Consider the following 40,965-nt stretch of genomic DNA (forward strand, 5'->3'; position numbering starts at 1 on the left):
AAGCAATGGACGCAGCTTAAACTCGGGGGAATTCTGTCTTGACATCGGGGTCCAGTTTATTTCCGTCGCGCCGAACGCCTTCTGATAAAACTCCAGCGCACGAGTGGCATCTTTAACAATGAGATACGGCATCGCGCCTTCATAGCCCTTCGGGATCGCGTTCACCTTGCCTGCCATGGATGACCTCCTACCTTAATAAGTGGATAAACTTCAACTATGTTGGTCAATTGACAGAGGACTTCGCGATGTGGAGAACCACAAAAACAAACACTGTTTGAACCTATTATGCTGGCAACATCTTATTCACTTATTCACCCGAGGAACCCCGTCCACTCCATCGTCGACGGTCCTTTTACCTCGGGCAAATGATAAATATGACCAACCTCGCTGCGGTCTTGTTCAGAACCTCGCCATAAACGGCACGCTTCTTTTCAAAAAGTCAGATGAGAGGTCTATTGATCTTTGGCCCACCCCATCAACCGAGTGACCTGCCTCATGATACACGGGGGCATTGAGTGAATCAGTATCTGGATCAACATCCGCCTGAGACCCTTTATTCGTGAATGCGCCGAAGAGGCAAGGTTGTACATCTGAATGCGCCTGGCCATTGCGTGACTTCCGAGTAGTCGATCGGAATCGGCACCAGCCCCCGTCGGGTTAACTCGCCAGCCAGTCGTTCGCATCGCTCGTCCAGTATTACGTTACCATTTCCAATCGTCAGCGCGTTTATTCCAAGTCCCCGGACCTCGTCCTCTGTCGCATCGATGAGGTCGAAGTGCCGCTCGAACCAGCGAAGGGTTTCCCCTGCAAAACTATGGCGAGCAAATACGGCAATAGATTCTCCGACCACATTGAACTTCGTGTCGAGGTGAATCACGCCTTGGTGGGGAAAGTGGAGCGGCAGGACCTCCCGTGGACTGCCGAGCTGGACAAGCCGGCGGCGGAGTTCCTCTATTCCCGCCAGGTCCGTGGCCTCGCCAAGCCCGACGAGAACCTTTTCGCCCCACACCATAACATCGCCGCCCTCGATACGTCCGCGCTCCAGCCACATCACCCTCGACAGTCGGGGTAGCAGCGGACCCAGGGCTCGGACCTCCGACCGCCGGTAACGGCTCCCCATACGAGCCACGAAGAACACATCGTCGACGGAAAACCCAATGTCCCGAGTGTAGTGCTGGCTGCAGATACCTCCAATATTCTCTAGTAGGAGGACTTCCACCCCATACTCCCGCAACCGTTGTGCCAAGCACTCTTGCTGCACACGAACACGGCGCCAATCATAAGTGGACCAGAAATTATGACGGAGTTGTTTCCTGACGGATGATTCAAACAAGGACAGTATAGCCATCAAGTCGATCGTGTAAGGGTTCGCCCAGCACATCACAACCGTCGCGAGCCGATCCGTCTCTGAACGCACATCCACCCGGATTTTATCAGTGTCGGCAAATGGGAACTCGGCGCCGTCCGCAGGACGATTAAGACCCACATTGCTCTCCTTCGTCGAACGGCCTCACGTCTCGAACCATGAGCTCCACCACCGGCTCAACCCGCGTGAGTGAACTGCAGGCTCTCAAAGCCGATGTCGCAGGCCGGAACCAGTGCAACGACTGATTCGGCACGCTATTCATGAAAGTATTTTTTCAGTGAAACCCCGATGGGCATTCGCTCAATAACTCCGCCTATCGATAAATCCAATAAGTAGCGAGACCAATGAATCACACTCGCGCGATCGATTCGTTCTTGATCACCGATGGTCTAAGACAAACAGTTGACGATCGTAGGTCAATGTTTGGAGCCTATTCGCCCCACGGACTCATCATCCAAACGCCGTGACCTTGCCACTGTGTAAGTCGTAGACGGCGCCGACGACCTTCAGCGTTCCCTTCTTTACCGAACCGGCCAGGATCGGCTCCAGACGCTTGAGCCGCTCCACACCCCGCTCAACGTTGGCTTTGATGGCGTTATCGAGTATGTTGCCCTGCTTATTCTTCACCACTGCCACGGCCGGCCTAATCAGATCGACAAGACCGCCGATGGAACCCGGCAGGGTGTCTTTGGCATCAATGTGCTTGATGGCAGCCTTGACCGCGCCGCACTGGCTATGACCCAGCACCAGGATCAGCCGTACGTCGAGTTCCGCAACCGCATACTCGATGCTTCCCTTCACGGAATCGCCCGCGCCGGTGATGACGTTTCCGGCCACGCGGACCACGAATAGGTCTCCCACGCCTTGATCGAAAATTAGTTCAGGGGCAACGCGTGAGTCCGCACAGCAGACGATCGCGGTAAGTGGAGCCTGACCCTCCGCCAGTGGCACGAAATCCTCCGGTTTCCGGCGAGGGTGGGCAAGATCCCCCTTCATGAACCGTTTGTTCCCCTCGAGCAATTGAGCCAGCACCGTATCCGCATCCCGTCCTCCTGTCGGTAGATCGGCTGCCCGTCCCATCGTCGAAAGGGCGAGACCGGTCGCGCCAACCGCTAGTCCGGAAAGCCGCATGAACTCACGCCGAGACACCGGTTTCGGAACTTGCATGACATGCCTCCCTCAAAATCAGCAGTCAGGTTCAACATCCTTTTCGTTCGACAACACCAAGCATTCTGTCTTCTGAGGAAGAACCGATCTCTTTTCAATGGTGAAACTTACAAACGTTCGTAAGTAAGGATTTTGGTTTTCTCTTTTCCAAAAGACTCGTACGGGCAAGAACATGTCCCTAATCGGAACAAATCGAGTGTGATGAGAGGCAATGTTTTGAGATCCAGCGATGGTTAATGCAACCCCTCTTCCTGTCGCCACGAGAATTGGACAACATTCTCCATCGCCTTTAATGTAAATCTTCGGCCTCCGTGTCATCCCTTTGATCAGACGGGCGACTCTGTCATGCCATTCCGCGACCTCTTCTCGGTGATGAAGAATGATCGTGTCATCCTTCAGGTCGGAAAGCTGAATTTCCTTTCGTGTTGATAGCGGATGTTTTTTGGGAAGAAGAACACCCAAATTTTCTGAATCGACCTCATGGCTTTCGATCTCGGGGTCGTAGATCACTCCTTCCACAAAGCCCACATCAAGACACCCATTCTTTACGAGCTTGACGATTTCTTTACTCGTTTTCTCTCGAAGATCCAGCGTGATTTTTGGGAAACGAACTTGAAACTCGTCAATAACCGCAGGGAAGCGAGCCATAAATGCCGCCCTCGAAAATCCAATCTTAAGGATGCCGGTCGTCTTTTTCCCGACGGCACGGATATCCGATTCAATCCTTGAAATAGCCGACGCAATCTCCCGTGCTTCTCTCAGAAGCAGAACGCCCGCTCCAGTCAACCGGACGCGTCTCGTAGTTCTTTCAAACAACTTGGTGTCCAGTTCATGTTCCAACGAAGCAATAAGTCTCGTAAGTGGCGGCTGAGACATCCCGAGAATCTCAGCGCTTTTTCTAAAGTTGAGTTCCTCTGCAACAACGATGAATGCCTTCAACTTGCCAACGTCCATGCTGCACTATTACCTTTTCAGTATCAATAGATCAATAAATGAGGAACGATCGAAGTCAGCATCCATGCTACTATCGCAACGCGGTAAGAATTAGAAGGGATTACATGATGGAGATTCGGGAGGAGCGTGGAACGCCGAGTTTTACGAGGATGGGGAAATGTCACAAGAGAACAAAATGGCGAAGGAGTTTTTTGATAAACAGGCTTCGGAGACCTATGATCAACGTATCAAACCGATCGCCCCGATCATCGATAACCTGCATTTCTTGATACGCTTGATCCTGAAAGACCTTCCCTCCGACGCACATATTCTCTGCGTCGGAGTCGGAACCGGGACGGAAATATTGGAATTAGCGCAAGCGTTTCCTTATTGGCGGTTTACCGGGATCGATCCCTCCGCATCGATGCTCGATGTCTGCCGGAAGCGCCTGCAGCAGAGCGGGCTTCTGACTCGTTGCGAGTTGTATCATGGATATCTGTCGGACCTGCCGAAGATCGAACAGTTTGACGCAATTCTCTGTCTGCTCGTGGCTCATTTCCTAAAAGATAGCCAAGAGCGACAGGCCCTTTTCAACAGAATGGCGGCACGGTTAAAGGTGGCTGGCTATGTGATCCATGCAGAAATTAGCTACGATCTGTCGGCAGTGGAGTTTCCGGACATCGGTGAAAAATGGAAAACCCTCCACAGGGTAGCGGGCGCATCGGAAGAACGGGTGGCAAATATCCTAAAAACATTACAAGAAGACGTCGCGGTGTTGCCGCCCGCCTCGACCGAACATCTGTTCCTGAACAGCGGGTTGCCGATGCCGATCCCGTTCTTCCAGTCATTGCTCATCCGGGCTTGGTACGCCCAAAAAACGTAAACGTAGATGACGCTTTCGCTGAAACAGTTGAAGCGATCCGGGAATCAGCCTTCGATTTCATCTCATCCTATGTCATGGGAGGGTCACTCATGAAATATCTGTTGCTGGTCCATCATAATGAGGACACGTTTAACAAGATCACAGAAGTAAAGCGGAAGGAAATGCTCGAGGAATCAATCCAGCTCTGCCACCGGCTCGACGGCAAGAGGCAATACGTTCATGCCTCCCCGTTGCAGCCTGAGTCGACAGGAATCGTCGTTCGGGTGCGCAACGGAAAGGCAACGGTAACCGATGGACCGTTCGCCGAGACAAAAGAGCAACTCGCCGGCTACTTTCTCATCGAAGCCCAGGATCGTGATGACGCCGTTCGTATCGCCAAGCTGATACCCGGCGCTCGTATTGGAACAGTCGAAGTCAGGCCGCTAAGAGAGATCACCGGTCTGCCGGGCGAAGCGAAGCAACCATGACTTCATAATATCCGGTGCAGTCATGGCCTCTTGATTCTCTCACCAAGCCAATGGCAAGGCTACCGCCCCCCAGGAAGCCGGTGGAATGCCCCTATTGAGCCGCGACAATCCGATACGTCATACTACGCTGAAACTATGGATCCCACTTTTGCATCGCCGGATAGCGCACTGACCGAGCGGCACCGGGCACTATTGGAGGTTGCGGAAGCGATCTCTGTACACTGCGACCTGCACAAACTCTTTCGCGATTTAGTCCAGCGCCTCCCCCGGGTGGTACATGTGAACTTCGCGTCCCTCTCCTTGCACGACCCGACACGCAACCACATTCGCCTCCAGACCATTCAAGCGAACGTGCCGGCTGAGTTCGCGGGCGGCCATGAGGAGCCTCTCGATGAGACTCCCGCCGGCTTGGTTTTTCTCACACAGCAGCCGATCCTCGTGCCCAACCTTGCCGACGAACATCGTTGGCCCAAGGTCGTTCAACGTATGAAGGAGGACGGCATCAATTCGCTTTGCGTCGTCCCCCTGACCACCGCCGTGCGGCGACTGGGAGCCATGGGATTTTCGAGCCTGCGGAAGGAAGCGTATAGCGAATTGGACGTGGAATTTCTCCATCAGGTCGGGAAGCAGGTCGCAGTGGCGGTCGACAACGTCCTGCACCATCAGGAACTGATCCACGATCGGGATCGATTGCGCCTTCTGCTGGAGGTCACGGAATCCATCGCTTTACACTATGACGTGGACCGCCTGCTGCACGACCTCGCGCAACGGCTTCCCAGCATCGTCCCCTTCGACTACATCAACATCGTACTGCATGATCCGGCCAAGGAAGTCATGCGCCTCCGATTGTTGGTCACGTCGATACCCGTTACGATCAAGCAGGGACTCGAATTGCCGATGGAGGAATCCCCCGGAGGTCTCGTCTGGAAAACGCAGAAACCCTTGACCGTGCCTGACATTGAAAATGAGCGCCGCTTCCCCAAATTGATCACGTTGCTGCGGGAGAACGGCGTGCAGTCTTTCTGCGTCGTGCCGCTGACCACCGCGAACCAACGCCTCGGCGCCCTGGGATTCGGCAGTCTGGAGCGCCGAATCTATGAAGCGTCCGAGATCGAATTCATGCACCAAGCCGCGAAGCAAGTCGCCATCGCCGTCGAGAACGCGCTGAACTATGAACGTGCGCAGTCCACTCAATCGCAACTTACACGTGAGCGAGACCATCAACGGTTGCTGCTTGAAGTGAACAACGCCGTCATCACCCATCTTGATCTCAACGACTTGTTCATGGCCGTCAGTGAGTGCTTGAGAAAAGTGATTCAGCACGACGGGTCCAGTCTGCTGCTTTGCGACGAGGAGACCGGGAAGTGGCGTATTCATGTGTTGGATTTTCAGAACAACGAAAGTTTCGTTGAAGAAGGAACAATTGAAGAGAGTACGGAGTCTCCGTCCTGTCTCGCGATCAACACGGGTAAAGCCGCGCTGTTTAGAGAACAGGATCTGAAAGAGATGGCAAACTCTTCGCCTTGCGCGCAAGACCTCCTTGACCGTGGCGTGAAATCGTTCTGCTCTCTCCCGCTCCTTGCGCACAAACGCACGCTCGGTGCATTGAACGTGGGTCGACGAAGAGACGACGGCTTTATGTCGGAGGACGTGGAGTTGCTCAGCCAGGTCGCGAAGCAAGTCGCCATCGCCGTCGAGAACGCCTTGGCCTATAAGCAAATTGCGCAGCTGAAGGATAAGTTAACGGAAGAAAAACTGTACCTTGAAGAAGAAATTCAGACGGACTACAACTTTGAAGAAATTATCGGCGAGAGCCGGGCGCTCAAGCAAGTCCTCAAGCAGGTCGAGACGGTCGCCCCCACGGACTCCACGGTCTTGATCCTGGGTGAAACCGGCAGCGGGAAAGAGCTCGTCGCCCGAGCGCTCCACTATCTGAGCAACCGACGGGAACGCACGTTCGTAAAACTAAATTGCGCTGCGATCCCGACCGGCCTGCTCGAAAGCGAATTGTTCGGACACGAAAAGGGGGCCTTTACCGGTGCGATTGCGACCAAGGTCGGCCGGTTTGAATTGGCCGACCGAGGAACGCTTTTCCTCGACGAAGTGGGAGAAATTCCCCTAGAACTCCAAGTCAAGCTCCTCCGGGTGCTCCAGGAGCAGGAATTCGAACGGCTGGGTGGCACTCGCACCATTCGTACGAGTGTGCGGGTCGTCGCGGCCACGAATCGGGACCTCGCTAAAATGGTGGAAGAGCAGAAGTTTCGCAGCGATCTTTACTACCGGCTCAAGGTTTTCCCGGTCACCCTCCCGCCGCTTCGGGAGCGTCCGGATGATATTCCGTTGTTGATCCGGCACTTCGCTCAGAAATTCGCCCAACGGATGAAGAAACACATCGAAACGATTCCATCCGAGGCTATGAAGGCGCTGCAGAATTATTCATGGCCCGGGAACGTGCGCGAGCTGGAAAACTTCGTCGAACGCGCCGTCATCCTGACGCATGGATCGGACCTCTACGTGTCGCTGGCTGAATTGAAACCGACGCAGAACCACGTGGAGAATTCCGCGGCTGTCACCCTCGAACAGGCCGAGCGCGAACATATTCTCAGAACCCTGCGCGAGTCGAGCTGGATCATCGGTGGGGCCGCTGGTGCCGCGGCAAAGCTCGGCATGAAACGGACTACCCTCCAATCCAAAATGCAAAAGCTCGGGATTGCCCGTCCTCGGTAATGCCGACCTGTGACAGGAGCGTATGGAGACCTTGAAAACTCTCTCAAGACGCGGCGTCCGACAAAGCCTTCATCTCGTCCATCACGCGGGGGGCGGACCGGCGGCTCACGCCGGTTGGCGCATCGTTGATCATTCAGTTGCGGGACGCCGATGTTGATCGATATCGCTCCTCTGAAGAAGTATGCCGATTTTCGTCTCCTCTTCATCGGTCAGATGATCTCCTATCTCGGCACGATGGTCAGCTATATGGCCGTCTCGTATCAGGTGTATCAACTGACGCATTCGACCGCCCTCGTAGGTGCATTGGGTGTCGCGCAACTAGTGTCCTGTCTCTGAAGTTCATGGAATAAGTTGTGCACCGCTGGTGTTCTAGGGAGGACACCATGCGAACAGGACGACCAACCGCTCCGCTGATTTTGACGATGACCGAACGAGAGACCCTACAGCAATGGACACGTCGCCCGAAAACCGCTCAGGCCTTGGCGCAGCGAGCCCGGATGATTCTGGCCTGTGCCGCGGGGCAGACGAATACCGCCGTGGCTCGGGATGTGCGTGTGGCGCAGCAAACCGTCTGTAAATGGCGGCAGCGCTTTGTGACCCACCGCCTCGATGGGCTGCTGGATGAACCGCGCCCCGGCGCGCCACGCAGGGTGACCGACGTGGAAGTGGAACGGATTGTCACTCAGACCTTGAAGACGACACCGACCCACGCGACCCACTGGAGCACCCGCGCCATGGCGCAGCGGAGCGGAGTGAGCCGGAGTACCGTGCATCGTATTTGGCGAGCCTTTGGCCTTCAGCCGCATCGGAGTGAGACGTTCAAGCTGTCGGCCGATCCGCTGTTTGTCGAGAAGGTGCGCGATATTGTGGGGCTCTATCTCCATCCTCCGGACAAAGCGCTGGTCTTGTGCGTCGATGAGAAGGCACAGATTCAAGCCCTGGACCGTACACGTCCGTTGTTGCTGATGCGCCCGGGGCAGGTCGAGCGCCGCACGCATGACTATCGTCGTCATGGTACGACCTCGCTCTTCGCCGCCTTGGAAGTCAAAACGAGCCGGGTCATTGGGCAACTCCATCAACGACATCGTGCCGTTGAATTCCGTCAATTCCTCGACACGATCGACGCCAGCGTCCCGTCCCACTTGGACGTGCATATGATCCTGGACAATTACGGCACCCATAAAACCGCTCGGATTCGTCGGTGGCTGTTGAAGCACCCACGGTTTCATCTGCACTTCACCCCCACCAGCGCCTCCTGGATCAATCTGGTGGAACGCTGGTTCGCGCTGCTCACCGAGCGCCAACTACGCCGATGCGTTCACTCCAGTGTCCGAGCCCTCAAGGCCGCCATCCAGCAGTACATCACCGTGACCAACAGGCACCCCAAACCCTTCATATGGACCAAAACCGCCGATGAAATCCTGGCCAGCGTCGCCCGATTTTGTCAGCAAACTTCAGAGACAGGACACTAGGTCCGGTGTTCATATTCGGGTTACTCGGAGGGACCTATGCCGACCGCATCAATCGCCGCAAGCTGTTGCTGGCGTCGGAATTAATCATGGCGCTGCTGGTTCTTCTCTTACTCCTGAACAGCCTGTTACGTCAGCCGTCTGTGAGCGCCATCTTTGTCCTGGTCGCCCTACTCCAAGCTGTCACGGGGTTTCACACCCCTGCCATGGAAGCGTTGACTCAGAAGATGGTTCAACCGGCTGATTACGCGGCAGTCGGCGCATTGAGCGGCTTTCGGGCTTCGGCCGGCGCCATTGTCGGCCCACTGCTCGGCGGCATACTTGTCGCGGCTTTCGGCCTGACCGGCGCGTATGTGTTCGATCTCTTGTCTTTCCTGGGAGCGGTGATCTGTCTTCTGTTGATGACCAAGATGCCGGATCCCGAGTCCAGTCTTCGCTCGCCTCTGGCCGATGCCGCAGCAGGGATACAATTCGCCGTTTCGAAGCCGGAACTCGTCGGCACCTATCTGATCGACATCGCCGCAATGTTGTTCGCATTTCCAGTGGCGCTGTTTCCTGCCATGGCGGAACAATGGGGCGGCGCTCGAATCGCCGGACTATTGTTTTCGTCGATGGCGATCGGTAGCCTGATCGCCATGCTTTTCAGCGGCTGGAGCGGGCGTGTGCGCCGCCAAGGCCGCGTCGTGGTCATCGCCGCCGCCTGTTGGGGACTCTTCATCATTGGTGTCGGGCTGGCACCGGTGCCATGGCTGGCCGTGCTGTTTTTAATCCTGGCCGGAGGCGCCGATATGATCAGCGGATTGTTCCGGAGTGTCATCTGGAACCATGCAGTTCCGAATAGTATACGCGGGCGGCTGTCCGGCATCGCGATGATTTCCTATATGACCGGTCCGCTGCTGGGGAATACGCGCGCCGGCTGGGTCGCCCGCAGAGCAGCGTTTCCATCAGCATCGAACGAAAGTCGGAAACGGTGGAGAAATGTTACGGTGGGAGTCCAGGGCCTACGGCGGCGCCCAGGGTTGGAATAAAGAGTCCTCACGTTCGGCCCTGACGGGGTCTTAAGGAATCTCAACGGCTACTGGCCAAAAGAGCAATGATTTTGAGCGCAGTGTGCGCCGATATTTCGTCAGTTGACGAATGGACGACGGATTAACTTCGTCACCTCGCATATCTTCTTTTCTATAGTTAAAGTAAAAGTCATTGAAAGTTTATTTTATATCAGTCGGTTGCAAGATTTGTCTGTGTCTCGAATCTACTTGGAACAGTCATTGCTGTTCCTTCGAACTAAACATGTGATAGGAAAAATTCTACATGATTTTTGGTCAAGGCACTTTGGAGGGTCGTTCTCATGAATCGTCGTAACTGGATCGGAACAGTCCTGCTTCTCGCATTGGTACTATCCACAGGCATCGGGTTAGTCGCCTGGAAGTACGAATCCATTCAAGACTCCGCCGCGGCCTCTGCCAACCAACCGGAGCCGATGGAGTCCATCACCGTCGCCGTCGCACGCGAGATGGATCATCGCCAGACCACCACCTCTATCGGGACGGTTCTGGCCTTACGTTCGATCATGCTGAAGAACGAACTCGCAGGGACAGTCCGTGAAGTCCGGCTCACGCCGGGCCAGATCGTGGAAGCCGGTACCTTGTTGGTTGCGCTCGACGTCTCCGTCGAAGAAGCCGACCTCAGGGCGCAGGAAGCCCAGGCCGCTCTTACCAAAACGGTGCTCAGTCGCCGACAGAATCTCAGTCAGGAACTCGCTACGACTCAGGAGGAAGTCGACCGGGCTCGTGCCGACTTGGACATTGCCCATGCCCAAATTGCCCGTACCGGGGCGATCATTGCCAAGAAGACCATCCGCGCGCCATTCCGGGCGCGCGTGGGTATTGCCGATGTTCATCCCGGCCAATACCTGGACGAAGGGACCTTGCTCACAACGCTACAGGGCGTCGGCGAAGCGGTCCATGTCGATTTCACGGTGGCCCAGCAGGTCGCGGCCGGCTTACGAAGTGGCGAGACGGTCGAGGTGTTTGCGGCCGGCGAAGTCCCCGCCGTCAGAGCCAACATCGTCGCGCTCGATGCACGCGTGGATCCGACGACTCGGAATGCCGTGGTGCGGGCGCGGGTTGATGATACGCGCCATATACTGGCCCCCGGCGCGTCGGTTCGGGTTCGAGTTCCCGTTGGTCTCTCGCGTAAAGCTGTCGCCATCCCGGTCAGCGCGTTGCGCAAGGGACCAGGCGGCGATCAGGTATTCGTGATCGCGCCGGATCAGGATCACAAGAGTCGAGCGCATGTGCGGCAAGTGGAAAGCGGCACGATGGTCGGCGATCAGGTCGTGATTCACGCCGGCCTCGACGTCGGCGAGACCATCGCCGCGTCGGGGTCGTTCAAGTTGCGTGAAGGTGTGCTCGTCGCGATTGCGCCTGAACCTTCCTCGCAAAACCAGGCCCACGCACAAACGGTCAGCAAAGACTGAATCGATCACCAGTCGAAGAAGAAATAAGGATATACCCATGCGATCGTTCACCGATATCTTCGTGAAGCATCCGGTCCTTGCCGTGGTCGTCAACCTCGTGATCATCCTCGCCGGCTGGCGAGCGCTGACGTCCTTGCCCGTGCAGCAGTACCCCCAAATCGAGAGCTCGTCCGTGATCATCACGACGATCTATTACGGGGCGAGCGCCGAAACGGTTCGCGGATTTTTGAGCACGCCGATCGAGCGGGTCGTGTCCGCGATCAGCGGCGTCGATTACGTGGAGTCAACCAGCCGGGCCGGTGCCAGCACCGTGACCGTGCATTTGAAGTTGAACCACAGCAGCACGGCAGCCCTAGCTGAAGTCACGGCGCGGCTCCAGCAAGTGAGAGCGGAGTTGCCGACTGCAGCGGAACCGCCGGTAATCGAGCTGCAGCGCGCCGATCGGCCTTATGCTTCGTTCTATATCAGTTTCTCCTCCACGGAACGCAGCGTCTCGGCCGTCACGGACTGGCTGCTGCGCACGCTCCAGCCGCAACTGGCCACGCTGGCCGGTGTCCAGCGAGTCACCTTCGAAGGTGGGCGACAAATCGCCATGCGCATCTGGATCGATCCCGACCGCCTCGCATCCTTCAATCTGTCGCCCGGCGACGTGCAGAACGCGCTGCGGAACAACAACTACCTGGCCGCAGTCGGGCGGACCAAGGGAAACTTCGCTCAGATCAACCTGCTCGCGAATACCGATCTGCGCTCCGCCGCCGAGTTCGAAGAGCTGATCGTCGCCGACCGAGGCGGGGCCATCGTCCGGCTAAAAGATATTGCGAAGGTCGAGCGCGAGGCGGAAGAAGCCGACATGATCGCCAAGTACAACGAGACGGAAGGCGTGTACCTCGGGATCTGGCCGGTACCGGGTGTAAATGAAATCGAGGTCCAGCACCGGTTGGTCGACGAGATGGAGCGCATTCGGCCGACGCTGCCCCCCGACATCGACATGCAGCTGGTGTGGGACGGCACGATGTTCATGCGGAATGCGCTGACGGAAATCACGAAGACATTGTCTGAGACGATCTTGATCGTCGCCGTCGTCGTGTTCCTCTTTATGGGCTCGGTCCGAACCGCGCTGGTCCCCCTTGTCGCGATGCCGGTGTCGCTGATCGGCGCGGCTATCTTCATGGTTGCGTTCGGCTTCAGCCTCAATCTCCTGACGCTGCTCGCCATCGTCCTGTCGGTCGGGTTGGTCGTGGACGACGCGATCGTCGTCGTGGAGAACGTCGAACGGCACGTGCGCCTCGGCAAGTCGCGGATCGACGCGGCCCTGGTCGGCGCACGCGAGTTGCTCGGTCCGATCATTGCCATGACGATCACGCTGGCGACGGTCTACACCCCGATCGGATTCCAGGGCGGGTTGACCGGCTCGCTCTTCTTGGAGTTTGCCATCACGCTCGCCGTGGCGGTCGTGTTGTCGGGCGTCGTCGCCATCACGCTGTCGCCGGTCATGAGTTCGCGGTTCGTCCACCCGCAAGGGAAGGAAGGTCGGTTGACTGCCTTTGTTAATCGACGCTTCGAAGAGGTGCGCCGTATCTACACCTGGCTGCTCGATGTCGCGCTGACGATGCGTTGGGGCATCGTGGCGGCAGCGCTGCTGATAATGATATCAATCTGGCCGCTGTATCTCTTTTCGCGCCAAGAACTCGCGCCGGTGGAGGATCAAAGCCACATCAGCTTGTTCTTCGAAGCGGCTCCCGACTCGACGGTTGCCGCCAGCAACCGCGAACATCTGAATGTCGTCCAGGCCATCACGTCTCTTCCTGAAACGAAGTTCACCTGGTCGCTGACGACATCCTGGGGCGGGTTCGGCGGCTTAGTCGCGAAGGACTGGCACGAACGGACACGCTCGACCGAGCAAATGTACGGCGAGCTGTTCGGCCGGGTCTCTCAAGTGCCGGGCCTGCGAGTCTTCCCGCGTTTGGATCCGCCTTTGCCGACGCCCGGTCAATACGACGTCGAACTACTCTTGCAGAGCGACCAGCCGATCGAGCGATTGCTCGAGACGACGGGAGCAGTCCTGGCCGCTGGGTGGCAAAGCGGCATGTTCTTGTATGTAGACACCGACTTGAAGATCGACTTACCCGAGGCGCGTGTGGTGTTGGATCGAGAGCGGCTTGCCGATCTTGGGTTCGACCTGGCCGGAATCGGCCGTGAGCTCGGCACCATGCTCGGCGGCGCGTACGTGAACCGGTTCAACTACTTCGATCGAAGCTATAAGGTCATCCCGCAGCTCGGAGACAAGGACCGTTCGACCGTCGGTCCCCTGCTTGATTTGAAGATCAAGACGCCGGGCGGGCAGATGGTGCCGGTGTCGACGTTTACACACATCGAAACGAGCACCGCGCCACGCACCTTGAACCGTTTTCAACAGCGCAACGCCGTGCGCATCTTCGGCGGCGTCAAGCCCGGCATCACGAAAGATCAAGGGCTGCGCGTGCTGGAAGAGGCTGCGGCGAAGGCGACCAATCCTCCGGTCATGCTCGATTATGCGGGCGAGTCGAGACAGATCCGCCAAGAGAGCGCCGCGCTGACCGTCACATTGGGCTTCGCCGTCGTGCTCATCTATTTGGTGCTGGCCGCCCAGTTCCAGAGCTTCCGCGACCCGTTGATCGTCTTGTTGGGTTCAGTGCCGCTCGCAATCTCCGGCGCGCTGATCTTTAGTTTCTTAGATTTCACGACCATCAACATTTACTCGCAAGTCGGCCTGATCACGCTGGTGGGATTGATCGCAAAAAACGGCATCCTGATCGTGGAATTCGCCAACAAACTGCAGGCGAGCGGCCTCTCACGGATCGCGGCGGTGCGTGAAGCGGCCTTGACCAGGCTGCGGCCGGTGCTGATGACCTCCGCCGCCACCGTGTTCGGACACCTTCCCTTGGTGCTGGCCTCTGGGCCGGGAGCCGCGGCCCGCAACAGTATTGGGACGGTATTGGTCTCAGGAATGACAGTCGGCACGATCTTCACGCTGTTCGTTGTGCCGGTGTTCTACTCGTTGATCGCAGCCCAACACCAGCCGGATCTTGAGCCTGAAGGGATCGCGCTCGATGCTGATGATGAAGCGCTGCTCACAGTGGCGGCACAGAACTGACGAAAGGTTCGAAAGATATTTGCCATGCTGAAGATCACTTCGGAGAAGAATCGAAATACGGTGCGACTCAGACTGGAGGGCAGCCTGACCGGACCTTGGGTCGGTGAACTCGAGCATGAGTGGCGAACCACCCAACCGGCTGAAGGAATCCCTCTTGTCGTGGATCTCACGAGCGTAACCTTCGTGGGAGAGGACGGCAAGCTTCTCTTAAAGCAGATGTGGCGAGAAGGCGCACAATTGATTGCAACAGGATGTTGCATCGGTCACCTTGTGGAAGAGATCACCCGGTCACAACCGGATCTGTCCTTCACCCGATGCGAAACGAAATGAGCGGAGTCGTCATGCGCATATTTAGTCTCTTCATAGGGTCGTTCTTCCTGGCCGCCTGCGCCGTTGGACCGGACTATACCCGGCCGGACCTTTCCCCACCGGCGTCATTCAGGATGGCCGGCGCTGAGGCAGAAGGTGAGTCCTTCGCGAATTTGCCGTGGTGGGAGCTCCTTCAGGATCAGGCGCTTCACGATCTGATCCAGACGGCTCTCCGAGAGAACAAGGATCTCAAACGCGCGGTCGCCTCTGTCGAAGAATTCCAAGCGCGTCTATTCGTCGCCAGGATGGACTTTGCTCCAAAGGCCGACATCACAGGCAACGCACCGATCATGGGACGGAAGGCAGAATTTCTGTTCCCGGGCTTTCCGAACCCGTTCAACTATTATCTCCAAGGCAACCTCGCCTGGGAACTCGACATCTGGGGTCGCATCCGGCGGTCCAATGAAGCAGCTCGCGGCGATCTTCTGGCACGCGAGGAAGCCCGGCGAGCCGTGGTCTTGCAGCTCGTCAGCGGTGTTGCGGAATCCTACTTCGACCTCTTGCAGTTCGATCGACAACTGGAAATCGGGAAACGCACGCTGCAAACATGGCAGGAGTCGGTACGGATCGCGCAGGCGCGCCTACGGGAAGGCGTCATCGCCAAACTCGACCTGGATCAATTCATGTCGGAGCGAGCCAACGCAGTGGCGCGTGTCGCCGAGTTGGAACGACAGATGGTGCAGAAAGAAAACCAACTCAGCGTGCTGGTGGGACACAGCTCCGGTCAGATCCCCCGCGGACGCTCGTTGACGGAGCAGGTCCTGCCTCCCGCCGTTCCGGTCGGACTTCCGTCGGAGTTGCTGCAGCGCAGGCCGGATCTCGTACAGGCCGAACAAGAGCTGGCGGCCGTGACGGCCCGTATCGGCGCCGCCAAGGCGGACCGGTTTCCCAAACTCACCATCACCGGCATTTTAGGTGTCGCCAGTCCGCAGTTCTCCCGACTGATCGCGAACGAGACGGCGTTCGGCGTGGCCGGTCCCAGCTTGGCCGGCCCCCTGCTCAACGCCCAAGCACTCGGGTTCCAGCAGGACGCCGTCGAAGCGCAAGCCCGGCAAGCATTGGCCCAGTATGAACAGTCGATTTTGGTCGCGTTCAGAGAAGTGGAGAATGCCTTGGTCGCGGTGAGGACCGCCCGAGAGCAGCGGGATGCGCAGGCCGAGCAAGTGGAGTCTCTCCAGTCCGCCCATCGCCAAGCGACGCTTCGATACAAGAGCGGACTCGCCAATTATCTGGACGTGTTGATCGCCCAACGTAGTTTGTTCGAGGCCGAACTGTCGTTGACGAGCACCCATCGGCTCCATCTCGTCTCGGTGGTGCAACTCTATAAGGCCTTGGGCGGAGGCTGGTCGCCCAAAGATTCCGCTCAACAGATGCCGACGGCCAAAGTCGTCGAAGCCGGGAAGGGCTGAGGGAACGTCGAAAGACATCGCCGACGTAGCGGCCTTCGTCGGCGGCGAGACAGTTCAAATGGAGGTGCTGCGTGACGACTCAGACGAATCTCATTCTCGTGACCGGAGCGACAGGACAGCAAGGAAGTGCAGTGGCCAACGCACTGCTCAAAAAAGGGAAGAACGTTCGTGTCATGACGAGGAATCCGGAGAAGGCGGCCGCACTCGCGAAAGCCGGAGCCGAGGTGGTCAAAGGGAACCTGACTCATCAGGGTGACCTGCAGGCGGCACTGCGCGGAGTGCAAGGGGTCTTCGCCATGTCAACTCCATTCGAGGCCGGGACGGACGAGGAGGTGCGCCAAGGGGTGATGTTGGCGGATGCGGCGAAACAAGCCGGGGTCTCGCACTATGTCTATACTTCCGTGGGCAGCGCCCATCGTCATACAGGAATTCCGCACTTCGAAAGCAAATGGAAAGTCGAGCAACATATCGAGAAGATCGGACTGCCCGCGACTATTCTGCGCCCCGTCTTTTTCATGGAGAACTTTACCACTTTTTCGAAACCCTCCCCTGATGGCGTCCTCACCATGCCAATGCGGCCTGATAGAACGCTTGCGATGGTGGCGGTGAGAGATATCGGCGCATTCGGTGCGGCGGCATTCGTCCGTCCCAATGATTTTCTCGGACAGGCTATCGACTTAGCCGGAGATGAGTTGACGATCCCTGAGACAGCGACGATCCTGACCAAAGCGACGGGACGACCGATCCGATTCCAAGAGTTTCCTTTGGATCGAGTCGAAGCCGCCATGGGACACGATATTGCCACGATGTTTCGTTGGTTCAACGAGGTCGGGTACACCATCAACATTCCCGCATTGATGCAGAAGTTCGGGATTCCGTTGATGACCTTTCAGGAATGGAGCAGAACGATCGATTGGTCGAAAACCTAGTTTCGCGCTATCCAACGCAATCACCCATTGTGCAGATGCGGGGCAATGTAGAATCGGCGAAGTTCTTCGCGGAGATTTTCCGACTTTTGAGAAACGCCGATACCACAAACTCCTGCCATGGCGTCAAAGCAGATCCATTTTGAGGACAACTCGAATTTTCGTGACCGTATGAAGGAAGGACCACGCATGAAGACTCACGACCATCTGCTTTCTCCAGTGCGTGTTGGTCCTTACACCCTGCGCAATCGTTTGGTGATGGCGCCGATGACGCGGAATCGCGCCGGTCATGGCAACGTGCCGCAACCCATGAATGTTCTTTACTATGCTCAACGTTCTTCGGCCGGCCTCATCGTGACCGAAGGAACACAGGTATCTCCGCAAGGTGTGGGCTATCCTTATACCCCGGTATTCACAACGCAGAGCAAGTACAAGGCTGGCGGTTGATCACAGAAGAAGTGCATCGAAACGGCGGCCACATTTTCCTGCAGCTATGGCATGTCGGGCGGATTTCACATCCATCACTGCAACCGAATGGTGCATTACCGGTCGCACCATCGGCAATAAGACCGGAAGGTAGTGCCTATACCTATGAAGGCCAAAAACCTTTCGTCACACCACGAGCCCTTGGTCTGGAAGAAATTCCGGAAGTCATCGCACAATTTCGGGATGGGGCCATCCATGCGCTCGACGCAGGCTTTGACGGAGTGGAAATCCATGCAGCCAACGGTTATCTGATCGATCAATTTCTTCGTGATGGCACGAATCGGCGCGCTGATACCTACGGCGGATCGGTAGCCAACCGTGCTCGTTTTCTCATGGAAGTAGTCGAGGCGGTTGCACAAGTCTGGGGAGCCAACCGAGTTGGCGTACGGTTGTCGCCCGTCAATCCCTTTAACAGCATGTACGATTCGGATCCTCAAACGACATTCGAGTTTGTGGCTCAACGGCTGGGCCGACTCGGACTCGCATATCTGCACGTTGTCGAGGCTGACGAACATGGAGAGACCACACATCCAACGATCAATTTTCAGCGGTTCCGCGATGCCTTTGGAGGAACCTACATCGCTAACGGAGGCTTTGGTTACGAGCGGGCCAGCGCGTACCTCGCTCAGGGTCACGCCGATCTGATTTCTTTCGGGCGGCTGTTTTTAGCTAACCCGGACTTGCCGGAGCGTTTTGCGCAAAACACCTCATTGAACCTCCCCGATCATGCGACGTTTTACGGAGGTGATGAGAAAGGGTATACCGACTATCCCTCTTTAGAAATGAAATCCGTTTGTTGCCCATAGCTGATAGCTAAGCAAAATAAGCGAGCCGGAGATTGACCACGCTCTGCATGCACACACCTTATATGGCGCAACGAGGTCGCTCGTGACGATCGAACTCAATCACACCATTGTGCCGGCATGGGATAAAGTCGAGTCGGCGAAGTTCTTCGCGAAGATATTCGGATTGTCGTTCGATGAAGGTGAAGTCGGGTACTTTGCGCCACTGCGAATGAATGACACGCTCACTTTTGATTTCGACGACGATCTCGACGATGAACGGTTCGACATCCATCACTATGCCTTCAAGGTCAGTGAAGCGGAGTTCGACGCAATCTTCGGACGCATTCGGGCGGAAGGTATCCCTTATGGGAGCGAACCTCACTCGCGGGACGATATGAAGATCAACCATCGCGGCGGCGGACGAGGCGTGTATTTTCAGGATCCGAACGGCCATATCCTCGAGCTACTCACCATAACGTAGCGGTGTAATGGCCGCGTGAGCGATCAGAAACCAGAAAAGCGAAGGACGTGGGATTTAAGTGATTCCCTGAGGCTCGCTGGGTACCGCCAATACTCTAAATAGCTTGTGATCCGGATGAAAAAGTGCGGCCGATGATCGACTTACTCCTTTCCGCCTTTCACTTCTTACTGGTCCTTACCCTGGTTGCCATCCTTGCCGCACAGAGCGCCGTGATCAGACCGGGGATAACCGCTTCGAGTCTGCGTCTGGCGGCAAGCTTAGACCGAGGCTATGGCGCAAGTGCGGTATTGCTGCTCGGAGTGGGATTCGGCCGAGTCTATTGGGGCGCAAAGGGCTCATTTTTTTATCTATTGAATCCCCTCTTCTGGACTAAGATTGCTCTCTTCGCAATTGTGGCCATGCTTTCGATACCACCGACTCTCCAGCTCATCCGATGGACCAAGCAAACACATTCGCAGCCGGAATTTCTTCCGTCTGACGAAGAAGTTCACCGTATTCAATGGTGGTTGCGCGCAGAAATGATCGTGGTCGTGTTCATCCCGTTTCTCGCAGCCGCCATGGCGCGCGGTATAGGGCTTTCATGACCGATCTTGATGAAACTACAATGTTCTTCAGAACGAGTCGTTGCCATGAAGACCGATGTCGATTTGGAGCCTTTCGATTCGACTAATAGGCAGGCAACCATCTTTTCCAAGGAGTCACGCATGTCTAAGGTCACACCCTTCTTATGGTTCAACGGTCAAGCGGAAGAGGCCGCGAGGTTTTACACTTCCATCTTCGAAAATTCGCGGATCGATTCTGTTTCACCAATGTCCGCTACGTTTCACCTTGACGGTCAGAAGCTCATGGCACTTAACGGCGGTCCGCAGTTCAAGTTCACCAAGGCCATCTCCTTCTTCGTAAGCTGCGACAGACAGGCTGAAGTCGACGAGTTGTGGGAGAAGCTCTCCTCCGGGGGCACAAAACAACGGTGCGGCTGGCTGAAGGACAAGTTCGGCGTCTCTTGGCAGATCATTCCGTCTATATTAGGAGAAATGCTGCAGGATGAGGATCATGAGAAATCCGGACGGGTCATGCAAGCCATGTTACAGATGAGCAAGATCGACATCGCTCGTCTAAAGCAGGCCTATGAGAGCCAGTAGTCTGACCGGAGACCGTGGATTAGGTGCGTTTGTTCGACTGTTGCGCGATATCCACAAAAACTCAAAAAGAAGGAGATTGACGATGCGATTCATGGTCATTGTGAAGGCGACAAAAGAGTCGGAAGCGGGTGTCATGCCGAGCACACAACTGCTGACCGAAATGGGCAAATACAACGAAGAACTGGTGAAGGCGGGGGTAATGCTTGCAGGTGAAGGGCTCCAGCCGAGTTCGAAGGGTGCACGCGTCAGATTTTCTGGAAACAAGCGCACCGTGATCGACGGTCCCTTTGCCGAAACCAAAGAGCTTATTGCCGGCTATTGGCTCTGGCAGTGCAAGTCGAAGGAAGAGGCGATCGAATGGGTCAAACGCTGCCCCAACCCCATGCCTGGAGAATCGGAGATCGAAATTCGTCAAGTCTTCGAAGCGGACGACTTCGGCGCCGAGTTCACGCCGGAACTGCGGGCGCAAGAAGAACGATTGCGGACAGAGACGGCCAAAAAGAAGTAGGGACGTCTCGCTCAAAGTCCGGGACTATGCTAATGGGCGCCCAATCTCAAACGTACGGCAGGATAATAAGAAAGGATGATCATATGGGATACGTCGATGGATACGTTCTGCCCGTTCCAAAGAAAAACCTGAAAGCATATCGACGCCTCGCGCAGCAAGCGGCGAAGCTCTGGCGCGAGCACGGCGCCCTCGACTACAAAGAGTGTGTCGGCGACGATCTCACAACGAAGATGGGCGTACCGTTTCCGAAACATGCCAAGGTCAAAGCCGGCGAGACGGTCATCTTCGCGTACATTGTGTTCAAGTCGCGGGCGCACCGCGACCGGGTCAATGCCAAAGTGATGAAAGATCCGCGTATCCATGACATGTGCGATCCAAAGGACATGCCATTTGATCATAAACGTATGGTCTACGGCGGATTTAAGATCCTAGTCGGCGCCTAGCTGCTTCATGAACCGGCATGATGCTGGGAAATCGACCGATGCAACCGGTTATCGATAGTAGCGAATGCAGTCTCGTTCAAAACTTAACCAGAAGGAGGCTACCATGCAGTTGAGACCCTTGGCAGCGACCACATTGTGCATCATGCTGACCGTCGCACCGGCTTTCGCGAAAGAGAAAAAGCATGAGAAAGCCATGGACCCGCAAGCAATGATGGAGGTCTGGAAGAAACTAGCGCATCCCGGTGAGCCCCACAAACTATTCACCGGCCTCGCCGGCAGTTGGACGACGCAAACCAAGGAATGGATGGAGCCGGGCAAGCCGCCGATGGAATCCACAGGCACCGCCGAGATGAAGATGTTGCTCGACGGACGGTTTCTCTTCCAAGAGTACGACGGTCAGATGATGGGGCAGCCCTTCTCGGGAGTCGGCATCGACGGGTATGACAATCTGACCAAGAAATATGTAACCGCCTGGATCGATACGATGGGGACCGGCATTTTCTTCATGGAAGGCACGGCCAGCGCCGACGGGAAGACCATTACACTGCGAGGCTCACATCCCATGCCTGGTGGCGGGAAGATGTCTCATCGTGCGGTCTGGAAGATCGCCGACGCCGACAACCCTGTGTTCGAAATGTACGGCGCCCATGGCAAGGAAAAGGAAATGAAGTTCTTGGAGATCGTCTATACCAGAAAACAGTAATCGGAAATTCAGAACAATTTATGGACGGCACATGGCATCAGGATCAAGGAGCAGCCGTGTGTCTTTCGCTCATATCGTGAATCCTGTAGCGCCTTTCACGCCGCTGTCGATTTTCTTGCGGTCGGACGACTAGCTTGCGAGAGACAACCGTCGAAAACCGGTCATCGAAGAAAGGAGTCATGCAATGAGCAGTGTTCGAGTACTGGTCGGCACCCGCAAGGGTGCATTCATTCTCACATCCGACGGCGCTCGCAAGCGGTGGGACGTGCAAGGGCCGCACTTTGGAGGATGGGAGCTGTACCACATCAAGGGCTCACCGGCGGATCCGAACCGGCTGTATGCTTCACAAACCAGCAGCTGGTTCGGACAAGTCATTCAACGCTCGGATGACGGTGGGAAAACCTGGAACGCCCCCGGCACCAAACCCGAAGATCTCATGGGATCCGACGGCATGCCGAAGGGTGAGAGCAACATGTTTCTGTACGACACCTCTGCGGAGACAGGGAAACCGCTCACGACGCACCAGCATTATGACGGCTCGCAGCGCCCGTGGGAATTCAAACGGGTATGGCATCTGGAGCCGTCCTTGACCGATCCTGATACGGTCTACGCCGGAGTCGAGGACGCGGCCTTGTTCCGTTCGACCGATGGTGGGCGCACCTGGCACGAGCTTGCCGGGCTACGCGATGTGAAGGGAAGTCTGTGGCAGCCCGGCGCCGGAGGGATGTGTTTGCATACGATCATCCTGGACCGGACAAATCCTCAGCGCATCTATATTGCCGTCTCCGCGGCCGGCGCGTTCCGAACCGATGACGGTGGCAAAACATGGCGGGCGATCAACCGCGGCTTGAAATCGCAATATGAGTTGCCTGATCCGGACGCAGATGTCGGCCACTGCGTGCACAATCTCACCATGCATCCATCACGCCCGAATGTGCTGTTCATGCAGAAGCACTGGGACGTGTTGCGGACCGATGATGCCGGCGGGTCCTGGCACGAAATCAGCGGCAACTTGCCGAGCGATTTCGGATTTCCGATCGCAGTACACGCCCACGAACCGAACACGGTCTATGTCGTGCCCATCAAGAGCGACTCCGAACACTATCCACCGGAAGGCAAGCTGCGCGTATATCGCAGCCGCACGGGAGGCGACGAATGGGAAGCGCTGACGAAGGGTCTGCCTCAAGAAAATTGCTACGTCAATATTCTGCGGGACGCGATGACCGTCGATCAGCTCGATCCCTGCGGCATCTATTTCGGAACGACCGGAGGACAGGTCTACGGATCAGCCAATGGTGGGGACAGTTGGGAGCCGATTGTAAGGGATTTGCCGGCGGTGTTGTCGGTCGAGGTCCAGACATTGCGATAGGGCGGAAGATGGGCGGGTGAGGCTACGGTTCTAAAGCTCAGAGGCGGGTATATTTCCCACCTCAACCTTGACCTTAACCTTATGAGAGAAGAAATGATTCGGGTTGTACTCCCAGCTCATTTGCGGACCCTGGCACGCGTCAGCGGTGAAGTGACCCTGGAGGTCAAAGGTCCGGTGACGCAACGCGCGGTTCTCGACGCGCTTGAAGCTCGCTATCCGATGTTACGGGGGACAGTCCGTGATCATGTCACACACAAGCGCAGGGTGTTCGTGCGCTTTTTCGCCTGCGAACAGGATCTCTCCCATGAGCCGCCGGATACTCCCCTGCCCGACGCCGTTGTAACAGGAAGCGAGCCGTTCCTGATTGTGGGGGCCATGGCAGGGGGGTAACATTACCTGAGATGTCTAACCTGTGACTGATTGGAAACACTCATAACACGGGTTCTAGAGCTAACAACCAAGGAGGGACCGATGAGCGCGCGAGCCAAATCTAAGTCAGGGACAAAACGGAAAGGCACGAAAAGCAGGCGCACCACACCGACCATATGCTGGTTTGAAATCCCTGCGGACGATCCCCAGCGTGCCAAGAAGTTTTATGGTTCGTTGTTCGGCTGGAAAATCCAGAAGTTCCCTGGAGCAGAGGACTACTGGCATATCGACACGGGCAGCGGTGATAGAACGCGCGACGGCGGACTGATACTGCGCAAGCATCCGGAACAATCCAACACCAGCTACGTAGCTGTGGCCTCAGTGGATGACTCGGCAGCTAAGGTTGAGAAACTGGGCGGGACAATCTGCAAGCCCAAGACAGCGGTACTACAGATGGGCTATTTCGTGCTCTGCCAGGACACGGAAGGCAACGAGTTCGCCTTGTGGGAAATGAATGCTCAAGCAAAATAGATGTCTTGAAGAAAAAGAGACGGGGCTGTTCATGGTGTGCGGCCAGAGTTTTACAGGGATGTAGTTTAATCAACAACCTCGCATCATTGATGCGGCAGAGAGGCTGGCTTTGTACTCTGTGAAACCAGACTGATGATCTAACCGTTCGAGGATGCATCATGGCATCAAATACAGGTTCTTCTCCTCACCGAGTGGGTGATTTTGGCCTAATTTCATATCGAGTCGAGCCTGCAGGTGAGAACTTTCAGACGCAGATACTCCTCGTCGCGTAAGCCTTAGCTCCACCGCTGCATGACGCGGATCTTGTTGTTCATGCCCTCGACGAATCCCAAGGCACCCTGTTCTCCGGCTTGCAGAAGGCCGCGATCCCGTCCTAGTGCCGGTTGAGCTAGGCTCGAAAAAGTGGACGCCTTCAACCTACAATGAGAGGTCTGGAGGTGTGAGATGAAACAGGTACCGCGACAGCAGTATACGAAGGAATTCCGGTAGCAGGCTGTACGGCTGGTCCTGGAACAGCAGGTGACGCTTCCGGAGGCAGCCCGACGCCTCGCCATTGTCGATCACCCTCCAACCCCACTGTGTCCCAGTTGGTGTGGCGTTGATCGCTTGAACCTACCACCGCGTACTTTGCGAAGGTGCAGCTGCCCGGTACGTGCTCATGAGGAGTCTCCGTCTCCAGTATCCCCTGAGTGTGTTGTGTCGGGTGCTGGAGGTGTCCCGAAGTGGGTACTCTGCCTGGCGAACGCAACGCCCCTCGAAGCGCGCTCAGGACAACGCGCACCTGGAAGTGGCGATCCAGGCCGCGCATATACGCACGCGGCAGACCGATGGGCGAAGCGTCTCCAGGCGGAATTGCGTGAGGACGGCTTTCCAGCCGAGATCAGCCGCGGATTCGACGCACGCGCTGCCGGTCGCGGACAACGTGTTGGCTCAGAGTTTTGCCACCAGGCGACCGAATGAGACGTGGGTCACCGATATAACGTCTGTGCCAATCGTGAAAGGGTGGCTGTATCTGGCTGGCGTGAAGGTCATACTGGCTGGGTGTATGGCCACGATGAGCCAGTCTCAGCAGCAACCTTTTCTGCGTTGCGCACCATCCATTCCATTCGTAGGTCGCTGACCCCATAGCCAAAGCACTCGCTGGATCAATATAGGTCTCAACTTCCGATATGAGTGCTGGATAGCTGGAATCATTCAGATCGCCGAGAGGGAAAAGCCACGCCAGCTAATCATCTTCGGTTGTAATGAATCTGTCGAGGCTTGTGGCTGTATATTACTGAGGTCTCATCATTGGATTTTTCGGCGCTCTATGTTGCCGTCTAACGCCCAAGCTCAGCTGCGGGCTTGCCTTCGCTTTCCTCCGGCAAGCCCGTCCGCTGGAGTGTCCTTGTTAGGCATCTTTTCTAGTGTAGTAATTCATGCTGTTCTTGTCTTATCCAGGGCGATCTTGGCTCGATTTACTTTTGTCAGGATCTCCTGGGCGGATTTGGTCCACACAAACGGTTTAGGCTGGGCATTGCGCTGGGTCATGTACGCGTCAATGGCCGCAATCAGCTCGTGGACGCTCCGGAACACACCCCGCCGCAGCTGTTTGGCCGTCAGATCACCAAAGACACGCTCCACGAGATTAAGCCACGAGCTACTCGTCGGGGTGAAGTGCATGTGGATGCGGGGGTGCCGTGTCAACCACCGCTGGACCGTGGGGTGTTTGTGGGTGGCATAATTATCGGCGATCAGATGCAGGGCTTTGTCCTGAGGACTCTGCCGATCAATCAGCCGTAAGAACCGCAGCCATTCCTGGTGCCGATGGCGGGGCAAGCAGGCAGAGATCAAGGAGCCCTCCGCGACGTTGAGGGCGGCAAAGAGCGTGGTCGTGCCGTGGCGCTTGTAGTCATGGGTCATCGTCCCGCACCGGCCTTTCTTCAGCGGGAGGCCAGGCTGTGTGCGATCGAGCGCTTGGATTTGGCTTTTCTCATCGACGGCCAGAACCACCGCATGCGCTGGCGGGTGGAGATAGAGCCCCACCACATCCTCCAATTTCTCCTGGAAGTGCGGATCCTGACTGAGCTTGAAGGCGCGGACCCGATGGGGGTGCAGCCCATGCGCGGTCCAGACCCGCTGCACGAACGTGGGATTCGTCCGCAGGTGTCGCGCCAAGGTGCGGGTGGACCAGTGGGTAGCGGCAGGTAGTTTCGTGTGCGTCGTCGTCTTCAGGATGCGCGCGGTCAGAGTCCGGCGTGCCTTAGGGGGCCGCCCTCCGCGAGGGGCATCCTGGGCAAGGCCGAGCACGCGCTGGGTCACGAAGCGCTGCCGCCAGAGCCCCACGGTTTGCCGGCTCGTGGCCACGGCAGCGGCAATCTGATGATTGTCGTGGCCCGCGGCCGCCAACAACACAATCTTGGCGCGGAGCACCAGTCGCGCAGGCGTTCGTCGTCCACGCGCCCACTGCTCGAGTTGCTGGCATTCAGGGCCACTCAGATGAACGGCGGGGGCAATGCGCATGGGTCGATCCTCCTTGGGGAACAGAGGATACTCACGCGAGACAATAAGTCAAGTCACTTATGACCCACTACACTAGTTGATTCTTGGGGCGACATCTCAGCAGATTAGCCCTCAAGCCCAGTAGATTACCTAGTTCCTCACCGCACAGGGCTCCTCCATTATTAAGGCAATGCTTTACCAGCGACTTTTCTTTGCAGCGACGATATTTGAAAAGGAGAAGCACCATGGATCTACTGAAGATGGTGTTATTCGGCTTCATGGGAGTCGCGGCCGTTGTCGCATTCATGGCATTGATGACAAAGGCACTCGGTCTTGGCGTCCTCGCCGTCGGCTGAGGTCTCGCTCTGGACTCGATCGAAGTCGGCCCATTTAAATAGAAGCCTTGACGTCTGTACCCTACGGGACGACCCCTGAGCGGCCCTCTAGGAGTGAAAGGAGAGCGTGTGCCTTAGAAGGTGTATTCCAATGGGGCAGCGCAGGATTTTCTCAAGAGACTCAGTCAAGAGGAGAGAGGAGAGGCTACGGACTATTCACTCCAGCCGATGATCGTTCGCCTCTTCCACCAGACAAGACAGGGGCTCGAACGTCGCCGAACGCAAGGGGATGCGGGGTGGCTCACCGTAGCCCGGTTCGTCGTGGGACGAGGCCAACCGGTGTTGCTGGAGGCTTTTGAACTACCTGATCGAGTCAACCCGCAACAATCACGGATCGTATTCAGAATGGAGGCGGTCGCCACTTCCGTGCCGACCAAGCTGTAGCTTCCCTTTCCACTGCAGAGGCCAAGTTGCCATGAGAGTCGCGGGAGGGACGGCGCGCTATCCCTCAAGAAGGACGAGCATCTCCGCATATTAAACACATCCACTCGAAAATCCAGATCGAGAGTCGAGACCACTCCACCACCTGTCCGCTAGATCTGCGTCACCGCATCTTCCGCTCCCTCGAGCAGTTTTTGCACTTCTTCGACATAAATCTCCGTCGTCGTATAGTGCCGATGCTGCATCATCTTCTGCACCCGCGTGGGATTCGCATCACAGCTGGAACGCAATCCCTGACTTCTTCACCGGCCAGGAGCCTGCCCCTGTTTAGAATACGTCCGCCTATCTGGTCCACGCGGGTGACCATTGCGATCGCACATCGCTGTCGTTCTACAACGTGACCATCACCCGCTCATACAAAACGAGTGAGGAAATGTGGAAGCGCGCAGACTCGTTCAGCTTGGACGACCTCGAAGCGGTCTTCGTCGGCCCTCGCGCTGGAGACGTCCTGCTTCACTACCAGGTCAACACAGGATAAATGACGCTTTGAATGTGTACTCGAGGCACGGGGCCAAAGTAGCGCGCATCGAAGGAACGGCTATTCGCGTCCGACATCAACAAAATGTCCGAGGCGGCCAGTACATGATCGGTCACACGAAACCGTGGAAGCGGTCGTCCCACTGAGTCTTCCTCAAATGGCTGACTGGCTGGGATGAGCGTGCCGTTAACCATGACCCCCTCATCCGTCACGCTTACCACATCGTGGTGGATGGCCACGACCTTTTTCATCATATTGCCGTATCCGCCCGGACAAAATCCCGCCCCGATGTAGCCCCGCTCCTTCGCCAGGTCAAACTCAGGGCGCGCCGGAGGACACCACAACTCACAGTAGCCTGCGCAGTCAACTTCATAGCCACAGTAGACCAGTAGGCGGAGGGCTCACGAGCGACTCTCATTACTATTTACTAAGGTGCTACGTATTGCGAGCTGTCCCCGATGGACTTCCTTTTTAGGCCTTGCGTCATGAGAACTAGGATCCGCGTCGGTCGTGAAAATCACCCAGGCACGCATCAGTGATCTCCTTCGCGGATGGAGCTCGCACTCTTCATTGGATGTGCTGATGGACATGGTCGCGGCGCTGGGGGTGACCAATACGAGTAGACTTACAGTATCGCTCGCGCAAGCCGCTGACCAGGTGCATCGTTCTGCGACAGTCCTGTCTTGATAAACGGGAGAGATCCCAGCCCGATTAGGGAATTGTCATATGTGTGCTTATGGCTCTGGCGAGAATCGAACAGGCGATAGGAGATGTGTGTCGTGAATAACGCTCGCCTTCAAGAAAACATCAATGAGTCTCTTGGCTGAAGCCAACCTGCAATTCTGGGAAGAATTCTTGGTGCACATCGTCCAAGTCGGCGCTCGAGGGTTCTCTCTTGAATGAGCCTTGGCAGGCTGCCGGTCGACTTGACCGTAACACTATGGACGGCCAGGGGTGGCAATCCCAATCGGGGCATGCGGAGCGGTCGAAAACGTAGCGGGAGTTGTTGGAGCGAGAATGCCGCCGAGTCCAATGGTGAAACCAGACACGCCCGTGGAGCCTGAATTCGCGACATACAGGAATTGGCCGTCTGGATTTATTGTGATGCCGACAGGTGTCGCAGCCGCTCCTGTGGTAAATGTCGCAGGAGTCGTCGGGGTTAATAATCCTCCCGCTCCAATGGTGAACGCTGCCACCTCGTTCATGCCGCTGTTCGTGACGTACAGGAAAGAGCCGTTCGGTGAAATGACGATCCTTTGGGGGCTGGATCCTAGTACCCCGGTGGAAAAAGTGGGTGGGACTGTTGGGGTGAGCGCGCCTCCCCCTCCAATGGAAAACACGGCGATGGCGTTCGTTCCACTATTTGCAACATAGAGATATGACCCGTTGGGTGAGATGGCAAGCCCCTCTGGGCTCGGAGAGCCAGCACCTGCTGAGAATGTTGCTGGCGAGGTACTGGTCAAGGCGCCCCCTACGCCAATACTGAAGCCAGAAATAGTGTGCGTGCCGGCGTTCGCGGCGTAGAGAAACTGACCATTCGGCGACACAGCAATGCCCCTCGCGAGCGATCCACTCGTGGGGAAGGTGGCCGGGCTGGTTGGTGTCAACACACCTCCCGCGCCAATAGAGAAGGCCGCAATGGTATTTGAGCCGCTATTGGCGACGTAGAGAAACTGTCTGTTTGGGGTGACCGTGACTCCTCGTGGGGAAGATCCTGCACCGGTGGCAAACGTGGCTGGGACCATCGGGCTTAGGTTTCCTGTTGTCGAATTGATCGTGAAGCCAGAGACCGTTGCGGAATTCTGGTTCGAGGCATACAGAAACTGACCATTGGGGGAAACTGCCACCCATTCGCTATTGGTCCCACCAGTAGAAAACGTGGCAGGGGTCGTGGCAGTCAGTGCACCTGCCGTTCCAATCATGAACCCGGACAGGGTATTGGCACCGCCATTGGCCGTATAGACGACATGAGACGTTGATCCTGTCCCTTCAAAAACTCCTCCACTGCCACCACCGTCCGGACACCCGGTGAGAAGGAAAACCATCGGCATCGAGTACCACAAGTTCCAATGGATGTCTTTCATTGGGCCCTCACAGCAAAACGTTTATCGAACGTAGGACCATGAAGCACAGGACAAATCCATTGGTGAGCGGCGACCCCAGCATGACCATGCGCTATCTGCGCTCACGATCAATACGTATCACCTTATTCGTGTTAGATGAGAAAGTGACTGTAGTCGTCCATTCTCCCTGACCCGTATCGCCACCCCAAATGTATTGATAGCTAACCAGACGTTGGCCAAGAGGTGTCGGTTCAAATTGGTCGATGCGTCGATCAGGCTGGCCAGCTCGAGCGACCACTTCCGCTTCTGTCATGCCGTGGCTGAGCATTTGATAGATTTCTTGATCTAGTTCGCGGGCATTGAGGAATGACATACCCGATCCTGTGATGATGCAATAAAGAGTAAGTCCACCTATTACCCACATCCTTAGTTCGCGCCTCATGCACCGTCTCCGCTAGAAGGTTTTCCAACCTGCATGAAGCCTAGCGCGACATAGGAATTCCGTCAAAGATCTTAAGAAATTGTGCACCTCGCACGAATTGACAGAATGACAACAGGAGAGGTTGCTCAACACTTGTCGAGGCCTCTCCTGTTACTACAACGTCATCGAAACCGTAATAGTATTCTGGGAAACCTAAGCCTCATGGACACCCGGTTACATTCTGTTGTGACCCAGTCCGATCTGTTATGCGGATAAACCCACCGAGCTGCAAGCTTGAACACACCTCAGCGCCCGGCTGCCCGTCTGTATTTTGAACGGCCCTAACTGTAAAATTTCCAGGAAAGAAGTAATTTTGCCAATTTTGACTGCGATCGTGGATCATGCTTATACCTGGAGAACCTCCCACCTTCGCGAAGATGAGAATTACATCAGCACCCACAATCCCGTTCGTGTCCACAACTGAATTGATTGAGACGGTTCCCCAGTTAGAGAAATCGCGATAGGTGACAAAGCCGCCGCTTCTGTCGTGGATGACGCAGACGCACCAGAACGCTCCCGCCGAGTTTGTGGCGAGAAGCACAATGTCAGATCCCACCGTCCCGTCTGTATCGATCACCGCACGAACAGTAACAGAGGACCAATTCGCTGAGTCCCGATATGTTGAATAGCTACCAACCCGATCATGTATCACGCATACACACCAAAATGCCCCGGAAGAGTTCGTTGTGACAAGAACAACGTCCGCCCCAGCATTGCCATCAGTATCAGCAACACTGGCGATAGTCACAGAGATCCAATTACTTGAGTCTCTATAGCTCGTAAAACTGCCAACTTTGTCATGAATGATGCAGATACATTGAAATGTTCCCAGAGAGTTGTAAACTGGACCCCGATGTCAAGACAGAATTCCCCCGAGTTTAAGCTGCGTCCATTGCTTCAATTGCAGCGGAACAGCGCTGCCCCGTGTGTGCAAGGCAAGCATCCCTCGCGTCGCCAAAACGGTCTGGGATAGTCGCCCCACCGCCATCGCCATCGGCATATACCGCATTGGGCGTCCGATTGCCCAGCGACTGGTGCGGACGTTCGTCGTTGTAGAACGCGAAGTACTCCGCCAGACCGCGCGTCAGCTCGGCCACCGTGGCATATCCCTTCAGGTACACATCCTCATGTTTGACGCTGCGCCACAGCCGCTCAACAAAGATGTTGTCCAGCGCCCGCCCGCGTCCGTCCATGCTGATGGCAATTCCATCTCGCTTGAGCACGCCCGTGAACGTCGTGCTCGTGAACTGCGATCCCTGGTCGGTGTTGACGATCTCCGGCTTGTCGTACAGCCCCAAGGCATCTTCTAAACAGTCGGTGCAAAACGAGGTGTCCATGCTGTTGCTGATCCGCCAAGCGAGTACCCGGCGCGAATACCAGTCGATCACCGCCACCAGATACACGAAGCCTCGTGCCAGCCGGATATAGGTGATGTCCGTGCTCCACACCTGATTGGGCCGGGTGACCTTGATGCCCCGCAGGAGGTAGGGGTAGACCTTGTGCTCCGGATGCCTGGCGCTGGTTGTTGGCCCCGGCGCTAGGCCCGCCAGCCCCATCAAGCGCATCAGCCGTTGTACCCGCTTGCGATTGACGATGTGTCCCTGACGCGATAGATAGACCACCATCCGCCGACTTCCGTAAAATGGCCGCCGTGTGTATTCCTCATCAATTAGTCGGCACAGCAGCTGGTCTTCTGCGGACTCTTCGCGCCGTTCTTGCCGACCGTACCAGCTCGCCCGCGCCACGCTCGCCAGTTCGCACTGCCGCGTGACCGCCAGTGCTCCTTGTCGCTCTATCCAGCCCATTCTTGCGTCTGCACTCATAGTCCGGACTTTTTTTTGAGCCAGTCCAGCTCCATCTTCAACCGACCGATCTCCCCAAAGAGGTGGTCCTCGTCAGCATGCGCGGCAGGCTTCGGGCCACGTTTGCCCTCAAACAATGTCCCGGCCCGATCCAGAATCTCCTTCTTCCACTGCCCCACCACAACCGGATGCACGCCGTACTGCTGGCCAATCTCGTTGACCGTCTTCGCTCCACGGACCGCTTCCAGTCCTACCTTCGCCTTGAATTCCGCACGATGCACCTTGCGCTTCTTGCTTTCACTCATGCTATCGCCCTCCTCGGACAATAGCTTAAACCGGTGTCTCAAAATCGGGGACCACTATAGAAGTCATGCGCATCGCAGGTCCAAATGGATCCGTGGGCCATGCGGAAATCAAGATCGGACAGGCGCTCTTCATGCTGGCGGATGAATTCCCTGAGATGAATTGCAAGAGCCCTCAATCGTTCGGGGGCTCGCCCGTAAGCATCATGGTGTACGTGCGGGACGTAGACGCGTTCGTGAAACAGGCCGTCGCGGCCGGCGCGAAGGTGATCACTCCGGTTGAAAACAAATTTTACGGCGACCGGTCCGGCAGCTTGGAAGATCCCTTCGGACACCACTGGCACTTCGCCACGCATGTGGAGGATGTCCCTCCCGATGAACTGGCAAAACGGGCCGAAGCGTTTATGAAACAGCCGGACTCTCTTTCATGACTTCACATGAAGCCGCGGATTACGCTCACCACCATCGGTGTTGATGATTTGGAACGGTCTCTCCGGTACGTCAACAATCTGATGGCCGCCGAGACGATGGAGCTCGATGACCAAAGACTTATCACTCGTGTGCTGGCCCATTATGCTCCCAAGTAAATCGGTGGAAAAAAGGACGTAACCGCTTGTGCTCGCTATGGCGTTGTTCGGTTCCGGCACGCTGTTTCTCATCGAAGCCGGCACGGGCCTGTTCAAGCCGCAGGCTTACTCTATCGTGGAGCGATCGTCTCGACAAAAAGCTCCATGGCGTCTTCAAGCCATTGGCGCGTTGATGTTCGTGTGGGGCTTGCTCTGTCTCATCGCAGGTATTTCCCTGACCGGTATCAGCGATTGGATCGCGGTGATCCTCAGTCTGGCGTTCCTGGCAAAAGGCAGCTTGCTTATATTTTCTCCGTCGTCGCTGCATGACACTCCGCAGGCCATTGCCGCTGACCATACGAGATGGAGGGCAAAGTGCATGCGTCGTTCGGCGATTGGAGTACTTCTCATGTCATGGGGAGCCGTCTTGGTCAGCAATTGAGCCTAGAGGTGGACCAGCAGTCCTTGATATGAGTTTTGCCGGTCCGTTGGAGCTATGGAGGTTACTATGGGTCTTGGAAAAACGAAACCGATCCTCCGGATATTCGACGAAGAGAAAGCGAAGGAGTTCTACATCAATTTCCTAGGCTTCAGAATCGATTGGGAACATCGTTTTGAAGAGGGCTTACCTCTTTATATGCAAATCTCACAGGATGACTGCACCCTTCATTTATCAGAGCATCATGGAGACTGTTGTCCAGGTGCCGCGATGAGGATTGAAACAAACGACCTGGAGGCATTCCAAAAGGCTCTGCTGGCAAAGAACCACAAATACGCCAGACCGCGAATAGAAGAAATGCCATGGGGCAGGGATATGTCAGTGACTGATCCCTTCGGTAATAGATTGACGTTTACCAATGCCGTCAGTACCTAGCAAAGGTGCGCTAGCATGAAATGTTACTGCTGATGCCACCGACCATGACAAATCCGCCTGTTCCTTTGGTTGTCCGCCGATTTTCCAGCAATCACGAACCGCAGTTAGTCTGGACAAACGAACGTGGGGGGCTAACCTTTCGTGCTGGAAATCACTTCGTGAAATGGAATCCGCGCACCACAGGACTCGATCTTGAACAAGAGCGGCTTAGGCTAGAGTGGGCAATCCGTTGGCATCCAGTACCGAAAGTGCTCAACTGGGGAGCCGATGATAAGGCGCAATGGCTGGTTACTGCCGCGCTACCCGGCGAAGGAGCAGTCATGGAGCCATGGCGCATGCGACCGCTTGATGCGGTTCGTGCGATTGCGCGAGGGCTTTGCATGTTGCATGACAAGCTCCCTGTTGCCGACTGCCCCTTTCATTGGTCGGTTGAAGCTCGAAGAAATCACTGCATTCAGGGCGAAGGTTTGAGTGGGCCGCCCATTGACCGTCTCGTGGTTTGTCATGGTGACGCCTGTTCACCAAATACAATCATTGCGCCGGACGGAAGTCCGGCCGGTCACGTCGATCTCGGCTCGCTTGGTGTCGCGGACCGTTGGGCCGACTTGGCTATTGCAAGCCGGAGCCTCGAGTACAACTTCGGACCGGGTTGGGAAGACGAGTTCTTCAAGGTGTACGGCATCGAGCGCGACGAGGAGCGGATCTCGTTCTATCGATTGCTCTGGGACAATGAAGATAGGATGAGACACTAACACTGTGCATTCGATACAGCCGGTGAATGTCGTCAGTGCGCCAAAGGGGGTGTGTATGCAGAGCGATGAACAGGAAATTAGGCAGCTTGTTTTCACATTGACCCTTTATTGCGCAAACTTCTTCGCACCGACGACGCATAAGACGAGAGCAATCGTCACAGCGATCATAACGGGACTGATCTGCTCATGCAGCAGCGTTGCCGCCAATCCGAAGCCGAAGAACGGTTGGAAGAGTTGTAATTGTCCTACGGCGGCGATGCCGCCTTGCGCCAGCCCGCGATACCAGAACACAAACCCGATCAGCATGCTGAACAACGAGACATAGACGAGGCCGATCCACGCGGGCCAGCCTATTCCCATAAAAGTAGACGGCGCGGTGATGATTGCCGACACCAGCATGATCGGCAACGACAACACGAGCGCCCAGGAGATCACCTGCCAGCCCCCAAGTTTGCGAGACAGTCCGGCGCCTTCCGCGTAGCCCAGCCCGCAGACGACAATCGCTGTCAGCATTAGGAAATCTCCGACCGGCGAGACTGAAAAGTCTTGTGTCGTCATGAAGCCGACTACGAGCACGCTGCCCGGGCACGAGAACAGCCAAAAGGCCGGGCGTGGACGCTCACCACCGCGCAGCACACCGAAGATCGCCGTTGCGAGCGGCAAGAGACCGATGAAGACAATGGAATGGGCGGACGTGATATGTGTGAGCGCCAGCGCCGACAGCAGAGGAAAGCCCACCACGACACCGAACGCCACGATGCCCAGCGAGCGCAGGTCACTGCGCGCCGGACGCTTTTCGCGGAATGTCATCAGGAGCGCAACTCCCAACAGCCCGGCGATGGTCGCCCGCGCGACGGTCAGGAAGACAGGATCGAAATCCATCACCGCTACCCGTGTGGCCGGTAGCGAACCGCTGAAAATCAATACGCCAAGAAACCCGTTGACCCAGCCGCTCACGGTCTTGTCCATTCACAGCCTCCGTTCGTGTTCGTCTTGTATAGGACCGAAGGCATGGCGGTTCCAGAGACGGTCGGATACAATTCTACAAAACTGTCATGGCGATAGGAGCAGTACAGATGGAGAGTCAATCGGTAAGAAATGAGGAGGGCACCATGCTGATCGGTAACGTCATGGCGACCATCAAGCAGAGAATTGCCGGGCGAACCTTGACACCTGGAGCACAGTTGCCGTCAGTCCGCGCCTTCGCCAAGACCATGCAGGTTTCAAAATCCACGATCGTCGAAGCTTATGAGCGTCTTGCTGCCGAAGGCATTATTCGCTCCCGTCCAGGCTCGGGGTTCTATGTCATAGCACCGCTCGCCCCACTGTCATTGGCGGAGATCGGTCCTCAGCTCGACCGCGCAGTCGATCCACTCTGGATTTCACGCCAGTCGTTGGAAGCCGGCGATAACATTCTGAAACCTGGTTGTGGTTGGCTGCCGGCATCATGGATGCCTGAGACAGCCTTGCGCCGAGCGCTCCGGACGTTGGCACGTTCGGATGACGCCACACTCACCGATTATGGAACGCCGCTCGGATTGCCGCTCCTGCGCCAGCTCCTCGCCCGACGTTTGGGTGAGCACGGCATAGAAGTGTCCCCCGAACACATCATGCTGATGGAATCCGGCACGCAGGCGATCGATCTTCTGTGCCGCTTTCTGCTCCAACCTGGCGATACGGTGCTGGTGGATGATCCCTGCTACTTCAACTTTCATGCTCTGCTGCGCGTTCATAGGGGCCAAGGTTGTCGGCGTCCCCTATACACCGTCCGGACCGGACATCGATCTCTTTGCACAGGCGTTAGCCGAACATTGACCGCGCCTGTACATCACGAATTCCGCCCTTCACAATCCGACCGGCGCGATCCTCTCCCCCGTCATCGCGCACCGACTGCTGAAGATCGCAGACCAGTCGGGGGTGATCATCGTCGAGGACGACATCTTCGCCGATTTTGAGCACACGCCCGCCCCAAGATTGGCCGCCTTTGACGGTCTCAACCGGGTCATTCATATCGGAAGTTTTTCCAAATCGCTTTCGGCGTCGGTGCGCTGCGGCTTCATCGCCGCGCCGCGCGATTGGATCGAAGGATTGACGGACCTCAAGATCGCCACGTCCTTCGGCAGCGGACGGTTTTCAGCCGAACTGGTGCTGGCGCTTCTGAAGGACGGCAGCTATCGGAAGCATATGGATACGGTTCGCGCGCGGCTTTCACGCGCCATGGGCGAAACCATCACCCGGCTGAAGGCGATCGGCATCACGCCATGGATAGAGCAGCAGGCGGGAATGTTTCTCTGGTGCAGCCTCCCAAAGGGCATCGATGCGGCGGATATAGCCCGCAGCGCCTTAACGGCCGACGTTGTTCTGGCTCCCGGCAACGCATTCAGCCTCTCTCAAACTGCCAACGGCTTCTTACGTTTCAATGTAGCGCAGTCGGAGGACGAGCGAATTTTCAAGGTGCTGAAAGTGGCATTAAATTAGAAACCGATCGCAACGTATGATGCAGTTCAGGAGATCCCCGATGCCTTTGCGCATTCGCCGGCTTACGGCTGATGACGTCGATCTGATGTATGCTTTGTTACGGACCTTCGGCGAGGCGTTCGACGAAGTCGATACGTATTGTAGCAACCAGCCAAATGCCGTCTATCTTGAGCGATTGCTCGGGAGCGATTCCTTCATTGCCGTCGCAGCGATGGAAGACGCTACGGTTATCGGCGGTATCGCAGCCTATGAACTGAGAAAGTTCGAGCGGCAGCGGAGTGAGATCTACATCTATGATTTGGCGGTCGCCGAAACTCACAGACGAAGGGGTGTTGCGACGGCTTTAGTGAATGAGCTGAAGAAGATCGCCGCAACACGAGGAGCCTACGTCATGTTCGTCCAGGCCGACGTCGGCGACGATCCAGCCATCGCGCTCTATACAAAACTGGGAATTCGGGAAGACGTGCTGCACTTCGACATAACCAGTGACTGACGGCAATGGGCGTAAACAATAGGTGCCCGCTTCAATTATTTGCGCGTGGAGTCTTTGTCTAAGTCTTAGGGTTGCTACGTGTCGCGAAGCGGTGGCAACGACTGTCGGGACCTTTGGTCGTCTCGATATTCTGGTCAACAATGCGGGCAATTTGTTCTATACGGCGCGACTTCACGAGACCACTGATCAGATTTGGGATGAGACCTTTGACGTGTTTATGAAGGGGACGTTTCGATTCATTCGTGCGGTAATTCCTCGGATGCTTCAGCAGGGCGGCGGCTCGATCCTGAATATCTCCACAGTCGCCGGGCTCAAGGCCATGCCTGGCTTTGAGGCTCATGCGTATCAAGCGGCTAAGGCGGGTGTGATCATGCTCACCAAGACAGTGGCTGTGCACTACGCTAAGCAAAACATCCGTTGTAACTGTATCTGTCCAGCTGGCGTTGTGACCCCACCTATCGCAAACATGGTGAAGGATCCACAGATTAAAGCCTGGTTCGAAGGCGTCCACCCAATGGGTCGGCTCGGGCAGCCGGCGGAGGTTGCCGAAGCGACAGTTTATTTTGTATCCGAGGAGTCGGGCTGGACAACCGGGAGCATCCTGTCGGTGGATGGCGGTGTGACGGCCGCATAAGCGATAGACGATCAAGCACGAGGAGACTTGTGGTATCCAGGTGATGTTTCGAAGGTCTTTAAGGAGCGGTTATGGATATTATTCCGCTGTACGCAGTGGTGTATATTGTAATCATCCTCGGTGGGTGGTACGTGTACAATCGGTTCTAATCATCCTCGGTGGGTGGTTTGTGTACAAAATGAGTGCGTAGGTCGCCGGCCTAGAATTGGGCATCCTCCTAGGGGGAGGCCTCATCCTCCTGAGAAGTGCTCTTGCGCGGTAGCTGATCTAGTCTGGCGGTGTCAGCGCCGATGCTATACATCCTCAAAGCCCCGAACTGAAAAGTCCCCTGAACACCGAGTCACAATGTCCCTTCACCGAATTAAGCTCCCTGAGCCACGGGATCGAGCGTCTGCCGCACGCGGTCCACATCAAAATGGTAGCGTCCATACGGATTTACGTGTTTGTGGACCAGCGGCGTCGCGAGCGTCGCTTCGTCCAGCACATGTCCTTCGACACGGAGTTCCTCGACCACTCGCCCAATGGGGTTAGCAGCAGGAACTCGGGGGGGTCACGCCGCATTCGCGTGGACTCGGAACAACGGTACCAGCGCCGAAAGACTCCTTTCAGTTTGTTATTCAGGACCCTGGTCCGTGTCTGCAGGATGAGATACGCCCCGCGTCCAGTGCATCTGCTGCTTCACAAAATGCGGGCTGATCACGTGGCGCATAGTCGATTCGAGGAACGCTGTACTGATGGCGTTCCCCAAAGTCGGGGTGAACGCACGGTTGTTGCGAATGTACGCGTCAGACTCGTTGGGCCAAGGGTGCCTCATCATGACAACCGATTCCGGTCACAGTGCTCTTCAAATCACAATCCGCTCGACTTCATCCAACGAGACCTGATCAGTACGTCGATCATAGAGGCCCGTCGTACGGGCACTTTCATGGTTGGCCATCTGCTGAGCAATTTCCAGCTTCCCGCCATTGCGGAGATATTCGGTAATCCCGGTCGCGCGGAACGAATGGTTGCCGATCTTCGTGCGAATGCCGACTTCGGTGGCGCGGCGGCGAATCATGCGGTAGGCATCCACTTGCGTCATCGGTTTGTCGGAGAGCTGCCCCGTCCGGCCGTGCATTGTGCGAAAGAGCGGGCTGGTGCCCTCGGTCAACTGGGCCGTCTTGAGGTAGGCATGAAGGTACTCATCAAGATTGTGATGGCAGGGCATTGCATGGAGCTTGCCGCCTTTTTCATGCAGTCGCACCCAGGTCCGACGACCTTGGATATAGACATCCTCCACCTGCATCGACAGGGCTGCGCCAATCCGTGCAAACGTATAGACCATCAATCCAATCAAGGCCCGGTCGCGTAATCCAACGATTGTGCTCACGTCAATGGCCTCGATCAGCATTCGGGCTTCGTCGGCCATGAGCACCGGCGTCTTGCCTTTCTTCGTCGAGTACTTGGGCCCCCGCACGGAGCTCGCCGGATTGGAGGGGAGCACCTGACCGACCACCAACCAATCGAACAGCATGCGAATGGCCGCCAGATGTTGCTTGATCGATGGAGCTGACAGGCGGTCCTGAAGCGTCTCAATATAGGTCGCCACATGCACCGGCTCAATGGCGGGCAAGGAGAGGAGTCCATGCCGTTCGCACCAGGCGGCAAATTCTGCGACCGCCCAGGTGTAGGCCTTGCGTGTGTTCGGGTTTCGAATGTTGGCGGTAAAGAATTCGACGAACCGTTTGGTCGCGTTGGGCGTCGGAGTGAAAAGGGCGGGGAGTTTCCTGGTTCCCGGTATTACTAGCTGCATGTGGTTTCTCTTAGCTGTCCCCTACCGAATAGTAGAGTATGATAACGTCCTTTATCATACCTTTCTTTTTAGTTATGTCAATTGAAACAATGATATGTAAGAGTCACTCCATGTCATAGTTGACACAGATCCTCATGTGTCATACACTTCCTACACGTACCACATGTGCTACGGAGGTGTGATGGTCTCCTTACGATTGGGGAAAAAACTGGAAGACCGCTTAGAGCAGCTTGCCGAAGGGACAGGCCGGACCAAGACCTATTACATCCGACTCCTATTAGAAGAGCATCTCGACGAGTTGGAGGATCGGTATATCGCGGAACAGCGATTAGAAACTCCAGGGCCCCGACTCAGCTCCGACGAGATGAGGCAGGAACTTGGCCTGGACCATTGAGTATGACCGGCGCGTGCTCAAAGATCTGAAGCGGCTCGACCGGCAGGCTCAACAGGCCATTCTGGATTATTTCGATGATCGAATTGCGCCCACTGACGATCCCCGCGTGTTTGGTAAACCTTTGAAAGCCTCGTTCGCGGGTCTGTGGCGCTATCGGATCGGCGATTATCGAGCCATCTGCCGGATCGAAGATAACAGAATGGTGGTCTTGGTAGTGCGGGTGGCCCATCGGAGCACGGTGTATGAAGACTGAATCTATGAGCGCCCTGTTGATTTTCGACGACACGGGCTCGACATGAATCGAGGGTGAACCCATGGGCGGCACGAATCGCAGTGGATATCTCTATGATCTGTTGAAACGTGAACAATGGCGAATCTTGGAACAAGCCGCGTT

Annotated in this window: 43 protein-coding genes and 1 pseudogene; 34 read left to right on the plus strand and 10 right to left on the minus strand. The window is 56.3% G+C overall.

Going from position 1 to position 40,965, the window contains the following annotated elements:
• Positions 1-553: 553 nt before the first annotated feature.
• The 3 genes from KF784_15945 to KF784_15955 all read right to left on the minus strand — a co-directional run bounded on the left by KF784_15945 (position 554) and on the right by KF784_15955 (position 3,487).
• Complete coding sequence (locus tag KF784_15945) at positions 554-1,486, minus strand: hypothetical protein (GenBank protein ID MBX3120551.1); 933 nt, start codon at positions 1,484-1,486, stop codon at positions 554-556.
• Positions 1,487-1,816: 330 nt separating this feature from the next.
• On the minus strand, positions 1,817-2,533 hold the full coding sequence (locus KF784_15950) for a carbonic anhydrase (protein MBX3120552.1): 717 nt from the start codon (positions 2,531-2,533) through the stop codon (positions 1,817-1,819).
• A gap of 18 nt (positions 2,534-2,551) precedes the next feature.
• Entirely contained in the window at positions 2,552-3,487 is a 936-nt protein-coding gene (locus KF784_15955; GenBank protein MBX3120553.1) for a LysR family transcriptional regulator, read from the minus strand.
• Between the two features lie 175 nt (positions 3,488-3,662).
• Between KF784_15955 and KF784_15960 the strand changes: the two genes are divergently transcribed.
• From KF784_15960 to KF784_16065, 22 genes are all read left to right on the plus strand, one after another.
• Positions 3,663-4,349, plus strand: a complete 687-nt coding sequence (locus KF784_15960) for a class I SAM-dependent methyltransferase (protein ID MBX3120554.1) — start codon at positions 3,663-3,665, stop codon at positions 4,347-4,349.
• 89 nt (positions 4,350-4,438) lie between these two features.
• A complete protein-coding gene (locus KF784_15965; GenBank protein ID MBX3120555.1) occupies positions 4,439-4,816 on the plus strand; it encodes a hypothetical protein in 378 nt (125 codons plus the stop codon).
• A gap of 135 nt (positions 4,817-4,951) precedes the next feature.
• On the plus strand, positions 4,952-7,543 hold the full coding sequence (locus tag KF784_15970; GenBank protein ID MBX3120556.1) for a sigma 54-interacting transcriptional regulator: 2,592 nt from the start codon (positions 4,952-4,954) through the stop codon (positions 7,541-7,543).
• Between the two features lie 150 nt (positions 7,544-7,693).
• Positions 7,694-7,879, plus strand: a complete 186-nt coding sequence (locus KF784_15975) for a hypothetical protein (protein ID MBX3120557.1) — start codon at positions 7,694-7,696, stop codon at positions 7,877-7,879.
• 47 nt (positions 7,880-7,926) lie between these two features.
• Positions 7,927-9,015 (plus strand): IS630 family transposase, encoded by a 1,089-nt coding sequence (locus tag KF784_15980; protein ID MBX3120558.1) that lies wholly within the window; start codon positions 7,927-7,929, stop codon positions 9,013-9,015.
• A 5-nt stretch (positions 9,016-9,020) separates the two neighbouring features.
• Positions 9,021-10,040 (plus strand): MFS transporter, encoded by a 1,020-nt coding sequence (locus tag KF784_15985; GenBank protein MBX3120559.1) that lies wholly within the window; start codon positions 9,021-9,023, stop codon positions 10,038-10,040.
• A 320-nt stretch (positions 10,041-10,360) separates the two neighbouring features.
• On the plus strand, positions 10,361-11,491 hold the full coding sequence (locus KF784_15990; GenBank protein MBX3120560.1) for an efflux RND transporter periplasmic adaptor subunit: 1,131 nt from the start codon (positions 10,361-10,363) through the stop codon (positions 11,489-11,491).
• A gap of 37 nt (positions 11,492-11,528) precedes the next feature.
• Complete coding sequence (locus KF784_15995; protein MBX3120561.1) at positions 11,529-14,624, plus strand: efflux RND transporter permease subunit; 3,096 nt, start codon at positions 11,529-11,531, stop codon at positions 14,622-14,624.
• A 24-nt stretch (positions 14,625-14,648) separates the two neighbouring features.
• Complete coding sequence (locus KF784_16000) at positions 14,649-14,954, plus strand: hypothetical protein (GenBank protein MBX3120562.1); 306 nt, start codon at positions 14,649-14,651, stop codon at positions 14,952-14,954.
• Positions 14,955-14,965: 11 nt separating this feature from the next.
• Positions 14,966-16,402 (plus strand): efflux transporter outer membrane subunit, encoded by a 1,437-nt coding sequence (locus tag KF784_16005; protein MBX3120563.1) that lies wholly within the window; start codon positions 14,966-14,968, stop codon positions 16,400-16,402.
• A 71-nt stretch (positions 16,403-16,473) separates the two neighbouring features.
• Positions 16,474-17,331, plus strand: coding sequence for an NmrA/HSCARG family protein (locus tag KF784_16010; protein ID MBX3120564.1), 858 nt, complete (start codon positions 16,474-16,476; stop codon positions 17,329-17,331).
• A gap of 117 nt (positions 17,332-17,448) precedes the next feature.
• Positions 17,449-17,775, plus strand: a complete 327-nt coding sequence (locus tag KF784_16015) for a hypothetical protein (GenBank protein MBX3120565.1) — start codon at positions 17,449-17,451, stop codon at positions 17,773-17,775.
• Positions 17,703-18,620, plus strand: a complete 918-nt coding sequence (locus KF784_16020; protein ID MBX3120566.1) for an alkene reductase — start codon at positions 17,703-17,705, stop codon at positions 18,618-18,620. The genes KF784_16015 and KF784_16020 overlap by 73 nt, the downstream gene beginning before the upstream one ends.
• A gap of 82 nt (positions 18,621-18,702) precedes the next feature.
• Positions 18,703-19,080: a VOC family protein gene (locus KF784_16025; GenBank protein MBX3120567.1), complete on the plus strand. Its 378-nt coding sequence runs from the start codon at positions 18,703-18,705 to the stop codon at positions 19,078-19,080.
• 131 nt (positions 19,081-19,211) lie between these two features.
• The gene (locus KF784_16030; protein ID MBX3120568.1) at positions 19,212-19,664 is read left to right on the plus strand and encodes a DUF2214 family protein; all 453 of its coding nucleotides are present in this window, start codon (positions 19,212-19,214) and stop codon (positions 19,662-19,664) included.
• Between the two features lie 120 nt (positions 19,665-19,784).
• Entirely contained in the window at positions 19,785-20,222 is a 438-nt protein-coding gene (locus tag KF784_16035; GenBank protein MBX3120569.1) for a VOC family protein, read from the plus strand.
• Between the two features lie 82 nt (positions 20,223-20,304).
• Positions 20,305-20,730: a YciI family protein gene (locus KF784_16040; protein MBX3120570.1), complete on the plus strand. Its 426-nt coding sequence runs from the start codon at positions 20,305-20,307 to the stop codon at positions 20,728-20,730.
• Between the two features lie 83 nt (positions 20,731-20,813).
• Positions 20,814-21,173: a DUF1428 domain-containing protein gene (locus KF784_16045; GenBank protein ID MBX3120571.1), complete on the plus strand. Its 360-nt coding sequence runs from the start codon at positions 20,814-20,816 to the stop codon at positions 21,171-21,173.
• 103 nt (positions 21,174-21,276) lie between these two features.
• Positions 21,277-21,876 carry a DUF1579 domain-containing protein gene (locus KF784_16050; protein ID MBX3120572.1) on the plus strand — a complete coding sequence of 200 codons (600 nt, stop codon included), beginning with the start codon at positions 21,277-21,279 and terminating at the stop codon, positions 21,874-21,876.
• A 184-nt stretch (positions 21,877-22,060) separates the two neighbouring features.
• A complete protein-coding gene (locus tag KF784_16055; GenBank protein ID MBX3120573.1) occupies positions 22,061-23,245 on the plus strand; it encodes a hypothetical protein in 1,185 nt (394 codons plus the stop codon).
• Positions 23,246-23,338: 93 nt separating this feature from the next.
• Positions 23,339-23,635 carry a MoaD/ThiS family protein gene (locus KF784_16060; GenBank protein ID MBX3120574.1) on the plus strand — a complete coding sequence of 99 codons (297 nt, stop codon included), beginning with the start codon at positions 23,339-23,341 and terminating at the stop codon, positions 23,633-23,635.
• An 81-nt stretch (positions 23,636-23,716) separates the two neighbouring features.
• The gene (locus KF784_16065) at positions 23,717-24,145 is read left to right on the plus strand and encodes a VOC family protein (protein MBX3120575.1); all 429 of its coding nucleotides are present in this window, start codon (positions 23,717-23,719) and stop codon (positions 24,143-24,145) included.
• A 1,416-nt stretch (positions 24,146-25,561) separates the two neighbouring features.
• On the opposite strand, the gene KF784_16070 is transcribed toward KF784_16065, so the two are convergent.
• Positions 25,562-26,647, minus strand: a complete 1,086-nt coding sequence (locus KF784_16070) for an IS630 family transposase (protein MBX3120576.1) — start codon at positions 26,645-26,647, stop codon at positions 25,562-25,564.
• 542 nt (positions 26,648-27,189) lie between these two features.
• On the opposite strand from KF784_16070, the gene KF784_16075 reads away from it, so the two are divergent.
• Positions 27,190-27,405, plus strand: a complete 216-nt coding sequence (locus KF784_16075; GenBank protein MBX3120577.1) for a hypothetical protein — start codon at positions 27,190-27,192, stop codon at positions 27,403-27,405.
• A 513-nt stretch (positions 27,406-27,918) separates the two neighbouring features.
• On the opposite strand, the gene traF is transcribed toward KF784_16075, so the two are convergent.
• From traF to KF784_16095, 4 genes and pseudogenes are all read right to left on the minus strand, one after another.
• Positions 27,919-28,284, minus strand: coding sequence for a conjugative transfer signal peptidase TraF (gene traF, locus KF784_16080; GenBank protein MBX3120578.1), 366 nt, complete (start codon positions 28,282-28,284; stop codon positions 27,919-27,921).
• Between the two features lie 594 nt (positions 28,285-28,878).
• Positions 28,879-30,024: a beta-propeller fold lactonase family protein gene (locus tag KF784_16085; protein MBX3120579.1), complete on the minus strand. Its 1,146-nt coding sequence runs from the start codon at positions 30,022-30,024 to the stop codon at positions 28,879-28,881.
• Positions 30,025-30,115: 91 nt separating this feature from the next.
• A complete protein-coding gene (locus KF784_16090; protein ID MBX3120580.1) occupies positions 30,116-30,445 on the minus strand; it encodes a hypothetical protein in 330 nt (109 codons plus the stop codon).
• A gap of 983 nt (positions 30,446-31,428) precedes the next feature.
• Positions 31,429-32,591 (minus strand): annotated as a pseudogene (locus KF784_16095) (IS3 family transposase).
• 65 nt (positions 32,592-32,656) lie between these two features.
• Here KF784_16095 and KF784_16100 point away from each other — a divergent pair.
• The 5 genes from KF784_16100 to KF784_16120 all read left to right on the plus strand — a co-directional run bounded on the left by KF784_16100 (position 32,657) and on the right by KF784_16120 (position 34,780).
• On the plus strand, positions 32,657-33,019 hold the full coding sequence (locus tag KF784_16100; protein MBX3120581.1) for a VOC family protein: 363 nt from the start codon (positions 32,657-32,659) through the stop codon (positions 33,017-33,019).
• 6 nt (positions 33,020-33,025) lie between these two features.
• Entirely contained in the window at positions 33,026-33,175 is a 150-nt protein-coding gene (locus KF784_16105; protein MBX3120582.1) for a hypothetical protein, read from the plus strand.
• Positions 33,176-33,212: 37 nt separating this feature from the next.
• Positions 33,213-33,596, plus strand: coding sequence for a hypothetical protein (locus KF784_16110; protein ID MBX3120583.1), 384 nt, complete (start codon positions 33,213-33,215; stop codon positions 33,594-33,596).
• 66 nt (positions 33,597-33,662) lie between these two features.
• Positions 33,663-34,028, plus strand: coding sequence for a VOC family protein (locus KF784_16115; protein MBX3120584.1), 366 nt, complete (start codon positions 33,663-33,665; stop codon positions 34,026-34,028).
• A gap of 158 nt (positions 34,029-34,186) precedes the next feature.
• Positions 34,187-34,780 carry an aminoglycoside 3'-phosphotransferase gene (locus KF784_16120; GenBank protein MBX3120585.1) on the plus strand — a complete coding sequence of 198 codons (594 nt, stop codon included), beginning with the start codon at positions 34,187-34,189 and terminating at the stop codon, positions 34,778-34,780.
• 105 nt (positions 34,781-34,885) lie between these two features.
• Here KF784_16120 and KF784_16125 read toward each other — a convergent pair whose 3' ends face one another.
• Positions 34,886-35,749, minus strand: coding sequence for a DMT family transporter (locus KF784_16125; protein MBX3120586.1), 864 nt, complete (start codon positions 35,747-35,749; stop codon positions 34,886-34,888).
• Positions 35,750-35,835: 86 nt separating this feature from the next.
• On the opposite strand from KF784_16125, the gene KF784_16130 reads away from it, so the two are divergent.
• The 4 genes from KF784_16130 to KF784_16145 all read left to right on the plus strand — a co-directional run bounded on the left by KF784_16130 (position 35,836) and on the right by KF784_16145 (position 38,385).
• Positions 35,836-36,735, plus strand: a complete 900-nt coding sequence (locus KF784_16130; GenBank protein ID MBX3120587.1) for an aminotransferase class I/II-fold pyridoxal phosphate-dependent enzyme — start codon at positions 35,836-35,838, stop codon at positions 36,733-36,735.
• Positions 36,698-37,258, plus strand: coding sequence for a PLP-dependent aminotransferase family protein (locus KF784_16135; protein MBX3120588.1), 561 nt, complete (start codon positions 36,698-36,700; stop codon positions 37,256-37,258). Before KF784_16130 ends, KF784_16135 begins: the two co-directional genes overlap by 38 nt.
• A gap of 40 nt (positions 37,259-37,298) precedes the next feature.
• Entirely contained in the window at positions 37,299-37,751 is a 453-nt protein-coding gene (locus KF784_16140) for an AAC(3)-I family aminoglycoside N-acetyltransferase (GenBank protein ID MBX3120589.1), read from the plus strand.
• 91 nt (positions 37,752-37,842) lie between these two features.
• Positions 37,843-38,385, plus strand: coding sequence for an SDR family oxidoreductase (locus KF784_16145; protein ID MBX3120590.1), 543 nt, complete (start codon positions 37,843-37,845; stop codon positions 38,383-38,385).
• Positions 38,386-39,229: 844 nt separating this feature from the next.
• On the opposite strand, the gene KF784_16150 is transcribed toward KF784_16145, so the two are convergent.
• On the minus strand, positions 39,230-40,177 hold the full coding sequence (locus KF784_16150; protein ID MBX3120591.1) for a tyrosine-type recombinase/integrase: 948 nt from the start codon (positions 40,175-40,177) through the stop codon (positions 39,230-39,232).
• 181 nt (positions 40,178-40,358) lie between these two features.
• Here KF784_16150 and KF784_16155 point away from each other — a divergent pair, with 181 nt between their 5' ends.
• Positions 40,359-40,571, plus strand: coding sequence for a TraY domain-containing protein (locus KF784_16155; protein ID MBX3120592.1), 213 nt, complete (start codon positions 40,359-40,361; stop codon positions 40,569-40,571).
• Positions 40,555-40,824, plus strand: coding sequence for a type II toxin-antitoxin system RelE/ParE family toxin (locus KF784_16160; protein ID MBX3120593.1), 270 nt, complete (start codon positions 40,555-40,557; stop codon positions 40,822-40,824). Before KF784_16155 ends, KF784_16160 begins: the two co-directional genes overlap by 17 nt.
• Positions 40,825-40,965: the final 141 nt, after the last annotated feature.

This window comes from Fimbriimonadaceae bacterium, from assembly GCA_019638775.1.
Lineage (GTDB): Bacteria > Armatimonadota > Fimbriimonadia > Fimbriimonadales > Fimbriimonadaceae > JAHBTD01.

What these genes read in the sequence shown, in the direction of transcription:
- KF784_16130 (MBX3120587.1), top strand. Translation starts at nt 35,836, where the DNA reads ATGGCGATAGGAGCAGTACAGATGGAGAGTCAATCGGTAAGAAATGAG.
- KF784_16115 (MBX3120584.1), top strand. Translation starts at nt 33,663, where the DNA reads ATGGGTCTTGGAAAAACGAAACCGATCCTCCGGATATTCGACGAAGAG.
- KF784_16110 (MBX3120583.1), top strand. Translation starts at nt 33,213, where the DNA reads ATGGCGTTGTTCGGTTCCGGCACGCTGTTTCTCATCGAAGCCGGCACG.
- KF784_16045 (MBX3120571.1), top strand. Translation starts at nt 20,814, where the DNA reads ATGGGATACGTCGATGGATACGTTCTGCCCGTTCCAAAGAAAAACCTG.
- KF784_16085 (MBX3120579.1), bottom strand. Translation starts at nt 30,024, where the DNA reads ATGAAAGACATCCATTGGAACTTGTGGTACTCGATGCCGATGGTTTTC.
- KF784_15975 (MBX3120557.1), top strand. Translation starts at nt 7,694, where the DNA reads ATGTTGATCGATATCGCTCCTCTGAAGAAGTATGCCGATTTTCGTCTC.
- KF784_15995 (MBX3120561.1), top strand. Translation starts at nt 11,529, where the DNA reads ATGCGATCGTTCACCGATATCTTCGTGAAGCATCCGGTCCTTGCCGTG.
- KF784_16075 (MBX3120577.1), top strand. Translation starts at nt 27,190, where the DNA reads ATGATCGTTCGCCTCTTCCACCAGACAAGACAGGGGCTCGAACGTCGC.
- KF784_16150 (MBX3120591.1), bottom strand. Translation starts at nt 40,177, where the DNA reads ATGCAGCTAGTAATACCGGGAACCAGGAAACTCCCCGCCCTTTTCACT.
- KF784_16000 (MBX3120562.1), top strand. Translation starts at nt 14,649, where the DNA reads ATGCTGAAGATCACTTCGGAGAAGAATCGAAATACGGTGCGACTCAGA.
- KF784_16030 (MBX3120568.1), top strand. Translation starts at nt 19,212, where the DNA reads ATGATCGACTTACTCCTTTCCGCCTTTCACTTCTTACTGGTCCTTACC.
- KF784_15955 (MBX3120553.1), bottom strand. Translation starts at nt 3,487, where the DNA reads ATGGACGTTGGCAAGTTGAAGGCATTCATCGTTGTTGCAGAGGAACTC.
- KF784_16035 (MBX3120569.1), top strand. Translation starts at nt 19,785, where the DNA reads ATGTCTAAGGTCACACCCTTCTTATGGTTCAACGGTCAAGCGGAAGAG.
- KF784_16100 (MBX3120581.1), top strand. Translation starts at nt 32,657, where the DNA reads ATGCGCATCGCAGGTCCAAATGGATCCGTGGGCCATGCGGAAATCAAG.
- KF784_16050 (MBX3120572.1), top strand. Translation starts at nt 21,277, where the DNA reads ATGCAGTTGAGACCCTTGGCAGCGACCACATTGTGCATCATGCTGACC.
- KF784_16015 (MBX3120565.1), top strand. Translation starts at nt 17,449, where the DNA reads ATGGCGTCAAAGCAGATCCATTTTGAGGACAACTCGAATTTTCGTGAC.
- KF784_16070 (MBX3120576.1), bottom strand. Translation starts at nt 26,647, where the DNA reads ATGCGCATTGCCCCCGCCGTTCATCTGAGTGGCCCTGAATGCCAGCAA.
- KF784_15990 (MBX3120560.1), top strand. Translation starts at nt 10,361, where the DNA reads ATGAATCGTCGTAACTGGATCGGAACAGTCCTGCTTCTCGCATTGGTA.
- KF784_16065 (MBX3120575.1), top strand. Translation starts at nt 23,717, where the DNA reads ATGAGCGCGCGAGCCAAATCTAAGTCAGGGACAAAACGGAAAGGCACG.
- KF784_15970 (MBX3120556.1), top strand. Translation starts at nt 4,952, where the DNA reads ATGGATCCCACTTTTGCATCGCCGGATAGCGCACTGACCGAGCGGCAC.
- KF784_15980 (MBX3120558.1), top strand. Translation starts at nt 7,927, where the DNA reads ATGCGAACAGGACGACCAACCGCTCCGCTGATTTTGACGATGACCGAA.
- KF784_16125 (MBX3120586.1), bottom strand. Translation starts at nt 35,749, where the DNA reads ATGGACAAGACCGTGAGCGGCTGGGTCAACGGGTTTCTTGGCGTATTG.
- KF784_16005 (MBX3120563.1), top strand. Translation starts at nt 14,966, where the DNA reads ATGCGCATATTTAGTCTCTTCATAGGGTCGTTCTTCCTGGCCGCCTGC.
- KF784_16055 (MBX3120573.1), top strand. Translation starts at nt 22,061, where the DNA reads ATGAGCAGTGTTCGAGTACTGGTCGGCACCCGCAAGGGTGCATTCATT.
- KF784_16060 (MBX3120574.1), top strand. Translation starts at nt 23,339, where the DNA reads ATGATTCGGGTTGTACTCCCAGCTCATTTGCGGACCCTGGCACGCGTC.
- KF784_16105 (MBX3120582.1), top strand. Translation starts at nt 33,026, where the DNA reads ATGAAGCCGCGGATTACGCTCACCACCATCGGTGTTGATGATTTGGAA.
- KF784_16155 (MBX3120592.1), top strand. Translation starts at nt 40,359, where the DNA reads ATGGTCTCCTTACGATTGGGGAAAAAACTGGAAGACCGCTTAGAGCAG.
- KF784_16090 (MBX3120580.1), bottom strand. Translation starts at nt 30,445, where the DNA reads ATGAGGCGCGAACTAAGGATGTGGGTAATAGGTGGACTTACTCTTTAT.
- KF784_16040 (MBX3120570.1), top strand. Translation starts at nt 20,305, where the DNA reads ATGCGATTCATGGTCATTGTGAAGGCGACAAAAGAGTCGGAAGCGGGT.
- KF784_15960 (MBX3120554.1), top strand. Translation starts at nt 3,663, where the DNA reads ATGGCGAAGGAGTTTTTTGATAAACAGGCTTCGGAGACCTATGATCAA.
- KF784_15950 (MBX3120552.1), bottom strand. Translation starts at nt 2,533, where the DNA reads ATGCAAGTTCCGAAACCGGTGTCTCGGCGTGAGTTCATGCGGCTTTCC.
- KF784_16140 (MBX3120589.1), top strand. Translation starts at nt 37,299, where the DNA reads ATGCCTTTGCGCATTCGCCGGCTTACGGCTGATGACGTCGATCTGATG.
- KF784_15965 (MBX3120555.1), top strand. Translation starts at nt 4,439, where the DNA reads ATGAAATATCTGTTGCTGGTCCATCATAATGAGGACACGTTTAACAAG.